The sequence below is a fragment of the Thioalkalivibrio sp. ARh3 genome, assembly GCF_000377265.1.
Lineage (GTDB): Bacteria > Pseudomonadota > Gammaproteobacteria > Ectothiorhodospirales > Ectothiorhodospiraceae > Thioalkalivibrio > Thioalkalivibrio thiocyanoxidans.
Genome location: NZ_KB897951.1, coordinates 1 through 55,497 on the forward strand (window position 1 = coordinate 1; position 55,497 = coordinate 55,497).

Sequence of the window (55,497 nt, forward strand, 5' to 3'; positions counted from 1 at the left end):
CTGCGCAAGGCTTCGGCGTTTTTTGCCCAGGCGGAGCTCGACCGCCACGAGAAGTGATGCTGGCGTTCATCGACGCCCATCGCGAGGCCTACGGGGTCGAGCCGATCGTCCGGGTACTGCCGATCGCCCCGTCGACCTACTACGCGCACAAGGCCCGCGAGCGGGACCCCGCTCGCGCGCCCGTGCGCGCCCGTCAGGACGCCTACCTGGATCGGGTGATCCGCTCGATCTGGGAAGCCAACTTCAAGGCCTACGGCATCCGCAAGGTCTGGCATGCCTTGCGGCGGCAAGGGATGACGGTCGCCCGCTGCACGGTGGCGCGCCGGATGCGGGCACTGGGACTGCGCGGTGCCACGCGGGGCAAGGCTCCGCGCACCACCCGTCCGGCGCCTGGTGTCGCGCGGCCGCCGGATCATGTTGGACGGTGCTTCCGGGCCGAGCGTCCGAACGCCCTGTGGGTGGCGGATATCACCTACGTGCCCACGGCTCGGGAGGGCTTCGTCTACACGGCCTTCATCACCGATGCGTTCGCCCGTCGGATCGTTGGCTGGCGCGTCAGTCGGAGCCTGCGTACCGACCTGACCCTGGAGGCTCTGGAACAGGCGCTGCAGGCCCGGATGGGACAGGGCACGCCCCGTCCCATCCATCACAGCGATCGCGGCGTGCAATACCTGTCGGTCCGTTACACCGACCGCCTCGGGAAAGCCGGGCTCCAGCCCTCGGTGGGCCGGGTCGGTGACTCCTACGACAACGCCCTGGCGGAGACCATCAACGGGCTGTACAAGACCGAGGTCCGGGCCTACTGGGGGCGTCACAACGATCTGCGCGACGTCGAGTGGGCTACGCTCCAGTGGGTCGACTGGTTCAACCGGCGACGCCTGTTGGAATCCAACGGGTATCGACCGCCGGCAGTGATCGAAGCGCAGTACCATCAACCCCTTCAGGGGTCCGTTCATGCAGCGTGACCCAAACCAACGGGTCTCCGGGAAACCCGGGGCGGTTCATCACGGCCATTTGCTTTGGATTGGTCACGACTTTAGAGAAGGGCGCCCTCGTGGGGCCCTTTTCCATGGATATTTGAGCGAGCCCAGGGTTCGAACCTGGAAGGTTCGGCGAGGCGCAGCGAAGCACTGCACGCGCAGCGCGCGTGCAGCCCCGCAGGGGTGAGGCGGCGTAGCCGCCGAATCGTCCTGGTCCCCCCAGCCATTCCCCGTAAGAGCCTTCGATGGGCCGTCGCGGGGCGAGCCTGGCGATGCGGCCATCAATGCCGCTGCTTTCCCTCCCTACTTCCCAAACTCGCTACACTCCGCCTGTCGACGCACCGCCACCCGCATCCAGCGGGAATTCTTGTGGTCCCTCTGCGTCGAAGCCTTCAGGAATGGCGCGAACGTCGACTCGATACGCGCCAGACAAGATCAAAAAACAGGAGAGGAGAGAGTCCATGTCGGTACCTGAAAACCCCTACGAGCCGGTCAGCGTCGATACCACTGCCCACGAGGTCGAGGGCGCGGATACCTGGTACATGATCGGGATATCCGGAATCCCGGACCCGGACAACGAGGGGCATACCTCGAACGCGGGTTTCGTGGTGACGGACGAGGGTGTGGTGGTCTACGACGCCCTGGGGACGCCGCCGCTCGGGTTCGAGATGATTAGGCGGATCAAGGAGGTCACCGACCAGCCGATCAAGTACGTGATCGCGGGGCATTATCACGCAGATCATATCTATGGCCTGCAGGCCTTCGCCGACCATACCGACGCGAAGATTATCGGGCAGTCGCGCGCGAAGGACTATCTCGACAGCCCCGGGGCCGCCGCACGGCTCGAGCAGCGCCGAGGCGTGCTGACACCCTGGGTCGACGAGGACACCCAGATCATTCAGCCGGACGAGTTCTTCGATGACGAATACGTGATCGAACTGGGCGGCAAGACGTTTCGGTGCGTGCACGCCGGCCCGGCGCATTCGCCGGATGACATCATCATGGTGGTGGAGGAGACCGGCGTGGTCTTTGCCGGCGACATTGTGTTCGACGGCCGCATCCCGTTCATGGGGGATGACGCACTGGACTCGGAAAACTGGGTCAATCGTCTGGAAGAACTGATGGAGATGGACCTGAAGTTCCTGGTCCCGGGGCATGGCGACGCAACCGACGAGGCAGCGCGCGCGGTGAAGTTCACCCGTGACTATATCGCCTATCTGCGTGAACACATGGGCGCGGCAGTCGAGAACATGGATTCCTTCGACGAGGCCTATGCGGCGATGGACTGGTCCGACTACGAGGACCTGCCGGCCTTCGAGGAGACCAACCGCAGTAACGCCAACGCCGTTTATCTGGAGATGGAAGAAAAACTCTTCTGATCTCGCTCACCCTCGCGGTAGATGCCGAGTGTCGTCTCGGGCGGCACCCGGCAAAGGAGTATCCGCATGACGCTGCATATTGATCCCGGCCTGCTGACGGCCATCCTCTCGCTGGGTGCCGGCATCCTGATTCTGGTTTGGCCCCGGCTGCTGAACTACATCGTGGCGATCTACCTGATCGTAATCGGTGCGGTGGGGCTGCTGGCCTACCTGTAACGCCGGGTAGCCAGAAGCCGGGCACCGAACGGCGCGGGGATCGGCAAATACTTTGGCGCCCAAAAGCATGGACGAAGAGTGCGACTTCGTGCGCATCCCGCACGGAGCCGTTACTCTTTGCGCTCATTCTGATCGGGGGGCCAAGCCTCAATGACCGCCGAACGCGTTCGAGAAATACCCTATAACTACACTTCATTCTCCGACCGCGAAATTGTCATCCGCTTCCTGGGTTCCGATACCTGGGACCTCCTCAACGAACTGCGTGGGGAACGCCAGACGGGTGTCTCTGCGCGCATGCTGTTCGAGGTGCTCGGCGACATGTGGGTGGTCGCCCGCAACCCGTATATCCAGGACGACCTGCTGGACGACAAGAAGCGCCGCAAGTCGCTGATCGATGCGATGCAGCATCGCCTGGACCAGATTCGCAAGCGTGCCGACGGCAACGAGAAGGCGCTGACGCTCGCCCGCCGCGCCCAGGCCGCGGTCACCGCATTTGCCGACGAGTTCCAGCAGACGCTGGAGCTGCGCGAGCGCGTGCGCAAGCGCATGAAAGGCTTGACCCACAAGGACAACATCCAGTTCGGCGGCCTGGCCCGCGTCTCCCACGTCACCGACGCCACCGACTGGCGCGTGGAACTGCCGTTCGTCGTGCTGACCCCGGACTCCGAAGAAGAGATGGGGCCGCTGGTCGCCGCCTGTATCGAACTCGGCCTGACCGTGATCCCGCGCGGTGGTGGGACCGGCTATACCGGGAGTGCTGTGCCGCTGTCCAAGCGTTCCGCTGTGATCAATACCGAGAAGCTTGAAGGCATCGGCGCGGTCGAGCGTCGTCCGCTCCCGGGTGTCGATCAGGACGTGGCCGTCGTGCGCGTGGAGGCCGGCGTGGTTACCAAACGCGTCTCCGAGCTGGCCGCCGAGAACGGACTCGTGTTCGCGGTGGACCCGACCTCGCAGGATGCGTCCACCATCGGCGGCAACGTGGCGATGAACGCCGGGGGCAAGAAGGCCGTGCTCTGGGGGACCGCGCTGGACAACCTCGCGTCCTGGACCATGGTCACGCCCGAGGCGAACTGGATGTACATCGAACGTCTGGATCACAACCTCGGCAAGATTCATGACGCCGAGACTGTACGTTTCCGCATCACCCGCTACGGGCCCGACGGCCGTACGCCGAATGGCGAACCGGAGGTGCTGGAGATGCCCGGTGCGCGCTTCCGCAAGGTCGGCCTGGGCAAGGACGTGACCGACAAGGCCCTGATGGGCGTACCGGGCATCCAGAAGGAGGGCTGCGACGGCCTGATTACCTCGGCTGAGTTCATCCTGCACCGGATGCCGGACAACATCCGCACCGTCTGCCTGGAGTTCTACGGGACCGATCTGCATCAGGCCGTGCCGGCGATCGTCGAGATCAAGGACGCGGTGGACGCCGAGGACGAGGTCCTGCTGGCGGGGCTGGAGCACCTGGACGAGCGCTACGTGCGCGCGGTCAAGTACACCCCGAAGGGTGCGCGTGGCGAGCAGCCGAAAATGGTGCTGATCGCCGATATCGTCTCCGACAACGAGGATGCCCTGGGGCAGCTTGCCGCCAGGATGGTGCGCGCGGCCAACGCCCGCAACGGCGAGGGCTTTGTCGCCGTAAGCCCGGAGGCGCGCAAGCGCTTTTGGGCGGATCGCGCGCGCACCGCCGCGATCGCGCACCACACCAATGCGTTCAAGATCAACGAGGACGTGGTGATTCCGCTGGAGCGGCTCGCCGAGTACACCGAGGGGATCGAGACCCTGAACGTGCGCGAGTCGCTGAAGAACAAGCTGGCGATGGTCGACGAGGTGCTGGAGTGCATGCGCGGCGACCATCCGGAACTGCGTGAACTGCTGGAGGATACCGGCGGCGAAGGGCAGCAGTGGTTCGAGGCCAAGCGCGAACGCGCGGTGGAAAAGCTCGAGGCGGTGCAAAAGCGCTGGAAGGCGATCGCGGACAACTTCTTTACGCTGGCCTCCGAGTGCGACGAGCTGCTGGACGAACCCGCCCGCGCCGATCGCCGTGACCACGACAAGCTGATCAACCTGCTGCTGCGCCGCAGTCTGCGCGTCTCCTATCGCGCGGAGGTGGAGCGGCCGCTGTTCGAGATCTTTGACGGTCACCAGATGGAGTCGGTGCGCAAGCGCCTGGCCGCGATCCACGACCGCGTGCTGACCAGCCGGTTGTTCATCGCCCTGCACATGCATGCCGGGGATGGCAACGTGCACACCAATATCCCGGTCAACTCCAACGACTATCAGATGATGCACCAGGCCGAACGCCTGGTGGACGACGTGATGCGCCTGGCGCGCGAGCTGAACGGTGTGATCTCCGGCGAGCACGGGATCGGGCTGACCAAGATGCAGTATCTCGAGCCCGAGCGCATCGAGTCGTTCGCGAAGTACAAGAAGCAGGTCGACCCGAACGGTGTGTTCAACGCCGGCAAGCTGCTCGAGGGCTCCGGGCTGTCCAATGCCTACACGCCGTCCCTGCGCCTGGTGAAGCAGGAGGCGCTGATCCTGGAACAGAGCGAGCTGGGCGACCTGAACGACGAGATCAAGGACTGCCTGCGTTGCGGCAAGTGCAAGCCGGAGTGCAACACGCATGTCCCGCGCGCCAACCTGCTCTACTCGCCGCGCAACAAGATCCTGGCCACCGGCCTGATCGTCGAGGCCTTCCTCTACGAGGAGCAGACCCGGCGCGGGCTGTCGCTGCACCACTTCGACGAGATGAACGATGTGGCCGACCACTGCACGATCTGCCACAAGTGCCTGAATCCGTGCCCGGTCGACATCGACTTCGGCGACGTGACCATGCATATGCGCTCGATCCTGAAAAAGAAGGGCAAGCGCAAGGCGACCCCGGCCACGATGATGTCCATGGCCTTTCTGAACACCAAGGACCCGGCCAAGATCAAGGGCATCCGCAAGGGGGCGATCCAGATGGGCTATGCCGCCCAGCGCCTCGGCCACTACGCGTTCAAGAAGCTCAACCTGACCGGCGAGGGCAAGCGCCCGCGCTCCACGACCGGCAAGGCCCCGATGCACGAGCAGGTCGTGCACTTCGTGAAAAAGCCGATGCCGGCCGGACTGCCGAGCCAGACCACCCGTCAGATGCTGGGCCTGGAGGATTCGCGCTATGTGCCGATCCTGCGCGACCCGGTGAAGACCGACCTCGATTCCGACGCGGTGTTCTATTTCCCCGGCTGTGGTTCCGAACGCCTGTTCAGTCAGGTCGGGCTGGCAACACTGGCCATGCTCTATGACGTCGGTGCGCAGACCGTGCTGCCGCCGGGCTACCTGTGCTGCGGCTATCCGCAGAACTCCAATGGCGACTTCGACAAGGGCTCGCAGATCACCACCGAGAACCGGGTGCTGTTCCACCGCGTGGCGACCACGCTGAACTACCTGGACATCAAGACCGTGGTGGTCTCCTGCGGGACCTGCATGGATCAGCTGCTCAAGTACGAGTTCGAGCGCATCTTCCCGGGCTGCCGCCTGCTCGACATCCACGAGTACCTGATGGAGAAGGGCGTGAAGCTGGAGGGGCTCAAGGGGGTGCAGTACATGTACCACGACCCCTGCCACTCGCCGATGAAGTCGCACAAGCCGACCGACGTGGCCGGCAAGCTGCTGGGGCAGGAGGTGCTGCAGTCCAATCGCTGCTGCGGCGAGGCCGGCACGTTCGCCGTCAGTCGTCCGGATATCGCGACCCAGGTCCGCTTCCGCAAGCAGGAGGAGCTGCACAAGGGCATCCGTCAGCTCACGGGCGAGGAAAAGGCCGAGAACGGCAACGTGAAGCTCCTGACCTCCTGCCCCGCCTGTCAGCAGGGGTTGTCCCGCTACCGCGAGGACACGGGCCTGGACACCGACTACATCGTGGTCGAGATGGCCAACCGCCTGATGGGCGAGGGATGGCAGAAGGACTTTATCGACCGCGCGCGCGAGGGCGGCATCGAGAAGGTTCTTCTGTAGGTGGAGCGCTGCGGCACCAGGGCGGGCGGCTCGGCCCGCGCCTGGAAAGCCGCCTGTGGTTGGCTACAATCGGGGCAACCGGGTACCCTGCCAGGGCGTGCATCGCGGGATGTGCGTTCCGGGTCGGGACCCGGAGGGCTAAAGGGGCGATTCGTGGGCCGCGGTTCGCGGACGCCCATCGTCAACCAAGGGAGTTCGCATGACCGTTCGTTTCGCTCGCCCCCGGGTGGCCCTGGTGGCCTTGTGCCTGAGTCTGGCCGGTGCGCCCATCGTGGTTTCGGCCCAGCAACCCTTTGTGGAATTCCCCGGTCGTCCGCTTTACGAACGCTTCGGCGTCGAGGCCGTGGACCTGTTCGACCTGCGCGGGCAGCTGTCGGGCTCCACCGTGGTCGACGTTCGCCCCAGGCTGGAATACGACATCCTGCATATCGAGGACGCCCATCACGTCGACATCGACAGCGAAGATTTCGATCGGCAGATCCGCGCACTGGAAGAGGAACACGGCAGCCCGCTGGTGTTCTACTGCAACGGTCGCCAGAGCTACGCCGGCTATCGCGCCGCAGCACGGGCCGACGAACTTGGCGTGGCCTCCGCCCAGGCCTATGACGCCGGGATGCAGGACTGGGTCGAGCGTTACCCGGGGCTGGCCCGTTTCCGCGGCGAACCGGCCAACGAGGTCGAAGGCGAGTTGATTAGCGACGAAGACTTCGAGGCGCGCCTGCTGGCGGCCGACGAGTTTTCCCGCCAGGCCCGCCACGGCGACGACGACGTTGTCGTCGTGGATATCCGCAGCGGCGGCGAGCGCGACGAGATCTCGCTGTTCGGGGGGCGCGAGGTTGGGGCGCCCCTGTCGGATATCTCCGCCCTGGATCGCATCGTGGAAGAGGCGCGGGACAACGAGCAGACCCTGTTGATCTTCGACCAGTACGGCCAGCAAGTCCGCTGGTTGCAGTACCACCTGGAAGAGCTCGGGATGGACAACTACTACTTCCTCGAAGGTGGCCTGCAGCGCTTCTATGACGAGGTCATGGCGCGCTAGCGATCGCTGCACGGACCCTTGTCGGGGGTGTTGGCAGAACGAAAAAGGCCGGGAACCCCCCCGGCCTTTTTGTTACGTCGCTAGCGCCGAAATATCGCGACAATAACCGAGATCACCACACTGATAATGATCATCGTGGTGATCGGGAAGTAGAAGCGCGCGTTCTCGCGTTCGATCACGATGTCGCCCGGCAGCCGGCCCCAGGGGATCTTGCCCAGCCAGGGCCAGAGCAGGCCGATCAGTACGATCAGCCCGCCGATGACGATCAGCCACTTGCCGGTCTCGTTCATGGCGGCGAGCGCTGGCTTCTAGCCGGCAGCCATCTCCTCGACGCCGGAGGACGAGCCGACCAGCATCACATCCGCGGGACGACGTGCGAACAGGCCGTTGGTCACCACACCGGCGATATGGTCCAGTTCCGATTCCAGCTCCACCGGGTTCATGATGCGCAGGTTGTACACGTCGAGGATGACGTTGCCGTTGTCGGTCCTCAAGCCCTCGCGCAGCTCCGGATTGCCGCCCAGCTTCGAAAGCGCACGGGCCACGTGGCTGCGCGCCATCGGGATCACCTCGACCGGCAGCGGATAGGCCCCGAGATAGTCCACGACCTTGGTCTCGTCGACGACGCAGACGAAGGTCTTCGAGGCCGCGGCGACGATCTTTTCGCGGGTCAGCGCGCCGCCCCCGCCCTTGGTCAGGTGCAGGTGGCGGGTGGCCTCGTCGGCGCCGTCGACATAGATCGGCAGTGGGCCGGCCGAGTTCAGATCCAGGACCTCGATCCCGTGGCCGCGCAGGCGCTCCGCACTGGCCTCGCTGGAGGCCACCGCGCCGTCGATCTTGCTCTTGATCCCGGCCAGGGCATCAATAAAGTAGTTCGCGGTCGAGCCGGTACCGACCCCCACGATCCAGCCACTTTCGATGCGCTCGAGCGCGGCCTCGGCGACCGCCTTCTTCATTTCGTCCTGAGTCATTACGCTGTCTCGCCTGTGATTTGCATAACCCGCCGAGGATACCGACTGGCGCGCAATCGAGACAAGCATGATTCGCGCCGTGCTATCGTTCCGGCCATGACAGTCCCCTACCTCGAGAAGATCCTCACGGCGCGTGTCTATGATGTCGCGCGCGAGACGCCGCTGGAGCCGATGCCGACGCTGTCGCAGCGCCTGGGGTCCAGCATCTGGCTCAAGCGCGAGGACCTGCAGCCGGTGTTCTCGTTCAAGCTGCGCGGGGCCTACAACAAGATCGCGCAGCTCACGCCCGAGCAGCGCAAGAAAGGCGTGATTGCCGCCTCCGCCGGGAACCATGCCCAGGGCGTGGCCCTGGGAGCGAGCCACCTGGGCATCAAGGCGGTGATCGTAATGCCGGTAACCACGCCGTCGATCAAGATCGACGCCGTGCGCCGGTTCGGCGGAAAGGCGGTGCTGCACGGCGATTCCTTTGACGAGGCCGCGGCGCACGCGCGAGCGTTGCAGGAGAAACACGGCTATACCTTCATTCACCCGTTCGACGATCCGGACGTGATCGCCGGGCAGGGCACCGTGGCCATGGAGCTGCTGCGCCAGCACTCCGCGCCGCTGGATGCGGTCTTTGTCTGCATCGGCGGGGGCGGCCTGGCCGCAGGCATGGCGGCCTACATCAAGCGGCTGCGTCCGGAGATCAAGGTGATCGGGGTCGAGCCGGACGACGCCCCGTCCATGTACAAGGCGTTGCAGCAGAATCGTCGCGTCACGCTGAAACAGGTCGGGATCTTTGCCGACGGTGCTGCCGTGCGCCAGGTGGGCAAGGAGACCTTCCGCCTGGTGCGCGAGCTGGTCGACGAGGTCCTGCTGGTGGATACCGACTCGATCTGCGCCGCGATCAAGGATGTGTTCGACGACACCCGCGTACTGGCGGAGCCGGCGGGCGCGCTGGCGGTGGCCGGGATGAAGCAGTACATCGCGCGCGAGGGAATCACGGGGGGCGACTTCGCCGCCGTTCTGAGCGGTGCCAACATCAACTTTGACCGCCTGCGCCACGTGGCCGAGCGCGCCGAGATCGGCGAGCACCGCGAGGCCCTGTTCGCGGTGACCATCCCCGAGCGCCCGGGGAGCTTTCGCCAGTTCTGCCAGGCCATCGGCAAGCGGGGCATTACGGAGTTCAACTACCGCTACGCGGACGACGAGCGTGCGCACGTGTTTGCTGGCATCAAGCTGGAAGGCGGCGACAGCGAGCGCCAGGCGATCCGCGAGACGCTGGAGGCGCAGGGCTACGAGGTCATGGACATGACCGAGAACGAGGTGGCCAAGCTGCACCTGCGGCACATGGTCGGCGGTCATGGCGGCGAGGTCCGCAACGAACGCCTGTACCGCTTCGAGTTTCCCGAGCGCCCCGGAGCGTTGCTGAACTTCCTGACCCACATGGGCCAGACCTGGAATATCAGCCTGTTCCACTACCGCAACCACGGGGCCGCCTACGGGCGCGTGCTGGTGGGGATGCAGATCCCGTCCGAGGATCGCGCGCGCTTTCGCGCTTTCCTCAAGGAGGTCGGCTACCCCTGGCACGAGGAGACGGCCAACCCGGCCTACTCGCTGTTCTTGCGCTGACCGCGTTACTGGCCGGGGCGGTTAGGCGGCACGCCCCGGTGTCGCCTGTAGCGGCTAAAGCCCGAAGATCTCGGACTTCAGGTTCCACTTGGAGGCGAGGGTCTCGGTTGCGTTGAGGAACTCCTCGGCGCGGGCCGGGTGGTTCCACTGGCCGCGGGCGAGCCAGGCCAGCGCGGTATCGCGGTCGGGGGCCAGCGAAAGGATGTGAATCAGTTCGCCGGCGTCGCTGCCGATGACCTCGCCGCCCAGCAAGGCGCCGGTGTCCATGTCGCCGATCAGGCGCACGAAGCCCTCCGGCTCGTCCTGGCCCAGCGCGCGCGGGGAGGTCTCGAACGCGGCGAAGCCGACCGCCGGCTCCAGCTCATCGTCCTCGGCGTCGTCCTCGTCCATCCCCAGGCGCGCCATCTCCACCGCGGAGTAGATCGCGATCGGCACGAAGCGCTCGTCCTGCTCGCGGGTGTTGCCATTCTGGATGTTCTCCACCGCGATGGTGGCGTCCGCCAGGGCGTGGTTGGCGGTTTGCCACTCGCTCGCGACATCGCCGATGGCGTAGATGTTGTCGACATCGGTCTGCAGGGTGGGGCGGCGCTGCACGAAGCCGCGGGCATCGGTCTTCACCCCGATCGCGTCGAGGTTCAGGCCCTCGGTATGCGGGGTGCGCCCGGTGCCGAGCAGGACCCAGTCGACCTCGAAGGTGTTGCCGTCGGCGTCGGTGATGATCACGCCGTTATCGGAGGTCTCGGCCCGGTCATATCCCTTGACCCGCACCGGCTCGATGCCGTCCGCGGCCAGCTGCTCCTTCAGCGTGCCCAGCGCCTGCGGGCTGAACTTCTGCGTGGACAGCGGCTTGGAGCGTGACAGCCAGGTCACCTTCTTGCCGAGGTGGTGGAAGATCCAGGCGAACTCGGTGGCGACCACGCCGGAGCCGATGATCGCGACGCGCTCGCCCGCCGGTGGCGTGTCGTCGAACAGCATGTCGGTGGTCAGGACGCGCCCGGGCTCGACCGCGAACGGGGCCGGCACGGTGGCGGTGGCCCCGGTGGCAATGATGGTGTGGCGGGCCTGGAGGGCCTCGCTGCCATCCTCGGTCACGACCTTCAGGGTCTCGGCGTCGCGGAAGCGGGCAGTGCCGTGGCGGTACTGGATCTTCAGGTGCTTCATGTAGCCGAGGTAGGAGTCGCGCACGGTGGTCACGACCTCCCTCTGGTGGTCCCAGGCGCGGTCCATGTCGGCCTTGAGGCTGCCGCTGATGCCGCGGCCCTCGAAGTGGCGCTGCGCGGCGACGGTGCGTGCGGTGTGGTACCAGTCCTTTTTCGGCACGCAGCCGCGGTTGAGGCAGCAGCCGCCCCAGTCGCCCTTTTCGACGATGACGACGTTGAGCCCGCGCAGGGCGCCCAGAACGGCGGCACGATAGCCCCCGGGGCCACTTCCGATGATGGCCAGGTCAAAGGTCTCGCTCATGGTGTCTACTCGGTCAGGTCAATGATCGGGTCGTGCCATTCCAGCCGGGTCAGCTTCAGCTCGAACACGCGGCCGTCGGCCTCGTAGTCGAAACGTACCGGCAGATGGCTGAGGTCCGGGGCGAACCAGGCGGAGAGTTCGATGTCGCTGTCGTCACTCTTGCGTACCACGCGTACGGTCTCGATGCGGCCCATCGGGGATTCGATCGTCTCCGTGTCGGCGTACTCGAAGCGGTACTGGCGCAGTCGGTCGCGTTCCAGGGTCTGCACTGTTTCGCCATCGCCGGGGCCAGCCAGGTCGCCCGCCTCCAGGCGCTGCATCATGAAATACAGCGAGCCGAGAAAGTCGAGGGTATGCGGGGGTACTTCGAGTTCGAAGCGCTCGTTGTCCACGTGCCCGATTGCGCGGTCTTCTTCCCAGTCGAAGCGTGTTTCGACCTTGCGCTCGCGCCGGGGCGTGACCTCGCGGCTGCGCGAGGTGACCAGCTGCAGCCCGACGTCGTTGGCGTTCATCAGGGCCTCGCGGCTCAGCTCGAAGCGCCCGAGGATCCGCAGGAAGCCGGACACATGCGCATCCATGGCCATGCGCGTTTGTACGTCTTCGTGGTTCAGTGTGATCCTGGCATTCAGGGTGTTGCCCATGGCCTGGGCCTCGTAGCTGGCCGTGAACGGCGGCAGACGGGGGCCCTCCTGGGGGTCGTCGGCTGTCGCGGGCAACAGCAGGACCTGCCCCAGCAAGAACAGGGCAGCCAGCAGGCTAGTCCGCGTTGCGCGGCACAGGGCTCCGTTCATCGGGAGCTTCAACATCGGGTACTACCTCATTGGTTTCGAGCTGTAGCGGGACCGTCAGCGGGGTGTTGTCCCCGGTAACGATGCGGTCGCGCCACTGAATTTCCCCTGAACACAGGCGCCGCACGACCTCGGGATACAGGCGGTGTTCGGCGCGCTGGACGCGGGTGGCGAGGCTCTCGGGCGTGTCATCGGGCAGGACCGGCACGCGGGCCTGCATGATCACCGGGCCGCCATCCAGTTCAGGGGTGACAAAATGCACGCTGGCGCCGTGTTCTTCCTCCCTGTCGGCCAGCGCGCGGGCATGTGTGTCCAGCCCACGGTACTTCGGCAACAGGGAGGGGTGAATGTTCAACAGCCGTCCCGTGAAACGCTCGACGAATCCGGGTGTCAGGATGCGCATGAAGCCGGCAAGGATCACGAGATCGGGCTGAAACGCCTCGATCGCCTCGGCCAGGTCTGCATCGAAGGCCTCGCGCGAGGGGTAGTCGCGGTGGTTCAGGACGCGTGCGGGGATCGCGTGCTGTTCGGCATAGGCCAGCCCGCCTGCATCGGGGCGGTTGCTGATGACGCCGACGATCCGGGCCGGGATGTGGCCATTGTTGCAGGCCTCGATCAGGGCGCCCAGATTGCTGCCGCGCCCGGAGATCAGGACGACCAGGCGCGGCAGGGAATCCGGGTTTGCGGGTCCGGCGTTGCTGCTCATCGTGCGGCGTAGACCACCCCGGGGGCCGTGTCTTCGCAGTCCTCGATTACGCCGATTGGCCAGCTCGGGATGCCCGCTCGGGCCAGTGCGGAGCTGGCGGCCTCGACGCGGTCTTCGGGCAGGATCACGGTCATGCCGATCCCGCAATTGAACGTGCGCAGCATCTCCTCGAGCGCAATGTCGCCGGCCTGCTGCAGCCAGTCGAACACGGGCGGCCACTGCCAGGCCTGCGGGTCGAGGCGGGCGCACAGCCGGTCCGGCAGCACCCGCGGGAGGTTCTCGGTCAGGCCGCCGCCGGTGATGTGGGCGGCCGCGTGCACCGGAAACTGTTGCATCAGATCCAGCAGCGGGCGCACGTAGATCGTGGTCGGGGCCATCAGGGCATCGCCCAGTGTGGTGCCGTCGGCCCCCGGCAGCGGGGCATCCAGGGCCGCGCCGGAGTGTTCCAGCACGCGCCGGATCAGGGAGTAGCCATTGGAGTGCGGGCCGCTGGCGGCCAGCCCGAGCACGACGTCGCCCGCGCTGACCCGGGTGCCGTCGATCAGGGCCTCCTTTTCGGCGATGCCGACCGCGAAGCCCGCGACGTCGTAGTCCTCGCCCTGGTACATGCCCGGCATCTCGGCCGTTTCGCCCCCGATCAGGGCGCAGCCGGCCTGTTCGCAGCCGGTGGCGATACCGGTCACGACATCCGCGGCGATATCGACGTCCAGGTGCCCGGTGGCGTAGTAGTCGAGGAAGAACAGCGGCTCGGCCCCCTGCACCACGATGTCGTTCACGCACATCGCGACCAGGTCGACGCCGATGCTGTCGTGCCGCCCGGTCTCCTGGGCCAGACGCAGCTTCGTGCCGACCCCGTCGGTGCCGGAGACCAGCACGGGCTGCCTGTAGCGGTCCATCGGCAGTTCGAACAGGGCGCCAAATCCGCCCAGCCCGGCCATGACGCCGGGGCGCTGCGTGCGGGCGGCGTGCGGTTTGATGCGTTCGACCAGCTCGGCGCCGGCCTCGATGTCGACACCGGCCTCGCGGTAGGTCAGGCCTGAACGGGTTTCGGACATGGGTACCCTGGATGTTGATGGCCGCATCCGGTATCCGGCGGCGCTCGCGGAATCCGGCATGGTAGCGAGGCGCCGGGGGGCGTGCAAAAAATCGGGCAGTGGAGGTTAGGGAAACACTGATTAATGTACACGCTCGCGTTGGCACCCCAGGTTTTCCGAGACAAGGCGCGGTGCGCAGCCGGTGGTGGTTCTACCGGCAAGGGCCGCAACGCAGGATCGGGGAACCTGAGGTGCCAACCCCGAAGGGGCTCGGCCGCCCGTTGTTATCAAAAACGGGCGTGGGAACTGCGTTGCGGCTCCCTTGTGCAGAATGACTGCACGGCAGTCACCGCGCCTTGTTCGCACGCAAAAGCGACGAAGCAGCGAGCGTGTACATTAATCAGTGTTTCCCTGGGGGGCTGTGGTATTTTGGGCGCCTGTCGAAAATGCCGTCCAACCCTATGCTGCGCCTCTTGCGTTCCTCCCGTGCCCTGGCCGTGTCCCTTCTCCTGTATCTGCTGCTGGCGCCCTCGCCCCTGCTGGCGGATGACGCCGTGGTGGTGAATGTCCATGCGGAGGATGAAACCGCCGCGCTGGCGCAGGGCCTGGAACAGGCGCTGGTGCGCGTGGCCGGGCAGCGTTCGTCGGAGTTGCGCGAGCTGGCGCAGGTCCTGTTGCTTGAGCTGGATGACGAGGGGCTGATCGATGCCCTGCGTCGGCGCCAGGAGGTCGACGACGGCGAGTTCCGCCTGGAGTTCGATCGCGATCGCCTGCGCAGCGCCCTGCGTGCGGCCGACGTGCCCGTAGTGCTGGGCGCGCGCCCGCAGCTGCTCGTCTGGGCGGTGTACGAGGAGGGCGGGCGCCGCAACCTGCTGGGCTCCACCCAGGACGCGGCCGGCGTGCTGGCCGGGATCGATGCGTTGGGGCGTGACCGCGGGATGCCTTTTGTACTGCCGCTGGGCGATCTGGAAGACCGCCGGGCCGCGCAGGCGGGGGATGTGGTCGGTGGCGTGACCGAGCCGTTGCAGGAAGCAGCCGGGCGCTACGGGCCGACGGGTATCGTGGCGCTGCATGTACGCCTGGTCGGGGGTGGTGCCGAGGCGCGCGCCATCACCGTCCATGGCGGGCGCGAGTATCGCAGCGAGGCGCGTGGCGAGTCCCCGGCCGCCGCCGCTCGGGCGGCGGTCGAGGATGGTCTCGACCAGGTCGTGGCGCCCCTGGCGCGTGTGGCCGCCGAGCCGGAGTGGGTGAAGCTGGGCTTCGTCGGGGTCGAGGGTTTTGCCGCCTTTGAATCACTTCGACGCGAGCTGGCGCAGATCGAGGCCATCGAGAGTGCGCGCCTGGACTCGCTGGGGGGCAATGCGGTGACCCTCGAGGTGCGCACCGGGCTGGAGTCGGAAGACCTGGTGGACCTGCTGCACGCCAGTGGCTATCGCGCGGCGGAGGATCCGCATGGCGATTCCGAGGCGAAGGCGTGGCTGCGCCGCGAGTGATCCCGATGGCACCGTTCTCCGCCGCCACGCTGGCGGCCCTGGTCGGGCTGGTGGTCCTGGGTGTGGCGCTCTATCTGCTGGCGCCGATCCTCACCCCGTTTCTGATCGCGCTGCTGATCGGCTACCTGTTCAACCCCTCGGTGACACGTCTGGCGATGCGCACGGGCGGCTCGCGCACCCTGGCCACGCTGGTGATCTTCGTGCTGGTGATGCTGGGGCTGGCGGGGCTCGTGCTGGTCCTGATCCCGCTGGCAATGGCCCAGTTCGAGCGGTTGATGCTGCTGTTGCCCGAGGTGATCGCGTGGTTAGACGAGCAGGTCCGTCCCTGGGTCGAGCAGCAGGCGGGCGATCGCCTGCCGGCCCTGGAACCGGCGGCACTGCAGGAGCTGCTGGCCGAGCACTGGCGCGAGGCCGGTGGACTGGCGGGCGGTTTGCTGCACTGGCTGGGCAGCTCGACCGGCGCCCTGGTCCTCGGCGTGCTCAATCTGGTGCTGATCCCGGTGCTGAGCTTCTATCTGCTGCGTGACTGGCCGCGGCTGGTGGCGGGGCTGCATGACCTGCTGCCGCGCGCCTGGCGCGATCCGGTCACGCATTTTGCGGTGGAATCGGACCATACCCTGGGGGCATTCCTGCGCGGCCAGCTACTGGTGATGCTGGCGCTGGGGCTGTTCTACGCGATCACCCTCAGCGTGGCGGGCGTGCAGATGGGGCTGGCCATTGGCCTGATTGCCGGGCTGGTCAGCTTCATCCCCTATGTGGGTGTGATCGTGGGCGTCGTCCTGGCCACGGCGGCCGTGCTGTTCCAGGGCGATGGCTGGACGCTGTTGCTGGTGGTGCTGGTGATCTTTGCGGTGGCGCAGGTACTGGAGTCGGTGGTGCTGACCCCGTGGCTTGTAGGGGACCGGACCGGACTGCATCCGGTGGCGGTGATCTTTGCCGTGCTCGCCGGTGGCCAGCTGTTCGGGTTTTTTGGCGTCCTGCTTGCGCTGCCGGTGGCGGCGGTGCTCGCGGTGGCGGTGCGTCAGGCACTGGAGCGCTATCGGGACATGAACGCAGCCGAGACCGACACCCCGTGAGCCCCGAAGCCAACAGCCCGCTGCAGCGCCAGATGCCGCTGGACCTGCGCCTGCGCGATGCCTCGCGTTTTTCCGGTTTCTACGCGACAGGAAATGCCCTGGCGCGGGATGCCGTGCAGGCCCTGAGCGCCGGAACGGGGGGGCAGGAGCCGCAGATCTTGCTGCACGGGCCGCCCGGTTCTGGCAAGACGCATCTGTTGCAGGCCGCCTGCCACCAGGGCCACGAGCGTGGGGATCCAGTCAGCTACCTGCCGCTTGGCGAAGTAGCCGAAGCACCGCCGATGGCCGTGCTCGATGGCCTGGAGCGCTCGCGTCTCGTGGCCCTGGACGATCTGGAGGCCGTGGTGGGACGCGGGGACTGGGACGAGGCCCTGTTCGGGCTGATCAACCGGCTGCGCGATGCCGGCTGTCGCGTGCTGCTGGCGGCCGCAGCCCCGCCGGAGGGCCTGCCGGTACGCCTGCCGGATCTGGCCTCGCGCCTGGCGTGGGGCCCGGTGTTCCGCATGCAGCGGCCGGATGATGCGGCCTGCAAGGATATCCTGGCGCAGCGCGCGGCCTTGCGGGGGCTGGAACTGCCGGAACCCGTGGCGGATTATCTGCTGCGCCGCTGCTCGCGTGACTTGTCCACGCTGCTGGCGCTGCTGGATCGCCTGGATCTGGCCGCGCTGGCCCAGCAGCGGCGACTGACCATCCCGTTCGTACGCGAACAACTGGCCCGAATGGGCTGAAGCGGAGACCGCTTGAGGCTACTCGGCCGCGGCGCGGGCACGCCGGGCGTCCAGCTTCACGAACAGCAGGCAGCCGGCGAACCAGGCGAGGCCGGCGCCGGTCATCAGGAGGCCGTAGAGCCGGTCTTCGGCGGCTGCGCCGATGGTAATACCGAGCGTGATGTAGGCGAGTGCCAGCAGGCTGGACCAGGCATGTGTATAGCGTCTTCCGTGCAGCATCCCGCGCAGCGGAAACAGCAGCGGCATGACCAGCACGATCAGCGCCAGCCATACCGGGACAATCTCCGGCGGGGCAATCCAGGTGGTCCAGACCAGGATCAGCAGCAGCAATCCCAGAAAGCCGGCCAGGGCCAGGGCGCGGGACAACGCGATCATGCTGGGGCGCCAGAAGCCTGGTGGCGCAGGGCAATGCGCGCGACGCGTTCCCCAAGGGCTGCCGCGATGCGCTGTTCGTCGCGGGTCACCGCCTGTTCGCCCTGAGTGCCGGCCACGTGGCTGGCGCCGTAGGGCGTACCGCCGCTGGTGGTGCTGTTCAACTCCGGCACGGTGTAGGGCACGCCGACCCACAGCATGCCCTGATGGATCAGCGGCAGGGCCATGCTGAGCAGGGTGGTCTCCTGCCCGCCATGCTGGGTAGCGGTGCTGGTGAAGACGCCGAAGGGCCGGTCCACCAGCCCGCCGCTGGCCCACAGCCCGCTGGTGCCGTCGAGAAAGAACTTCAGCGGCGCGGCCATGTTGCCGAAGCGGGTCGGTGAACCCATGACCAGCCCCGCGCATTCCTCGAGATCGCGCAGTTCGGCATAGGGCGGCCCGTCCTCGGGCACCGCCGGACGGTCCTCCCCGATATTCGTGGAGACCGGGGCTACGGTGCGCACCCGCGCGGAGGCACCGGCCTTTTCGACGCCGGTTGCGACCTGGCGGGCCAGCTCGGCGGTCGCCCCGTAGCGGCTGTAGTACAGGACCAGGATCTCCGTCGTCGTGCTCACGGCAGGATCTCCAGTACCTGTTCCGGTGGACGCCCGAGGCGGGCCTGATCCCCGACAACCAGAATCGGGCGTTCGATCAGTTTCGGGTGCTGGATCATGGTCTGGATCAGCGCCTCGTCATCCATCTCGGCGTCCTTCAGGCCCAGTTCGCGATACTCCGCCTCCCCGGTGCGCAGCAGGTCGCGGGGGCGGATGCCCAGCTTCTCGATCACACTCTTCAGGGTCGCGGCGTCCGGTGGTGTCTTCAGGTATTCCACGATCTCGGGCTCCACGCCCTGCTCCCGCAGCAGGGCAAGGGTCGCGCGCGACTTGCTGCAGCGCGGGTTGTGATACAGCGTAGGGGCATCGGACATGAATCGACTCCGGAGGTCATCGATGGCAAAGGCCCATGATACCCACGCCCGCCGCTGGCATGTCAGGGGGCGCGTCCAGGGCGTGTTCTTCCGCGCCTCGACCCGGGAACAGGCGCAGGCGCTGGGGCTGAAGGGATACGCGCGCAATCTGCCGGACGGCCGGGTGGAGGTCCTGGCGGTCGGCACCCCGGATGCCCTGGATCGGCTGGAGGCATGGCTTGGCGAGGGCCCGCGCATGGCCCGCGTGGAGGGGCTGGAGGCGCAGGCGGTCAGCCCGCCCGATCCGCTGCCCGGAAGCTTCGAGACACGGTGAATCGGCGGGCCCTGCAATGCTTCCGTTAAAACTGTAAGGGGGTCTATAAACGCCATCGCGACGGATGCATACTGCGGGGTCATGGAATCACGCCTGGTTGATATGCAGAGTCAGTCGGAGGAGACCCGGGTGGAGGTCAGCCTGCGTCCCAGGCGGCTGGACGACTACACCGGGCAGCCCCGGGTGGTCGAGCAACTGGGCCTGTTCATCGAGGCGGCGCGCGGACGCGGGGAGGCCCTGGACCATACGCTGGTGGCCGGCCCCCCGGGGCTGGGCAAGACGACCCTGGCCCATATCGTGGCGAACGAGCTCGGGGTCGGGCTGCGCCAGACCTCGGGTCCGGTGCTGGAACGCGCCGGCGACCTGGCCGCGATCCTGACCGCGCTGGAGCCCCAGGACGTCCTGTTCGTTGACGAGATTCATCGCCTGCCGACCGTGGTCGAGGAGATCCTGTATCCGGCGCTGGAGGACGGGCAGCTCGACATCGTCATAGGCGAGGGGCCGGCGGCGCGTTCGATCAAGGTGGACTTGCCCCCGTTCACACTCGTGGGCGCGACCACCCGTGCCGGCCTGCTTTCGGCGCCGTTGCGTGACCGGTTCGGCATCGTTCAGCGCCTCGATCATTACACTGTCACGGATCTCGCCCATATTGTCGGTCGCGCTGCCGGCTTGCTGGGCGTGGGGATCGAGCCTGACGGGGCGGCGGAGATTGCGCGTCGCGGGCGAGGCACGCCGCGTCTGGCCAATCGCCTGTTGCGGCGGGTTCGCGACTATGCCCAGGTCCGTGCCTCCGGGGTGATTACGTCCGAGGTCGCGGCCCAGGCGCTGGACTTGCTGGCGATCGATGCCTCGGGCCTGGATGCCCAGGACCGCCGGTTGCTGGAGGTGCTGGTCGAGAAATTCGACGGCGGGCCGGTCGGGGTGGAGAGCCTGGCCACGGCGCTGAACGAGGATCGCGGCACACTGGAGGATGTGGTCGAGCCGTTTCTGATTCAGCAGGGTTATCTCCAGCGCACGCCGCGCGGGCGTCAGGCCACACGGCGGACGCTGGCGATGTTCGGCCTGGCGGCGATGGAACCGGATCTCCTTGCGCCGGTCGACAGCCAGGGCGGAGGCCGCCTGTGACGGGTGGTGAGGCCCCGTTCGAGTGGCCTGTGCGGGTGTACTACGAAGATACCGACGCCGGTGGCGTGGTCTATCACGCGAATTACCTGAAATTCATGGAGCGTGCACGCACCGAGTGGCTGCGTGCACTGGGGTTCGAGCAGGATGCGTTGCGCGAGGAATACGGGATCGTATTCGCGGTGCGGCGCTGCTGTCTGGACATGCGGCGCCCGGCACGATTCAACGAGGCCCTGACGGTCACCTGCCGGCTGCACTCGCTGCGCCGGGCGAGCCTGGAGTTCCACCAGGACGTGGAGCGCGACGGCGAAACCCTGGCCAGTGGCGAGGTGGGGATTGCCTGTGTCGAGGTGGCGCGTCAGGCGCCCGCCGCGATCCCCGGTCCGGTGCTGGAGGCCCTGCGCCAACACCATGATCATGGACCGGCTGCCCACGCGGCCGGAGCCAAGTAACGCTGTAACGGGAGACGGACAAGTGGCAGTCGACTTTTCGATGTACCAGCTGGTGATGGAGGCGACCCTGGTGGTCCAGCTGGTGATGGTAATTCTGGTGCTCGCCTCGGTATTCTCCTGGTTGGCCATTGTCGTCAAGGCCAGGTCCCTGAATGCGGCGCATCGCGCCTGTGACGACTTCGAGGAGCGCTTCTGGTCGGGCGCCGATCTCTCCCACCTCTATGAGGGCGTGCGACGCAAACAGGAGATGTCCGGGATGGAGCATGTGTTCTCCTCCGGCTTCAAGGAGTTCCTGCGTGCCCGGCAACACGGGCTGCCGGCGGGCGAGCCCGCGCAGCGCGCCATGCGCGTGGCGATCGCGCGCGAGATCGATGATATGGAGCGCTACCTGCAGTTTCTCGCGACCGTGGGCTCGACCAGCCCATACATCGGTCTGTTCGGTACGGTATGGGGGATCATGCACGCCTTCCTTGGTCTTTCCGGCGTGCAGCAGGCAACACTCGCGATGGTTGCGCCCGGTATTGCCGAGGCATTGATCGCGACCGCCCTGGGTCTGTTTGCCGCGATTCCGGCCGTAATCGCCTACAACCGCTTTGCGGGGGATGTCGATCGCGTGGCTGTACGGCTGGAGAACTTCAACGACGAGTTCGTGGCCTTGCTCAACCGGCAAACCCATGCCAGGGGTGCGGAGGCGGCCCCCGAGGCCACGGCCTGAACCATGTCCGAGTCGCGCCGCAACAGCCGCCGCCTGCGGCGGCCCATGTCCCAGATCAACGTCGTGCCGTTTATCGACGTGATGCTGGTGCTTTTGATCATCTTCATGATCACCGCGCCCATGCTGCAGCAGGGGGTGGAGGTCGACCTGCCGGAGGCGGATGCCGAGGCCCTGGACCGGGACGAACAGGCGGCCGAGCCGCTGGTGGTGACCGTGGACGCGAGGGGGGCCATGAGCCTGAACCAGGGGCCGGTCATTGACGAGCCGCTGGCGCCGCAGGAGATGACCGAGATCGTTCGCGAGTTCCTGGCGGAGCATCCGGGGACCCAGACGTTCGTGCGTGGCGACCGTAATGTGGACTACGGGCGCGTGATCGACGCCATGATCGCCCTGCAGCGTGCCGGCGGCGGGCGTGTCGGCCTGATCACCGAGCCACCACGCGAAAACAGCGACTGATTTCCACACCGTGTTTGAGCTTGCCCGCCGCCATCCCGTCAGCCTGCTTATCGTGCTCCTGTTGCACGGGGCGCTGTTTGCCGCGTTGTTGGTCAATTTCAGCCTGACGTCCCCCGCCTCCTCGCAGTCTGCGGTCGAGATCGCGGTGCAGGAGGACATCGAAGTGATCGATGCCGTCGCGGTGGACGCCGAAGCATTCGATCAGGTCGAGCACGAGCGCGAGGTTGCGCGCCAGGAAGAAGTGGCCGAGCAACTGCGTGAGGAAGAGGAGCAGCGACGCGCCGAGGAGGAAGCCCGGCGCGAAGAGGAACGCCGCCAGGCCGAGGAGCAGCGCCGCCGCGAGGAGGAAGAGCGTGCGCGGCAGCAGGCGATCGAGGAGGCCGAGCAGGCGCGGCGCGAAGCCGAAGAAGAGCGCCAGCGCGCGCAGGAAGAGGCCGAGGCCGAGCGTGAACGGATCCGCGCCGAGCGCGAGGCGGCGGAAGAGGCCCGGCGCGAGGCGGAAGAACGCCGCGAACGCGAGGAAGCGGAACAGCGCGAGCGCGAAGAGGCCGAACGCCAGGCCCGTGAGGAGCAGGAACGTCGCGAGCAGGAAGAGGCCGAGCGTCGCGAACGTGAGGAGGCCGAGCGGCGAGCCGAGCAGGAGCGCGAGCTGGAGGAGCAGCGCCGGCGCGAGGCGATGGAGCGCGAGCAGGAGCGCCTGGCGGAGGCGCGCGAACGACGCGAGGCCGCCGAGCGCCAGGCGCAGATGGATCGCGAAGTGGATGAGTGGCGTGCCCAGGTGCAGTCGGTGGTTCAACGGCGCTGGCGTCAGCCGTCGGGCCTTGACTCCTCGGATCGTGCCATTGTTCTCGTGCGTGTGAACGAGACCGGGCGTATCATCGACTTCGATATCGAAAGCTGTTCCGGCGACAGCCGGTTCTGCGACTCCGTGCGCCAGACCATGGACCGTCTGAGCTCGCTGCCACGCCCGCCGGATGCGAGTGCGGTGCGCGGCGGGGTGCGGATCCGGTTCGAACCGGACTGATTCGCGGGCCAGGCCCGCCTGACGAGGAGCTCATGCGACGACTGATTCACTGGATGCTGCCGACGATGCTGTTGCTGTGGGCGGCGCAGGCCCAGGCCGTACTGGAGGTCACGGTCACCGAGGGGGTGACCGGGGCGATACCGGTGGCCGTCGCACCGTTTGCCTACGAGGGGGAAGACGCGCTCGACGAGGACATCTCGGAGATCGTGGCCGCCAACCTCGCCCGTAGTGGATTGTTCAACGTCGAGCAGGACGGTCTGCCTTCGGCCCCGTCCGGACCGGCCGACTTTCTCGCCGAGCCCTGGGCCGATGTCGGTGTGGAGTACCTGGTCGTGGGCAATCAGCGGCGGGAGGGTGACGACCTGCTGGTGGAGTTTCACGTGTTCGACGTGCTGTCCGAGGAGCGCCTGGGCGGATGGCGGATCCCGGTCCCCATGGATATGCTCCGGCGGGGCGCGCATCGGATCTCCGATATCGTCTACGAGCAGATCACCGGCGACCCGGGCGCATTCAGTGCGCGCATCGCGTTTGTCAGCGTCGAACGCAACGGAGACGATCGTCGCTTTGCCCTTGAGGTCGCGGATTCCGATGGTGCCAACCCGAGCACCCTGTTTCGCTCGTCGAAGCCGATCATGTCGCCGAACTGGTCGCCGGACGGGCGCGAACTGGTGTACGTCTCGTTCGAGAATCGCCGTTCCGAGGTCTATCGCCAGAATGTCGAAACCGGCAGCCGCGAGCGGGTGGCAAGCTTCACCGGCATCAACAGTGCACCGGCATGGTCACCGGATGGCCGCTACCTTGCGTTGAGCCTGTCGCGCGATGGTGCGCCGAATATCTACTTGATGGAGCTGGAAACGGGCGAGATGCAGCAGATGACGCAGTCCAGCTCGATCGAGACGGAGCCGGTCTGGTCGCCGGATGGCGAGACCCTGTACTTCACCTCCGACCGTGCGGGGGCTCCACAGATCTATGCACTGCCGCGCGAGGGTGGAAGTCCTCGGCGTCTGACCTTCGAGAGTGGCTATGCGGCTGCCGCGACCGTCTCGCCGGACGGGCGCTATATCGTGTATGTGCACGGTGGCGATGGCGGATTTCAGCTGGCACGTCTCGATTTGAACGACCGTCGTGTGACCCGTATCACGGATGGGCGGGATGCGGAATCGCCGAGCTTTGCGCCGAATGGCAGCATGATTATCTATGCCATGACAGATGGCGGGCGCGGCGTACTCGGCTCGGTGAGCCAGGATGGACAGGTCCATCAGCGTCTTGCCGCCAGGGAGGGCGAGGTTCGCGAACCCGCCTGGTCACCCCTGAACTGACCTTTATCGACAACTTCAGCATTTCGAGGAAAATGACGTGATGAGCACGATCTTTCGTTGGGTTTTTGTGGCCATGGTCATTGGGGCGCTTTCGGCGTGTGCGACACCGACACGTGATGCCGAGGACGCCGAGCGCGAGGCCGAACGGGCCGCGGCCGAGGAGGCGGAACGTGAACGCGCCGAGCGCGAGGCCCGCGAGGCCGAGGCCCGCGCGCTGGGGCGTGACCGGCAGTTCGATGCCGACGCGCTGGACGATCCGGACAGCCCGCTGGCCGAGCGCCTGGTCTATTTTGAATTCGACCGGGACGAGGTGCAGTCGCAGTACGTGGACATGCTCGAGGCACATGCGGCCTATCTGGCGCAGAACTCCGGCGCCAGCCTGCGGCTGGAAGGGCATACCGACGAGCGCGGTACCCGCGAGTACAACCTGGGCCTGGGCGAACGCCGGGCGCAGTCGGTGCGTCGTATCCTGACCCTGAACGGTGCCTCGGATGACCAGGTCGAGGTCATCAGTTATGGTGAAGAGATGCCGGTCGCCTTTGAGCAGAACGAGGAGGCCTGGGCCAAGAATCGCCGGGTCGAACTGGTCTACGAATCCCGGCGCTAGTTACGACGGGAGGCCGCCATGCGGCGTTTGACAGGCAGCAGTAGCCGAAATGCCCCCTCGGGGGCATTTCATTTTCAAGCCCGGGGCGCGGCGGTCGGCGCATCGCACGCTCGGGCCGCCCCTCTGAGGGGGGCTCTGTTTCCGCGGGTAGGCGTGGCGGTTGCCGCCGGCGTGCTCGTCCTCACGTCGTGGGGGCCGCTCGCCAGCACCGCAGTTGCCCAGGACGAGGTGTACGCAACCCAGTCGCAGATCCGCGAACTTTCCCAGCGTCTGGATCGCATCGAGCGAATGCTGGACTCCAGTGCCATGCAGGAGCTCCTGCGGGGCGCTGAATCCATGAACCGGGAGATCCGCGAGCTGCGCGGCGAGGCGGAGACGCTGCGACACGAGGTGGAACGTCTTGGCGCCCGCCAGCGCGACCAGTTCCGCAATCTGGACGAGCGTGTTGCCGCGTTCGAGACCGGCGAGGCCTTGCCCGCGGATACCGCCGCCCCGACCGAAGAGGTGATCGAATTCGACCTCCCGGAAGCGGACGAGCAGGCGGCCTACCAAGAGGCCTTCGACCAGTTGATGGCGGGTGACTACAGCGCCGCAATGAGCAGCCTCGAGCGATTCATCGAGGACTACCCCGACAGCGACTATTCGGCCAATGCGTGGTACTGGCTGGCCGAGGCCAAGTACGCCAGTGGCGATTTCGAGGCGGCTCTGGAGGACTTCGAGCGCCTGCGCGAAGACTATCCGGACAGCGACAAGTCCGGGGACGCGTTGCTCAAGATTGGCTATGCCCACTACGAGCTGGGCAATGAAGACGAAGCGCGCGAGGCCCTTGAGGCGGTGCGCGCCGACTACGGCGGCACGACGCTGGACCGTCTGGCACGCGAGCGTCTGCGCCGGCTCGACGGGCAATGACCGAGATCCCCGTGCGCGCGGCGCGCACGCCGACCGCGGGCGATTCGGTCAGCCCGGCCCGGGTCCGTATCACCGAGATGTTCGTCTCGCTGCAGGGCGAGGCGGTGGATGCCGGCTGGCCGACCGCTTTCGTGCGGCTGACCGGGTGTCCGCTACGTTGCCGCTGGTGCGACAGCGCCTACGCATTCGAGGGGGGCGAGGCGCGCACCCTGGACTCGATTCTCGCGTGGGTGGCCCGGGCGGGCGTGCGCCATGTCTGTGTCACGGGCGGGGAGCCGCTGGCCCAGCCCGGTTGTCGCGACCTGCTGGTGCGGCTTTGCGACGCAGGCTATCGGGTGTCGCTGGAAACCAGCGGTGCACTCGACATTGGCGGGCTCGATTCGCGTGTCTCGGTCGTGATGGACTGGAAGGCCCCGGGGTCCGACGAGCAGCACCGCAACCTCGAGGCCAATATCTCTCACCTCGCGGCCGGCGATCAGTTGAAGTTCGTACTCGCCAACCGGGCGGATTTCGACTGGGCCCGCGCCGAACTCGACCGCCTGGACCTTGCACCCGGGGTCGAGGTCCTGTTCTCGCCGGTCTTCGGTGAGCTCGCCCCGCGCGAGCTGGCCGACTGGATCGTGGCCGAACGGCTGCCCGTGCGCTTTCAGCTTCAGCTCCACAAGCTCCTGTGGGGCGATCAGCCCGGACGCTAGTCGATGACGCAACCGGAACGAGCGGTGGTCCTGCTCTCGGGCGGGCTGGATTCGGCGACCTGCCTGGCGATGGCGCGCGCGGATGGGCTCGATTGCCACGCCCTGTCCATCGACTATGGCCAGCGCCATCGCACCGAGCTCGAGGCCGCTCGCCGCGTGGCCGCCTCCCAGGGCGTGCAGGACCACCGCGTGGTCCGGGTCGATCTGACCGCGATCGGCGGCTCTGCGCTGACCGATGACGCCATTGCCGTGCCGACCGAGGAGAGCGAGGGCATCCCGGTCACCTATGTGCCTGCCCGCAACACGGTGTTTCTGTCGCTGGCGCTGGGGTTTGCCGAGACCCTCGGCGCGCGCCTGCTCTATGTCGGCGCGAATGCCGTCGACTATTCCGGGTACCCGGACTGTCGCCCGGCCTTTATCGACGCTTTCCGGAGTCTTGCTCAGGTCGCTACCCGTGCCGGGATCGAAGGCGTACGCTGGGAAGTGCGTGCACCCTTGATGCACATGAGCAAGGCCGAGATCATCCGCGCCGGGACGGCACTCGACGTCGATTACGCCCAGACCGTGAGTTGCTATCAGGCGGATATCGAGGGGCGGGCCTGTGGGCACTGTGACAGCTGCCGTATCCGTCGCGAGGGCTTTGCGGCGGCCGGGGTCCCCGACCCGACCCCGTATGTGAACGGTTGACGCCCCGGGTATTGCGGCCCTCATGTGGCCCTGACGCTGGAATGAATGAGGGCTCGATCTCGTCTAGCGTCCGATGTATGCTGCGCACCCCATGGGTGCAGGCGTGCCCGAAAACCGATCAGTGAGAGGATACGTTGATGGAATTCTCCAGCTTTTCAACCGCCGCCATGATGTTCCTGGGCGGGACGTTCGTCCTCGCCTTCATCATGGGTGCGGTCGCGAACAAGACCAACTTCTGCACCATGGGCGCCGTCTCCGACTGGGTGAACATGGGCGATACCGGGCGCATGCGCTCCTGGCTGCTGGCGATTGCCGTGGCCATGCTGGGTGTGGCGGTGCTCGAATTCTTCGGAGTGCTGAGCGCCGAGGGCTCCTTCCCTCCCTACCGTGCTGAAGGCTTCAACTGGCTGGGACATGTCCTGGGTGGTTTCCTCTTCGGGATCGGCATGACCTATGCGTCCGGTTGCGGTAACAAGACGCTGGTGCGCGTCGGTGGCGGCAACATCAAGTCGGTGATGGTGATGATCATCATCGGTGTGATCGCCTTCTGGCTGACCAGCCGCGCCACCGTGTTCGGCACCGGCCAGACCCTGTTCCAGCTGCTGTTCGGCTGGATGGACGCGGTGGCGATCCAGATGGAAGGTGGTCAGGATCTCGGCTCCATCATCGCTGGCGAGAATGCCATGGGCGCACGCCTGGTGATGGGTCTTGTGATCGGCGTGCTGCTGCTGGCGCTGATCTTCAAGGCCGCCGACTTCCGCAAGAGCTTCGACAACATCCTGGGTGGCCTCGTGGTCGGCCTGGTGGTGATCGGTGCCTGGTGGCTGACCAGCAACATCCAGATCGACGATGGCATGGGTGGCGTGTACACCGCCCAGGAATACATCCAGGAATGGGACTTCGTCGCGGATGCCGATGACGGCGAGCGTCCGGCCCTGTCCGGCCCCTGGGCCAACCAGTCGTTCACCTTCATCAACCCGATGGGCCAGAGCGTGGGCTACGTGTCCGGTGGCTTTGACCGTACTCTGCTGTTCTTCGGCGTGATGGCGCTGGCCGGCGTGATCCTGGGTTCGTTCTTCTGGGCCCTGGTCTCGCGCAGCTTCCGCATCGAGTGGTTCTCGTCCTTCCGTGACTTCTTCAACCACTTCATCGGCGGCATTCTGATGGGTGTCGGCGGCATCCTGGCACTGGGTTGCACCATCGGTCAGGCGGTCACGGGCGTTTCCACGCTGGCGCTGGGTGGCTTCTTCACCTTCGCCTTCATCGTGTTCGGTTCCGCGCTGACCATGAAGATCCAGTACTACAAGATGGTCTACGAGGACGAGGCGACCTTCGGCAAGGCCCTGGTCACCTCGCTGGTGGACATGAAGCTGCTGCCGGGTGGCCTGCGCAGGCTCGAAGCCATCTGATCGTCGACCGCCGGGGAGCCTTGCGTTTTCCCCGGCGGGCCGTAAACTACGCGGCGCGGTGATCGAGGAGCGACTTCGGTCACCACACGACACCAGGCCAGTGGGCCCCTGCGGGGGTGTCATGCGGGCCGCAGATACGGGTCGTTAGCTCAGTTGGTAGAGCAGTTGGCTTTTAACCAATTGGTCGTAGGTTCGAATCCTACACGACCCACCATTACTCCCGGGCGCGCTAGCGCGGCCGGCACAAGGGCCCGCCTTCGCGGGCTTTTTGTGTTTATGGGGCGCGAACAGGCTAGAATGCGCGCCTTTATTGAGACACGCGAAAGTGGCGGAACTGGTAGACGCGCTGGGTTTAGGTCCCAGTGGGGTAAAACCCGTGAGAGTTCGAGTCTCTCCTTTCGCACCATTGTCCCGTGAACGCCCAGGCAGGCAGCCGGTGAGTGCTGCGGTCGGCAGGGATGACCGATTTTTGAACCATTGCGAGGCCCTTCATGCAAGTTTCCGTTGAAGCCACCGGCAACCTGGAACGCAAGATGACCATCCAGGTCCCCCCCGAGCGCGTCGAATCCGAAGTCGACAACCGTCTGAAATCGCTGGCCAAGCGCGTCCGGCTCGACGGCTTTCGTCCGGGCAAGGTCCCGCTGAAGGTCGTGCGCCAGCGCTACGGCGCCGGGGTCTACCAGGAGGTGCTGAGCGAGGTCCTGCAGGAGAGCTACCGCGAGGCCGTGCAGCAGGAGGGTCTGGAGCCGGCCGGCAACCCGAGTATCGAGCCGCGGAGCGTCGAAAGCGGCCAGCCGATTGAATTCACCGCGAGCTTCCAGGTGTTCCCCGAGGTGGAGGTGGCCGACTTCTCCGATGCCGAGATCGAGCGTCCGGTCGCCGAGATCGGCGACGAGGACATCGATCGCGTGATCGACTCCCTGCGCGAGCAGAACAAGGAGTGGGCCGAGGTCAAGCGCAAGGCCAAGAAAGGCGACCGCGTCACGCTGGACTTCGTGGGCAGCATTGACGGCGAGGAATTCGAGGGCGGCAAGGCCGAGGACTTCCAGGTTGAAGTGGGCGCCGGCCGTCTGATCGAGGACTTCGAGAAGCAGCTCAAGGGCGTGAAGGCCGGCGAGGAGCCGACCATCGATGTCACCTTCCCCGATGACTATCCGGCCGAGAACCTGAAAGGTCAGACCGCGCAGTTCGCGCTGACCATCAAGAAGGTCGAGGGGCCCAAGCTGCCCGAGGTGGACGAGGAATTTGCGAAGAAATTCGGCATCGAAGACGGCTCGGTGGAGAAACTTCGCGCCGACGTGCGGTCCAATATGGAGCGCGAGCTGAACCAGGCACTGAAGGGCAAGGTCAAGAATCAGGTCATGGAGCTGATTATCGAGCGCCACGGCTTCGACCTGCCGGATGCCCTGGTGAAGTCCGAGATCAATCGCCTGCGCGAGGAAGCCGAGAAGCGGTTCGGTGGCGCCCAGCAGACCCAGCCGCTCCCCGACAGCCTGTTCGAGGAAGAGGCCAAGCGTCGCGTGCGCCTGGGTCTGGCCCTGCGGGCCATCATCGACCAGAAGGGCTTCGAGGTGGACGCGGACCGGGTCGAGCGTGACCTGGAAGAGATGGCCGCGACCTACGAGGATCCGGAAGAGGTCAAGCAGTACTACCGTTCCAACCCGCAGGCGAAGAGCAATCTGGAGTCGCTGGTGCTCGAGGACCAGGTGGTCGACTGGATCGTCGATCAGGCCAAGGTCACCGAGAAGAAGACCAGCTTCCAGGACGTAATGAATCCGAACAAGGAGTCGACCGAATGAGCCACGACATGGCCGGTCAGGGGGCGCAGCATGCCCAGGGGCTGAATCTGGTCCCGATGGTGGTCGAGCAGACCGCCCGCGGCGAGCGCGCCTATGACATCTACTCCCGGTTGCTGAAGGACCGGGTCATCTTCTGTGTGGGCCCGGTCGAGGACTACATGGCCAACGTGATCGTGGCCCAGTTGCTGTTCCTCGAATCGGAAAACCCGGACAAGGAGATCAGCCTGTACATCAATTCCCCGGGTGGGGCCGTGACCGCGGGTATGGCGATCTACGACACCATGCAGTTCATCAAGCCCCAGGTGAGCACCCTGTGTGTCGGCCAGGCCGCGAGCATGGGCGCGGTGCTGCTGGCCGGTGGTGCACCGGGCAAGCGTTACTCCCTGCCGCACTCGCGGGTCATGATCCATCAGCCGCTGGGGGGCTTCCAGGGGCAGGCGTCGGATATCGACATCCATGCGCGCGAGATCCTGAAGATCCGCGAGGAGCTCAACCGCGTGCTGGCCCATCACACCGGGCAGACCGTGGAACAGGTGGAGCAGGACACCGATCGAGACCGCTTCATGACCGCCGCCGAGGCCCAGGAGTACGGTCTGGTGGATAATGTCCTTTCCAGCCGCAGTGCGCCCGCCGCTGGTGGCGAACCGGACACCCGCAAGAAGGACAAGGCCTGATCGCAGCGAGACTGGATGGCGGGCTGGATATACCGGACTCGTGCCCGGTCCGTTTGCAACGTGCCGGCAAACGGGGCATGTTCTGAGAAACCCTGACAGCGCAACCGAGGCATACGGATGAGCGACGAAAAGACCCCCTCCGCCGACGGCAAGCTTCTGTACTGCTCTTTCTGCGGAAAGAGCCAGCACGAGGTGCGCAAGCTGATCGCGGGTCCCTCCGTGTTCATCTGCGACGAGTGTGTCGAGCTTTGCAACGACATCATTCGCGAGGAGATGCAGGAGGCGGGGCACGCCGAACGCGATTCGCTGCCCAAGCCGCGCGAGATCCGCGAGATCCTGGACGACTACGTGATCGGACAGAACTCGGCGAAGAAGATCCTCTCGGTTGCGGTGTACAACCACTACAAGCGCCTCGAGGCCAAGGCCGGCAAGGACGACGTCGAGCTGTCCAAGTCCAACATCATGCTGATTGGCCCGACGGGCTCCGGCAAGACGCTGCTGGCCGAGACGCTGGCGCGGGTGCTGAATGTCCCGTTCACCATCGCGGACGCGACCACGCTGACCGAGGCCGGTTACGTGGGCGAGGATGTCGAGAACATTATCCAGAAGCTGTTGCAGAAGTGCGACTACGATGTGGAGAAGGCCGAGAACGGCATCGTCTACATCGACGAGATCGACAAGGTCTCGCGCAAGTCGGACAACCCCTCGATCACCCGCGATGTCTCCGGCGAGGGCGTGCAACAGGCGCTGCTGAAGCTGATCGAAGGCACCACGGCCTCCGTGCCGCCGCAGGGCGGGCGCAAGCATCCGCAGCAGGAATTCCTGCAGGTGGACACCCGCAACATCCTGTTCATCTGTGGTGGTGCCTTCTCCGGTCTGGAGAAGATCATCCAGCAGCGCGCGGAGAAGGGCGGCATCGGCTTCTCCGCCGAGGTCAGTTCCAAGGACGAGAGCAAGAGCGGCGGCCAGTGGCTGAAGCAGCTGGAGTCCGACGACCTGGTCCGCTACGGCCTCATACCCGAATTCGTCGGCCGTCTGCCGGTCCAGGCGACACTGGACGAGCTGGACGAGGATGCGCTGGTGACGATTCTCACCCAGCCAAAGAACGCCTTGGTCAAGCAGTACGCGCGCCTGTTCGACATGGAAGGCGTGGAGCTCGAGTTCCGGGACGACGCCCTCTCCGCGATCGCCCACAAGGCAATGGAACGCAAGACCGGCGCCCGGGGCCTGCGCACGATCATGGAGAACATCCTGCTCGACACCATGTACGAGCTACCCTCGATGGAGGGGGTCAGCAAGGTGGTGATCGACGAGGCCGTGATCCGCGGGGACGCCGAGCCGTACCTGATCTACGAGAACGCTTCGTTCTCCAAGCAGGCCGCCGCGGATTCCTGAGGCCGCGCGGTCTTTCGCAGGGGGGCGGCAAGGGGCTGGCCCCGTCTTGAAAAACGGTCAGGGCACCCCCACCTCTCCCTTACATTCGTCTAGCCCTGAGGGGGCCACATGACCGATCAACATTCCTCCCAGAACGAGGTGGACTCCCCCGTCAAGCGCGTCGCGGTCCTGCCGCTGCGTGACGTCGTGGTATATCCGCACATGGTCATCCCGCTGTTTGTGGGTCGCGAGAAGTCGATCCGCGCGCTGGACTCGGCCATGGCCCAGAACAAGCAGGTCCTGCTGGTCGCGCAAAAGAGCGCCGAGGTGGACGAGCCCGAGGCCGCCGACCTGCACGAGATCGGCACCCTTGGCAATATCCTGCAGCTGCTGCGCCTGCCCGACGGCACCATCAAGGTGCTGGTCGAGGGCGCCCAGCGCGCGCGCGTGATGGACGTCTCCACCGCCGGCGATGCGGAGAAGGAAGAGGACTACTTCACCGCCGATATCCGCATGATCGAGGAGGAGTACGACACCGAGGAGAAGGAACTCGAGGTCCTCGGTCGCTCCGCGCTCAATCAGTTCGAGCAGTACATCAAGCTGAACAAGAAGGTCCCGCCGGAGATCCTGACCTCGCTGGCCGGGATCGACGACACCTCGCGTCTGGCCGATACCATTGCTGCGCACATGTCGCTGAAGCTCGAGGAGAAGCAGCAGGTCCTCGAGATCGCCAATGTGCGCGCGCGCCTGGAGCACCTGGTCGCCAAGATCGAGGGCGAGATGGACGTGCTGCAGATCGAGAAGAAGATCCGCGGTCGCGTGAAGCAGCAGATGGAGAAATCCCAGCGCGAGTACTACCTGAATGAGCAGATGAAGGCCATTCAGAAGGAGCTGGGGGATCTCGAGGATGCCCCGAACGAACAGGAAGACCTGGCCGAGAAGATCGAGCAGGCCGGCATGCCGGCGGAGGCCAAGAAGAAGGCCACCGCCGAGCTGAACAAGCTGAAGATGATGTCGCCGATGTCGGCCGAGGCCACCGTCGTGCGCAGCTACATCGACTGGCTGGTCAGTGTCCCGTGGAAGAAGAAGACGCGGGTCAGCAAGGATCTTGCGCGTGCCGAGAAGATCCTCAACGAGGATCACTACGGCCTCGAGGAGGTCAAGGAGCGCATCCTTGAATACCTCGCCGTGCAGTCGCGCGTGCGCAAGCTCAAGGGCCCGATCCTGTGCCTGGTCGGCCCTCCGGGGGTCGGCAAGACCTCGCTGGGAGAATCCATCGCGCGTGCGACCAATCGCAAGTTCTCGCGCATGGCGCTGGGCGGTGTGCGTGACGAGGCGGAGATCCGCGGCCACCGACGGACCTATATCGGCTCGCTGCCGGGCAAGATCGTGCAGAACCTGGCCAAGGTCGGCGTGCGCAACCCGCTGTTTCTGCTCGACGAGATCGACAAGATGGCGATGGACTTCCGCGGCGACCCGGCCTCGGCGATGCTCGAGGTGCTGGATCCGGAACAGAACCACACCTTCAGCGACCACTACCTGGAGGTCGACTACGACCTGTCCGACGTGATGTTCGTGGCCACGGCCAACTCGATGAACATCCCCGGACCGCTGCTGGATCGCATGGAAGTCATCCGTCTGTCCGGCTACACCGAGGACGAGAAGGTCAACATCGCGCACACCTACCTGGTGCCGAAGCAGATCAAGACCAACGGCCTGAAGCCTGACGAGATCAATATCTCCGACGCCGCGGTGCGTGACATCGTGCGCTACTACACCCGCGAGGCGGGTGTGCGTGCCCTGGAGCGCGAGATTGCCAAGATTTGCCGCAAGGTGGTCAAGCAGCGCCTGCTGGCCAAGGGCAAGGAGCGTGACCGCACCACGTCGGTCACCCCGAAGACGCTGGACAAGTACCTGGGCGTGCGGCGTTTCCGCTTCGGTCTGGCCGAGGAAAACGACCAGATCGGCCAGGTAACCGGTCTGGCCTGGACCGAGGTCGGCGGCGAGCTCCTGACCATCGAGTCGACGGTTGTCCCCGGCAAGGGCAAGACCCAGCAGACTGGCAAGCTCGGTGACGTGATGCAGGAGTCGATTCACGCGGCGCTGACCGTGGTTCGTTCGCGCTCCGACTCCCTGGGACTGGAGGAGAATTTCCACGAGAACAAGGACCTCCATATCCACGTGCCCGAAGGCGCCACGCCCAAGGATGGCCCCTCCGCCGGTATTGCGATGTGCACGGCCATCGTGTCCGCACTGACCGGCATCCCGGTGCGGGCCGACGTGGCCATGACCGGCGAGATCACCCTTCGCGGCCAGGTTCTGCCGATCGGCGGGCTGAAGGAGAAGCTGCTGGCGGCCCACCGGGGGGGTATCCGCACGGTGCTGATCCCCGAGGAGAACGAAAAGGACCTGGTGGATATCCCGAAGAACATCAAGAACAAGCTGGATATCCGTCCGGTGCGCTGGATCGACGAGGTGCTCGAGGTCGCGCTTGCCCATCTGCCGGAGGCCAAGGGCGGCGATGCACCGACCAAGGTCGAGGAGACCGTGAAACCGTCCAAGGAATCGAGTCGCCGTCGAGTGCGGCACCACTAAGCACCGGATTTACAATCACAACCGCGGCCGCTGGCCGCGGTTTTTTTGCGTCTCCGCGCACAGCGAGCCGTGGGTGGGTGTGTAACGCTTGTTTGACACTTTTTCGAGCCCCTTGATATAACCCCAATCGCACTATTTGATTCCCGGCTGGGCGAGCCCGCGACAGGATGGAGAACCCTCCCCGCGCTGGTGTAAGCTTGGCCTTCATCGGGCCGCAAGGCTGAGTCACCACTGAGATAAGGAAGCGCTTCATGAATAAATCCGAACTGATCGACGCGATCGCCGCAGAAGCCGATGTCCCGAAGGCCCAGGCCGGCCGCATGCTGGACGCCATGGTGACTGTGGTGGGCGATACGCTGGCCAAGGGTGACCAGGTCTCCCTGGTGGGCTTTGGCACCTTCCTCGTCCGCGAGCGCGAGGCCCGCACCGGCCGCAATCCGCGTACCGGCCAGTCCATCCAGATTGCCGCCTCCAAAACGCCTTCGTTCAAGGCTGGTAAAGCGCTCAAGGATCGCGTAAACTAGCGCGCTTTATCGGGTGCTTAGCTCAGCTGGTAGAGCGTCGCCCTTACAAGGCGAATGTCGGCGGTTCGAACCCGTCAGCACCCACCATGCAGCGCAAGCTGGCTGCATGAACAAAATCTGGAGCGGTAGTTCAGTTGGTTAGAATACCGGCCTGTCACGCCGGGGGTCGCGGGTTCGAGTCCCGTCCGCTCCGCCATCTCTGAGAAAGGCGCCTTCGGGCGCCTTTTTCTTTGCCTGTTCCCAGCCAAGCCCACGCCTCAGCCCCGTCCAGTGTCCCGGCGCGGGGCGGATTCGTGGTGTGAGGGACAGAGGGCTTCTCGGGGGGGCGTGGCGCGGTTTGAGTCCGGTGCGCGGACGGAGCGTCGTCGCTATGGGCAGCACAGGACAGGGCGAGAGTGGGGCGAACGCCGTGACGGCGGCTCTGACAGCGCTCAGGTGTCGCTAGATTCGGTACCGTCGATGGGCTGAGGGTAGTCCCCGTTCTGGCTCTCGCTGTCCGGGAGGGCGCCGGAGTCCGGCGCGTAGGCCTCGCCCTCGAGGCTCTGGCGCATGGCCTCCTCGGCCTCCTGGTTGAGGACGATGATCGAGATGCGCCGGTTGATGGCCGCCTCCGGGTCGTCGCGGTCGAACGGCACGCTGTCGGCCAGCCCGACGACCCGCGCGACCTGTTCCGCCTCGGCGCCCCCCGCGATCAGGGCGCGGCGTGCGGCATTGGCACGGTCGGCCGAGAGCTCCCAGTTGGAATAGTCCGGGCGCAGCAGGGGGCGGGCGTCGGTGTGGCCGGTGATCGAGATGCGATTCGGGACCTTGTTGATCAGGCTCGCCAGCTCGCGCAGGATCGCGTCGGCGTGCTCCTGCGGGGTGGAGCTGGCCGTGTCGAACATCGGCCGGTTTTCGCGATCGATGATCTGGATGCGCAGCCCCTCCGGGGTGATATCCAGGAGCAACTGGTCCTTGTAGGGCTCAAGCGCCTGACTCTGTTCAAGGGCCTCCTCCAGCGCCTCCTGGAGCGCCTCCAGGGCCTCCCGGTCCCGCGCCTCGGCCAGCTCGTCCAGGGTTTCTTCATCCACCCCCATCGGTGCCTCCATGGCCTCGGGGTCCTGGATCAGTTCGGGCAAGCCCTCGAAGTCGATCAGCGAGGGATCCACTCCGGTTCCGTCGCCGGGGGCCTGTCCGGGTGCAGCAGCGTCGCCGGCGAATACGGAGGGGTTCTGGAAGTATTCAGAGATGCCGGCGCGCTGCTCGTCGTCGAGGGCGACGAGCAGCCACATCACCAGGAAGAACCCCATCATCGCGAGGGTAAAATCAGCGAACGCGATCTTCCACGCACCAGTATGGTGGCCGCCCTTGACCACCTTCTTCTTGACGATGATCGGCTGGGTCTTGTCCTCGACGCCCATTGGGGTGATCAGGGGGCGGTCAGGCCCCCTTCACGTGCTCCTCAAGCTCGGTAAAGCTCGGACGCATGGCCCCTTCCATCGTCTTGCGGCCAAACTCGACCGCGACCTGCGGGCTGTAGCCCTGGACATTGGCCAGGATGCAGGCCTTGATGCACTGCAGGAATTTGGCTTCCTCCTGTGCACGGGCCTCGAGCGCCGTCGAGGTGGGGCCGGCAAAGCCGTAGGCCAGCAGAATCCCGAGGAATGAGCCGACCAGCGCGGCCGCAACGCTCGAGCCGATCTCCTCGATGGAGCCGTCGAGCCTTCCCATGGTCATCACGATCCCCAGCACCGCGGCGACGATCCCGAAGCCGGGCAGGGCCTCCGCGACGCGGTGTACGGCGTTGGCCGGCTTGTGCGACTCCTCGTGGTGGGTCTCGAGGTCCAGATCCATCAGGGCATCAAGCTCGTGAGGGTTCATGCTGCCGGAGATGATCAGGCGCATGTAGTCGGTAATGAACTCCATCGCGTGGTGGTCGGCCAGCACGCGAGGGTGGGCCTGGAAGAGCTCGCTGTTCTCCGGCTCCTCGATGTCGTTCTCCACCCCCATCAGCCCTTCCTTGCGGGCCTTGGTGAAGAGCTTGTACATCAGGGCCAGCAGGTCGAGATAGTCGTCGGACTTGTACTTGCTGCCCTTCATCAGGCTGGGGATGGACTTGAAGACCGTGATGACGACCCGAGGCGGGTTGGCGATCAGGAATGCCCCCAGCGCTGCACCCCCGATGATCCAGTATTCGTATGGCTGCCACATGACCCGAAGGTCGCCGCCATGAAAGTAGTATCCCCCGAAGACCGACGAGAATACGACGACGATGCCAAGAAAATACTTCACGAAACGGGAACCCCGAGATTGTCGATGGCGCGAAGGTGATGCGGGTCACGCTTTCGCAATTGATATAGTGACGGGCATAACGATAACGACTCCCCCGCGCGAGGTACAGCATGTCCCAGGATGAGGACGCGCCCTACAGCGGCCAGGCACGCCGCCTGGCTGGACTCGACTGGCCGATTCTGGAGGCCAGTGACGCAGCCTTCTCGCAACCCGATGCCCTGGTGCAGCGCCCTTTGCGGGAACTGGGTCAGTGGGCAGAGCGGGACCCCGGTCTCGCATTGCGACTCGTCCTGATCGCGAACGGCTCGCGTCGTGGCCTGCGTCAGGAGGTGCACTCGGTTCCCGATGCCATCGCCATGCTGGGCCTGCAGAAAGTCTGCGAGGAAGTCCGCACGGCTCCCCCGGTTGGCGAGGTGGTGAGCGAACCGCAGCGCTATCGGCAGGCGGCGGCCCAGTCACGGCTGGCCGCGATGATCGCGGCGGACGTTGCACAGCGTCGGCGCGACGCCGAGCCGGCAGAGGTGGGGCTGGCAGCCTTGCTGAACCAGCTCGGTTTGCTCGGCCTGCTGCTGGCGGGCGAGCCACGCCTGGGCCGGCTGCTCGCCATGCTGGAACTCAATGCGCTCCCGGACGAGGCCAGCTATACCGCGCTGGGCTATGCGACCGACGACCTGTCGCGTGCAATGACCGAGGCGATGGCGCTGCCCGAACTGGTTGTGGGAACGCAGCGCGCGGTCAACGCCGCGCATCCGCGCGCCTTCGAGGTCATGGTCGCCAGCGCGGTGGCCTGGCAGATCATGCGCGGCATGGACACGGTACGGGGCGATCGCGATCTGCGTCTGCTGGCGGGCCTGACCGGGGTCAACGAAAAGGTCGTCGCTGACCGGCTGTCGGAGATCATCGAGCGCTTCAATGAAGACGCCGACGTGTATCACATCGAGCGCCTGGACCCCGCGATACCCGGGTCGGTCTGGCTGCGGCCCCGGCACCGTACGCCGCTGGCGCTTTGCCCGCGCGCCGATGTGCTGGAGGAGGGGGTGGCTCGTCTGGGGCAGGACGCCAACCGTGTGTCGCGGCTGCGGCGCATGCTGCGGGTGATGCAGTTCGGCCTTGGCCTGAATCGAGTGGTCTTCGCGGTGCTGGCGCGCGACGGCGAATCGCTACGGGCCGAACACATGGTGGGCACGCTGCACGAACCCGAATTCAGTCACTTCGTGATTCAGCGCTCCGCCCTGGGTCCGCTGGAGGCCGTGCTGGAGGATGACGCGCCCACCTGGTGGGGGCGCCACTATGCGGGCGTGGCGCTGCCGGAGGCGATCCAGACCCTGACCGGAGGGGTCGATGCCTTCTATGCGCCGGTGCGGGATCAGGGGCAGGTGATCGGGATGGTGTATGCCGATCGCCGCAGTCGCCAGAATGCACTCGATGACCGCGCGTTCCAGGGTTTCTGCCGAGTCGTGCAGGCCGTCTCGATCGCCGGCTAGCCTTTCCAGCGGAGGCGCGCTGGTCCAGGTGTTTCGCGGCTTCATGGCCGTACCTCCCGGTGCCTCAAGCCTCGTCGGTCGTGGCCGTTACATCGGATGTAGCGTATGTGTTCGCGCGCGAAATGGCGCGGCGACCTGTCCGCCACATCCGCTCCATCCCGACACCGGAAAAAAGGACAACGTCCGTTATGCGCAAGAACCTTCCCGTTACTCAGACCGAGTATTCCCTGGAGGCCCACGGAGACCTGATCTCGGCCACCGACGAGAAGGGCCGGATCCGCTATGCCAACGATGACTTCGTGACGGTCAGTGGTTTCGACTGTGAGGAGCTGGAAGGATCGGCCCACAACATCGTGCGCCACCCGGACATGCCGGAGGCCGCCTACGCGAATATGTGGGAGACCCTGAAGGCGGACCAGCCCTGGATGGGTATCGTCAAGAATCGGCGCAAGAACGGTGACCACTACTGGGTGGACGCTTTTGTAACGCCCGCCTACGAGCATGGCCACAAGACCGGTTACGAGTCGGTGCGGGCCATCCCGGAACGCGAGCATGTCGCCCGCGCGGAGAAGGTCTATGCCGCGATCAACCGGGGGCGGACCTTTGCGCGGCGCTGGTACCACGGCCTCACCTGTCGTCTCGCGGGGACGTGGATTATCGGCTTCCTGCTGGCTCTGGCTGCCGTATTCCTCGCCCCTTCGCCGCAAGTCCTGGCCGGCCTGCTGGTGCTGATCTTTGTCGCCGGCGGCGTGGCGTCGCTGGTCTTCACCTCTGGTATTCGGCAGGCGGTCCATCGCGCCCGCGAGCAGTTCGACAACCCGGTGATGGAGGCGATCTATACCGGGCGGCGAGACGACAGTGCCTCCCTGGAGCTGATCCAGCACTTCAACGAGGCGAAACTGCGCACGGTACTGGGGCGGATCGAGGACAAGGCCGATGCCGTGGCCGGTGACGCCCAGGCGATGGCCAGCAGCGTCGACCAGACCGCCTCGGGTGTGGAACGTCAGCAAAACGAGATCGATCAGGTCGCCACCGCGATGAACGAGATGAGCTCGACCATCCAGGAGATGGCGGGCAATTCCGCGCGCGCGGCCGAGGCGGCCACTCACGCCGAGAAGGAGACCGGGGCCGGGCAGGAGGTCGTAAACGACACGGTCGCCGTGATCAACCGCATGGCGGCCGAGGTCGAATCCACCGCGGAGAAGCTGGGCAAGCTGGAGGCCAGCACCGAGGAGATCGACAAGATCCTGAGCGTGATCCGCGAGATTGCCGAGCAGACCAACCTGCTGGCGCTGAATGCCGCGATCGAGGCCGCCCGTGCGGGCGAGCACGGGCGGGGGTTCGCGGTGGTAGCCGACGAGGTGCGCTCGCTGTCGCAGCGCACCGACGAGTCCACGGTGACCATCCGCAACATGATCGAGAGCCTGCAGGCTGGCGCGCGCGAGGCGATGTCGGCGATGCGCGCCAGTCAGGAGCGGGCGGCCGACGGGGTGGAAAAGGCCCAGGCGGCCGGCGACTCGCTGACCACCATCCGCGAGGCCGTCGCCCAGATCACCGAGATGAATACCCAGATCGCCACGGCGGTCGAGGAACAAAGCGCGGTCTCCGAGGAGATCAACCGCAATGTGACCTCCATCCGCGATGTCGCCAGCGAAACCGGCTCGGTCTCGGTGCACGCACGCGACGCCAGCGCGCGCATGCAGACCGAGGCCGCCGAATTAAAAGCCCTGATCCAGCGTTTTGAACAAAAGGCCGTGTAGAAATTTTATTTACGGGGTTGCGAAGGTGAATGTACGCCACTACAATCGCCCCCATCTTGAGTAGCAGAGGTCTGTCAATGGACTGTTGTCGATGGATGCATGAGCGTCGGGCCGGTGGCCGGTACGAGCGTGCATATCGTTGCCAGCGGGGTCCCGCCACCCGGTAATGCGGTGGTGTCCCCCGGTGTCAGCGATATGCGTGACTCCGGGGGGTGACAGAACGCCTTCCCCCTAGCGTCCCTCGCGGGCGTTTCCCCAGCCCCCAAGCCCGTGCTGCGCCCGCCCTTGCGCGTGGCGCGCTGCCCCATGCCGTTCGATGATGTTCCGCCTCTGCCCTTAGGGAGACGTGTGATTAAATCAGCGTCTCCCTAGCCAGGGCCGATGCGTGTATTTCTGTGCGCGTAACGGAAGAAGCCTGAACCAGCAACCAGCAGGAGGTCGCCATGCCAGCGCCTGAAGACGACGACCCCGGGTCTAGATCCGGAATATCACTGCGGGGCAGTGAGAAAAGGAAAAGTGTGTTCGTCTCGCTGATGGGGGTTTTGTAAAAGACCGCCACCAGCGGTCACGGGATTCTTTTGTCTTTTGTAATGCCCCGCGTGCGTTTTTTATTTTTTTAAGCACAAGGAGCATTGCAATGAACGACAAGATTCTGGAAATGATTCATGCCGGTGACGTGGGTGCTGCCCGCGACGAGGTGATCCATCCGGTCCCGGCCATCACCGCCAACCGCCTGTCGGAACTGGACCCGCGTTCCCGCTTGGTAATCCTCGAGGGTGTGGACACCAATGAGCGTCGCGCCATCTTCCTGGCGATGGACGACGAAGAACAGGCGATCCTGTTCGAGCATATGCCCGAGCCGGAGGCCCGCGAGCTGGTGCAGGCCCTGCCGGCCTACACCCTGGCGCGGTCTCTGACGCTGGTTGGCAAGTCCCTGGCGGACGATCTCCTGGATGCCCTCCCCGGAGCGAAGCGCGACAAGGTGCGCGCCCTGTGGCGTCAGGACGAAGACACCGTGGCCCGTGTGATGCGTCGCCCGGTGTTCTGGGTGACCCCGGAAGAGACCGTCGGCGAGGTCACTGCCCGCCTGCGCGACGATCGCAATATGCCGGACGATATCGGGGCGGCGCTGCTGATTACCGATCGCGACCACCACTACCAGGGGCTGGTGCGCCTGGGCCGGATGTTCCGCGCGGAGTCCGGCCAGACGGTTGGGGATCTGATCGAACTGGAGGACTTCTACACCACGCCCGACGGCGACAAGGTCGAGGCCGCCCGCCTGCTGCAGCGCACGGATCTGCCGTATCTGCCGGTGGTGGATGCCGACGGCGTGCTGGTGGGGGTGCTGCGCATCGACGACGCGATGGACGTGCTCGAGGAAGACACCTCGGAGGACTTCTACAAGAAGGCCGGGATCGGCGACCTGCTGCACCAGAAGGATGTCGTGCGCTCGGAGAAGCTGACCTCCGGCGGGATCGGCTATGCGGTCAAGGTACGCATGGCCTTCCTGATGGTGACGCTGGCCGGCGGTCTGGCCGTGGGCGGGGTGATCGACTTCTTCGAGGACACGCTGGCGGCGGTGGTCGCGCTGGCCATCTTCATCCCTCTGGTGATGGATATGGGCGGCAACGTGGGTACGCAGTCGACCACGATCTTCGCCCGCGGGCTTGCCCTGGGGCATATCAATCTGGGGCGTTTCTTTCGCCACCACCTGGTGCGCGAGGGGGGCGTGGGCCTGGCGATGGGGGTGATCATGGCCGTGCTCGCCGGGACCATCGCCTACTTTTGGCAGGGTGCGCCGAATGATATCCCGCAGCTGGGATTCGTGGTCGGCACGGCGCTGTTTTTCTCGGTGTTCACCGCCTCGATCCTGGGCTTCCTGCTGCCCTGGGTACTGCTGAAGATCGGAGTGGACCATGCACCGGGCGCGGATCCGTTCATCACCACTATCAAGGATTTTACCGGTCTGGCTGTGTACTTCGGCATGGCTGCCTGGCTGCTGAGTGCGCACATGCCGGCCTGAATGCCGGGGAACCCGAGTCATGTTGCCGGAGACAGAATCCGGCAACACGCCTGCAAAGAACGATTGAGCAAAGAGGAATCGACATGAACCATCGCAACTTCCATCGCGGCGTGCTGGCCGCCACCGTGGCCGGAGTCTTCGCCTTCGGTGTGCCGGCCACTCAAGCCACCGAGGCCGAATTCAACATCGGCGTGTTCACCGACTACATCGACGACGGTGCCTCCAAATCCGACAACGACCCGGTGGTGCAGGGGGGCTTCGAGCTGGGCTTCCCCACCGGCGTGTTCACCGGTGTGCAGGCCTCCAGCCTTGGCAGTGGCCGTGGCACCGAGATCGTCCCGTTCGTCGGCTATGGCTTCGATGCCGGGCCGATCGGCATCGAGTTCGGCTACGAGTACTCCCACCACTCCAGTCTGAAGGACGAAGACGAGGGCGAGCTGTTCCTGGGCGCCGACTGGGGGCCGCTGTTCGCCGAGGTGGCGTATGTCGCGCACGCTGATGACCGTGACGCCGAGGGCAGCCGCGTGTGGTTCGCCGGCGCCGGGCACGAGGTCGCTCCACGCACCGAGCTCTTCGGCGGGGTGGGCTATGACGATCCGGCTGACGACAACGGTGCGAAGTTCTGGGAGCTGGGCGCGGCGCACGCGACCGACTTCGGCACTTTCTCGCTGACCTACGCCTCTCGCGACGAGAGCGGTGCGCAGCACCTGCTGGTGGGCGGTTACAGCGTTCACTTCTGATGCCCTGACGTGCGTTGCGTCTGCAGGGCCATCCCGGACGCCGCCGCGCAGCGGTGATCCGGGATCTGTGGTCTAGGTTAAACGCCGGGGATCCCGGCCCTTCGCTTCGCTGCGGCCGGGATGAGGCCGTACGGGTGCCGCGTCAGGCGGTCTGGCCGTAGCGGCGTTCGATATAGGCCTCGACGCGGGCCTGGAATTCCTCGGCGATGCGTTCGCCCTTGAGCGTCACGGTCTTCTCGCCGTCCTCGTAGACCGGGGCCACCGGCTGCTCGCCGGTGCCGGGCAGGGAGATGCCGATGTTGGCGTGCTTGCTCTCGCCGGGGCCGTTGACCACGCAGCCCATCACCGCGACGGTCATCTCTTCCACACCCGGGTACTGCTGCTTCCAGCTGGGCATCTGCTGGCGGATGTAGGACTGGATGTCCTGCGCCAGGTGCTGGAAGTACTCGCTGGAGGTACGCCCGCAGCCGGGGCAGGCGACCACCGACGGCAGAAAGCTGCGCAGCCCCATGCTCTGCAGGATCTCCTGGGCCACCAGGACCTCCTGGGTACGGTCGCCGCCGGGTTCCGGGGTCAGCGAGATACGGATGGTGTCGCCGATCCCCTGCTGCAGCAGCACGGCCAGCGCGGCGGTGGAGGCGACGATGCCCTTCGCGCCCATGCCGGCCTCGGTCAGCCCGAGGTGCAGCGGGTAGTCGCAGCGCGCGGCCAGGTCCTGGTAGACGCTGATCAGCGGCTGCACGCCGCTGACCTTGGCCGAGAGGATGATGCGGTCATGCGGCAGGCCGATGCGCTCGGCCGCGGCCGCGCTCTCCAGTGCCGAGGCGATCAGCGCCTCCTGCATCACGGCCTCGGGTGCGGCCGGCTCGGCGCGCTGGCTGTTCTCGTCCATCATCCGCGCGAGCAGGGCCTGGTCCAGGCTGCCCCAGTTCACGCCGATGCGCACCGGCTTGTCGTAGCGGATCGCGGTCTCGATCATCGCGGCGTACTGGGCGTCCCGCTTGGAGCCGCGGCCGACATTGCCGGGATTGATGCGCAGCTTGGCCAGTGCCTCGGCGCACTCCGGGTACTTGGTCAGCAGCTTGTGCCCATTGAAGTGGAAGTCCCCGACCAGCGGCACGTCCAGCCCCATGGCCTCCAGCCGCTCGCGGATCTCCGGCACCGCCTTCGCCGCGTCCTCGGAATTCACCGTGATGCGCACGACCTCGGAGCCGGCGCGCGCCAGCTCCGCCACCTGCACGGCGGTGCGCAGGGCATCGGCGGTGTCGGTGTTGGTCATCGACTGCACCATCACCGGGGAATCGCCACCGACGGTGACGTGGCCGATGCGAACGGGGACGGTCTTGCGGCGGGCGGGGGTCGTGTTCATGTCGAGGGTGCGGGCGCGTCAATTCGGTGCGCGGAGTGTAACGCAGGCCCCGCCCGCTGCCGAGACGCCGCAGGCGCGACGGGGTTGCCGGGGGTGCAACGGGTGCCCGGGTTCACGGATTCAGGGCCGCCTTCCACGGCTGGAAGGTCTTGTCGATCGATTCGCGGCTGGCCGCGTGGCGTGCCTCGACATGCTCGGCGATGGACTGCTGCCAGGTTAGGCGGGTCTCGGTGTGCAGGGCGTGCAGGGCCTCGTGCAGGGCGGCCTCGAGATCCTCGCGGTGGCGCGCCTCGTCGATGCGTAGCAGCACCCAGTCGGTCCCGACCCAGGCCGCGCCGGCGGCCGCGATCCCGCAGCCGAGCGAGACCGGGCCGCTCCAGGCACAGACCCCCGCGCCCAGGGCCCCCGCGCGCCCGGCCCGGGTCAGTGCCGCGGCGCCACTGCGCGCGGCCTGGGCCGCCAGCCGGGCCTGCACCGCACGGGCGATCAGCGGGGTGGCCAGCCCGGTCCCGGCGGCGGCCGTGGCCGCCAGGCCCGCGCGCTGTTCCAGTCGGGCGAGATCCGCATCCATAGCGCGGGCCAGTTGCTGGGCCCGTTCGATGCGCGCGTGCTGTTCGATCGGGGACTGCAGGGCGGCCGGCGTGGCGGGTACGCGGGCGTCGGCCATCTCGCGCGTCAGGGCGATGCGCCAGGCATCCCGGACCTTGCGCTGATCCTCGTCCAGGCCCCATTGCGCCCGTTCGGCCAGCGCCTGCAGGGGGCCGTCCCAGAGGTCTTCCGGCAGGAGCCGGTCGCGCAGGGCCCGTGTGGCCGCGTCGTCTTCGGCCGTGCCCAGCCACTGGGCACCGCGGAGCAACAGGCGCTGATATTCCGCGCCCAGCGAGAAGTACCAGTCCGCGACCTCGGGCACGCGGTCGTGCAGGGTCTGGAAGTGCCGGTCCAGTTGGTGATCGATTCGGGTCTGCCACTGGCTTCGGACCTGCTCGTCTCCGGCCTCCAGCCACTCCAGCGAGAAGCGCTCCAGGCGGCTCAGTCGGTCGCGGTCGAGCCGATAGCGCTCGCCCTCGAACTCTAGTTCGACATGCGCCTGGTCATCCCACTGGCGTGCTTCGTGGAGATCGACCTGGGCCAGGAATGCGGCCGCCGCGAGGGCGGTCAGCGCGAACCAGACCAGAGTCCGCAGGAGCCTACGGTTGCGCGGGCTCATCGCCGGGATCGCGGGGCGGGAACAGACCATTGGCCAGCAGCAGGAAACCGACCGCCAGGAATGCCTGTTCGATCAGCAGAAGCGACCAGGCCACCAGCACCGGCAGTGGCTGGGCGCCGGGCGGCAGCCACTGCTGGCCGAGCCACAGGCGCAGCCCGTCCTGGGCCGCGGCCAGCTGCAGCCCCACTTCCAGTACGGCGCTGCGGGCCCCCTCGTGTTCCACCATGAACCAGATCACCTGTTCCAGTGAGGTGCCGGACAGATCCGGATACCAGCCACGCAGGGCCAGCACCAGCAAAGCCAGCGTCATCCCGACGCCGGTGATCCACAAGGCGCCGCGCCGGGCCAGCTCCGGGGCCAGCCGCGGATGCGCATGACCGGCGACCAGACGGGCCAAGGCGGCCTCCAGTACGACCAGTGCCAGCGCGCCCGCGACCAGGACCGCCCACACCGCCGGGGTCTGGATGCGGGCCAGCGCCAGCACCAGAAGCCCGCCCAGCAGGGCACCCACAAGCAGGTGACGCAGCGCCATCAACGGGCCCCCGCGCAGGCGTTCGCTCCACGGGCTGCCCGCATCCAGGTAGCCGCGCAGAAAGGCGGCTCGGCGCAGCCGGTGGCGGCGAAAGCCGCCGTAGCCGATCAGCAGGGTCGCCCCGATCCACAGGGCCAGGATCACCGCCTCGGGCGCCACGCGCAGGTTCAGGTGCAAAAGCCACAGGCCGATCAGCAGGAGCACCAGCGTGAACAGCTGGCGGGCGGCGGTGGCCGGCGCCCGGGTGGGCGCCGTGGCGGTGGGGACAGTGGCGGACATGCGGGGCTCCGCAAAGAATGTCTCCCGATGGTAGCAAGCGTCGGCATCGCGTGATGCAGGAAGAAGCCGTTCTGGTGCGATTCAGGCGGTCAGGGTATAACCGGGGCATGCCACACATCGCCGTCATCATTGTGCTTTGTCTGCTCGCCGCGCCGGTCGCGGCGGAGGACTGGCAGCTGCATGCCGTGTTCGGCAATCAGGTCGTGCTGTCGATCGACGGCGAGCGCGCCCTGGTCGGCGAGGGGGAGATCGGGCCGGGCGGGGTGCGGGTGCTGCGCATCTCCGGCAGTGGGGCGGTGGTCGAGCGCGACGGCGATCGCCGCGAACTGCAGGTAGAACGGCGCCCCCGCGGCGCCGGTGCCCCCCAGTCCGATCGGCGTGGCGCCGGGGTCACCGTACATCGGGATTCGGCGGGCGAGCACGCGGTTACCGGCGGGGTCAATGGCCAGGCGGTGACGTTCGTGATCGATCCCGAGGGCGAGTCGGTACTGCTGCGCGAGCGCGATGCCCGGCGCTCGGGCCTGGATCCCGACCGTGGGGAGTCGGTCCGGGTCGAACGCGCACGCGGGATAGTGACGGGGTACTCATTGCGCGTTGATCGCCTGCAGCTGGGGCATCTGGCCCGCGATGACGTGCCGGTGATCGTCCTTGCGGACGACGACCTGCCGCGGTCGCGGCTGGGCCAGGCGTTCCTGGACGCCTTCGAGGTCGAGTTCGACGGCGGGGCCTACACCATCCGGCCGTAAGCTCAAAAACTGTCGAATGGATTCGCGTTAGGATGCGCCAAACCATGACCTCTGGTCCCCTATGCCGCTGATCCGGCGTCACCCCGTCGATGCCCCCGCCCCGCGCCGCGAGATCTTCGGCTGGGCGATGTTCGACTTCGCCAACCAGGCCTACACGCTGCTGATCATCACCGTGATCTTCGGCGATCTGTTTACTCGCATTATCGTCGGCGACGGGCCCGACTACCGCCTGGGCAATTTCCTGTGGAGTTTTGCACTGGCGACCAGCTACGCGATGGTGGTGATCGCCGCACCGTTTGCCGGTGCGGTGATGGACGCCACAGCCTCGCGCAAGCGCTTCCTGATGGCCTCCTGGATGCTGACCGTGGTGACCACTGGCCTGCTGTACTTCGTCGAGCCGGGGCTGGTGATCTTCGGTATGGCGCTGATCATCGCCTCCAACTTCGGCTACGCGATCGGCGAGTCCTTTATCGCCAGCTTCCTGCCCAGCCTCGGGCCGCCGGAGAAGCTTGGCTGGATCTCGGGGCTTGGCTGGGGCATGGGGTATCTCGGCGGGCTGGTCGCCACCGCCTTCGCCCTGGGGCTCCTGGGCGAGGTCAGCGAGGGGAACTTCGAGCGCATCCGCTGGGTGGGGCCGTTCGCCGCGGCCTTCTTCCTGCTCTCGGCGATCCCGACCTTCCTGTTCCTGAAGGAGCGCGGCACACGCCGGCGCATGCGCCGACGGCTGCAGCTGGGGCTTGGCTGGCGCCGGGTGCGCGAGTCGCTGGTTACGCTGGGTCAGCGCCGCGAGCTGCGCGCGCTGTATGTGTCCATCTTCTTCATGATGGCCGGGATCTTCATCATCATTTCCTTCACGTTCATTTACGGCGCGCAGGTGATCGAGTGGGACGAGCCCGTGCGCATCGCGATGTTCGTGATCACTCAGATCACGGCGATCATCGGTGCGATCGGTTTTGGCTTCCTGATGGACCGGGTTGGCCCGGTGCGTATCTACCGCATCACCCTGGCGCTGTGGGCGCTGGCGGTGCTGGCAATCTTCGGTACCACGACCATCGCGCAGTGGTTGAGCGCGCTGCTTGGCCATCCGGTGGAGGCGCAGATGGTGTTTCTCGGGGTCGGCATCCTTGCCGGTCTTTGTCTGGGGTCCGCGCAGTCGGCCGGGCGCGCGCTGGTGGGCATGATGGTCCCGGTGCGCGAGGCCGGGCGCTGGTTCGGGTTCTGGGCCCTGTCGGCGCGCGCGGCCGCGATCTTTGGCCTCGCCGGGATCGGCCTGCTGCAGGCCTGGCTGGGCCTGGCCAACGCAATCCTGTTCTGTCTGTTCCTGTTCGTGGCCGCGCTGCTGGCCTCGATCCCGGTGCGTCTCCCGCAGCGCGCTCGGGCAACCCGGACGGCTTGAGTGGGCCGGTACGAGTGGCCGACTAGTCTTGGTCACGCGCCGGGATGCGCGGGTCCTCCACCTCGGTTTCGTCCAGCAACTCGGTGTCCAGCATGAAGCCGATCGCGGCATCGCTGATGCCGTTGATCACGAACTGCACGGCCAGTACTGCGAGGATCAGGCCGAAGACCTTGGTCAGGATGTCCTTCCCGGTGTCGCCCAGGTACTGGACGATGTAGCGCGAATAGATCATCGCGTAGTAGCAGGCGACCATGCAGGCCAGCACGCCGAGGAACACGAGCCCCGTGTGGTAGACCGTCGGGGCCTCGCTGGTCAGGATCATTACCGTGGCGATCGCGCCCGGGCCGCTCATGAACGGGATCGCCAGCGGGATGACCGAGATGTCCTCGGTCACCTGCCCCTTGTCGGCCTTGACCTCCTCGGCGGTCTCCTTTTCGGTCGCCCCTTTCTGCCGGATCATGCCGATCGCGATGCCGAACAGGATGATGCCGCCCGCGATGCGAAACGCGGCCAGGGTGATGCCGAACAGCTGGAAGATCACCCCGCCCAGCAGGGCAAACGCGAACAGCAAGGAGGTGGCTACCTTCACCGAGCGCATCGCGATCGCCCGGCGCTTCTCCTCCGAGGCGCGTGGCAGCATTGCCGTGAAGATGAATGCCGTCGTCAGCGGGTTCACGATCACGAACACCGCCAGGAAGGTGACGACCAGGTATTCCAGCAATACGAGCATGACTGGATCTTAGGCCGGAAGCCGGGAGGTTGCGAGACGGGCTTGCGCAGGTGGCCTGGTCACACCGATCGCCACGGCACTGCGCGCCTCGCGATGACAGTATTCTTTTCCGACGTCATTGCGAGGCCCGGAGGGGTCGCGACACAAAAGCGCGAAGCGCGTTGAACGACCGCAGGCCGAGCGCGGCGAGTAATCTCAGGGCGCAACTCCGGCGTTCACCCGGACTCACGCCGGAGTCCGCGTGGAGATCGCCACGTCGCTCCGCTCCTCGCGATGACGGTGCCCTCTTGGTGTCATTGCGAGGAGCCAAGCGACGAAGCAATCGCCTGAAGCTTGCGGGGCGCCCGAAATTCGGTTCCGGTGGTTCCGGACGGAAGTTGCCGGGCCCCCCGGCGGGGTCTCGCGAGGACGATGCCCCCTTCGCGTCATTGCGAGGAGCAACGCGACGAAGCAATCGCCATGGGAAGCCCCGGCACCGGACCGTCGCATGCGTGGGCAGGGACGGGGCCCGGTCGTTATACTCTGCGCGCATGAAGAAACGTCTGCACCCGGAATCCTTCCCGACCCTCGAGCACTTTGTCGGCAACACGCCGCTGGTGCGCCTGCAGCGCATGGCGGCGGACCTGCCGTCCACGGTGCTGGTGAAGCTCGAGGGCAACAATCCCGCCGGTTCGGTCAAGGACCGGCCCGCGCTGAACATGATCCAGGCGGCCGAGCGCCGTGGGGACATCCAGCCCGGCGACACCCTGATCGAGGCGACCAGCGGCAATACCGGTATCGCGCTGGCGATGGTCGCGGCGATGAAGGGCTATCGCATGATCCTGGTGATGCCGGACAACATGTCCGCCGAGCGCCGCGCCTCGATGAAGGCCTTTGGCGCCGAGCTGGTGCTGGTCTCGCGCGAGGAGAGCATGGAAGGCGCGCGCGATCTGGCCGACCGCATGGAGGCCGAGGGCAAGGGCCGGGTGCTGAACCAGTTCGGCAACCCGGACAACCCGGACGCCCACTACATCGGCACCGGCCCGGAGATCTGGCGCGACACCGAGGGCACGGTAACCCACTTCGTCTCGGCCATGGGGACCACCGGCACCATCATGGGCGTGTCGCGCTATCTGAAGGAGCGCGACCCCAGTGTGCAGATCGTCGGCGTGCAGCCCACCGAGGGATCGTCCATCCCCGGCATCCGGCGCTGGCCGGAGGCGTACCTGCCGACCATCTTCGAGGCCTCGCGGGTCGATCAGACCGTGGACGTGACCCAGACGGAGGCCGAGGACACCATGCGCCGGCTGGCCGCCGAGGAGGGCATCTTCGCCGGGGTGTCGTCCGGTGGTTCCGTGGCCGCGGCCCTGAAGCTGGCGGCTGCGACCGAGGGCGGCACCTTCGTCGCGATCATCTGTGACCGCGGCGACCGCTACATTTCCACCGGCGTGTTTCCCGCATGAGTGCCCCGCTCCTGATCTTCGATCTCGAGACCGTCCCCGACATCGACGGCGCCCGGCGCCTGCACGACTTCGACGGCCTGAGCGATCACGAGGTGGCCGAGGCGCTGTTCGCCCTGCGCCGCGCGCAGGCCGGCACGGAATTCCTGAAGCACCCGCTGCACCGCATCGTCTCCATCGGCGTGCTCTACCAGGGGGGCGACGCGCTGAAACTCTCCGCCTTCGGGCGCGAGGGCGAGGACGGCCAGGCGCCGACCGAGGCCGAGCTGCTGCGCCAGTTCTTCGACGTGATCGACAAGCGCACGCCGCAGCTGGTCAGCTGGAACGGCGGCGGCTTCGACCTGCCGGTGCTGCACTACCGCGCACTGGTCAACGGCGTACAGGCCCCGCGCTACTGGGAGCAGGGCGACGACGACCGCGAGTTTCGCTACAACAACTACCTGTCGCGCTTCCACTGGCGCCATGTGGACCTGATGGACGTGCTGGCCGGGTTCCAGGGGCGCGCGGTCACCAGCCTCGACATGATGGCGAGCCTGCTCGGCTTCCCCGGCAAGCTGGGCATGGACGGCTCGCAGGTCTGGCCGGCCTGGCGTGATGGCCGGCAGGCCGAGATCCACGACTATGTGGAGCACGACGTGCTGAACACCTATCTGGTCTGGCTGCGCTTCGAGTACATGCGCGGCAACCTGACCGACACAGCCCTGGCCAGCCGCCAGCAGCAGCTGGCCGAATACCTGGAGGCCAGCGGTGCCGCCCACCACCGGGAATTCCTCGACGCCTGGCAGTCGGCCGGCCGCACGGACTGATGGCACGCATTGACAAGACCCCGTTCGAGGCCACCATCGAGGAGGTCACGCTGGATGGCCAGGGCGTGATCCGCCGCGATGGCAAGGCCTGCTTCATCCATGGGGCGCTGAAGGGCGAGCGGGTAATGGCCGTGCAGACCGGGCGCAAGCGGCGCTTCGACAGTGCCGAGGTGGTCGAGGTGCTGGAGGCCGCGCCGGGTCGGGTGGAGCCGCCCTGCGAGTTCTTCGGCCTGTGTGGCGGCTGCAAGCTACAGCACGCGTCGATCGAGACCCAGCGCGCGATCAAGGAGCAGGCCCTGTTCGATGCCCTCGAGCGCATCGGCCACGTGACCCCCGAGGCCCGTTTCGAGCCGCTGACCGACACCACCCTCGGCTACCGGCGCACCGCGCGGCTGGGGGCGAAGTACGTGCCCAAGAAGGGCGGGGTACTGGTCGGCTTTCGCGAGCGCGGCAGCCCGTATCTGGCCGAGATGACCCACTGCGAGGTGCTGCACCCGGCCGTGGGGCAGCGCATCCGGGACCTGCGCGAGCTGATCGGTGGCCTCGAGGCGCGCGACCGCCTGCCGCAGATCGAGGTGGCGGTGGATGATGACGAGCGTGTGGCGCTGATCTTCCGCAACCTGGATCCGCTGTCGGAGGCGGACAGCGCCCGGCTGTCCGACTGGGCGGAGGCCGAGGGCATTCAGGTGTATCTGCAGCCTGGCGGCCCGGAGACGGTGGAACCGCTGGCCGGGCCGATCGAGCCGCTGGTCTATCGCCATCCGGACTACGGCGTGTCGGTCCCGTTCATGCCCACGGACTTCATCCAGGTGCATGCCGGGATCAACCGCAAGATGGTCCCGCAGGCGCTGGCCGCGCTGGACCTGCAGCCCGGCCAGCGGGTGCTGGATCTGTTCTGCGGGCTGGGCAATTTCACCCTGCCGCTGGCACGCAGCGTGACGAACGGCGAGGTGGCCGGCGAAGTGGTGGGCGTTGAGGTGGACGACGCGATGCTGGCACGGGCGCGCGCCAATGCCCGCGACCAGGGCATTGCCAACACCCGCTACGAACGCGCCGACCTGGACGACGTGGACGCGCTTAAAGATGCCGGCTGGCTGGGCGAGCGCCATGACCGCGTGCTGCTGGACCCGCCGCGCACCGGCGCGGCCGCGGTGATCGAGGCGCTGGCGCCGCAGCGCATCGAGCGCATGGTCTATGTTTCCTGCAACCCGGCCACGCTCGCCCGTGACGCCGAGCGCCTGGTGCATCATCATGGCTATCGCCTGGAGCGGGCCGGGATCATGGACATGTTCCCGCATACCGCCCATGTGGAATCCATGGCCGTGTTCCGGCGCGACTGACGCGCCGGCCCGACGAGCCAAGAGGGAGAGACCGAATGCTGGAGATCGTACAGGCGGGCGGCTGGCTGATGCTGCCGATCCTGCTGTGTTCCGTACTCGCAGTGGCCATTGTGCTGGAACGCCTGTGGACGCTGCGGCGCTCGCGCGTGGTCCCGCCGCGCCTGCTCGGCACGATCTGGGAGCAGATGCGCATGCAGGGGCTGACTCTGGAGGACATCCAGCGCATCCGGGGGGGCTCGCCTCTGGGCGCCGTGCTGGCTGCCGGCCTGGCGACCCATGACCGCGCGCGCCAGATCACCCAGGAGAGCATCGAGGAGGCCGGCCGCCGGGTGGCGCACGAACTCGAGCGCTACATGAATACACTGGGCACCATCGCGATGATCACTCCGCTGCTGGGCCTGCTGGGGACCGTGGTCGGGATGATCGAGGTCTTCACCGTAATCACCGAGATCGGTGTCGGCAGCCCGCGCGATCTGGCCGGGGGCATTTCCCAGGCCCTGATCACCACCGCCACCGGCATCGGCGTGGCGATCCCGGCGCTGGCCTTCCACCGCTATTTCCGGGGCCGTATCGACGAACTGGTGCTGGAGATGGAGCAGGAAGCGACCAAGCTGGTCGAGGTGATCCACGGCGAGCGCGGAACGGGCAGCACCGAAATCGAGGCCACGGCGTGAACTTCCGCAGGAAGACCCGCCAGGAAGAGCCCGGCGTCAATCTGACGCCGCTGATCGATGTCGTCTTCCTGCTGCTGATCTTCTTCATGGTCTCGACCACCTTCGATCAGCACGCGGACATCGAACTGACCCTGCCCTCGGCCGACCGTGAGGCGGAGGCGGTCGAGCGGGCCTGGCTGGATATCGTGGTGGATGCCGACGGCAACTACTTCGTCAACGGCCAGGAGCTGGTCAACCGTCGCGCCGAGACCCTGGAGCGCGTGCTGTCCGAGGCGCGCGAGGGCCGCGAGGACGACCCCGTGCTGATCCGTGCCGACGCCAATGCGTCGCATCAGTCGGTGGTGCGCGCGCTGGACGTGGTCGGGCGCCTGGGCATTACCTCGGTCTCGATCGCGACCCTGGGCGAGCGCGGCGACGATGACTGAGGGCCCGCGCGAACATGCCGCCTCCGGGGCTGCGCATGGGGGATGAGGCAGCGGGCTACGGTGATCGCCCGCTGCCGGTCTGGCGTGCCGTCTGGCGCGACTATCGCCAGGGCAACGGTGCACGGGCCCGGGCGCGCCGCGGCTTTCTGAGCGCGCCCGCCGAGCGCGGGCGCCTGGTCTGGATCAAGGCCGGTGGCACCCCCGAGGATGTGCGTCTGGGTATCGAGCTTCTGGGCGCGGTGCGCGACAAGCGCCACGACGTGCGCATCGTGCTGACCTTCGAGCAGGACTATCCCGAGCTGTTCGAGCGCCACATGCAGCCGTTCAGGAAGGTCGGGGTGGGCTACGGCCCGTGCGATCGCCCGCGCGTGGTGCGCCGTGTCCTGGATCGCTTCCAGCCCCACGGTATCCTCCTGGCCGGAGGCCATGCCCCGCGCAGCCTGCTGGCACAGGCCCGGTGCCCGGTGATCGCAGTTAATACGCGCCCCCCGCAGTGGCAACCCGCGCGGCCAGTGGAGCAGTGCTGGCCCCTGGACGCACCGACGAGCTGGGGCGAGGGTGCGGCGACCGATGTCCTGGCGGCTGCCGACCCTCAGGCCCGTTTTGTCGAGGCCCAGGCGGACGTGGTCCTGCGCGCCCTGGTCGGCGGGGAGGTGCAGCGGCTGTGGTGGTGGCATGGACGTGACGACCAGTGGACCGCATGGCGCGCGGCCTGGGAGGCATCCGGCATGGGGGCGACCGATATCCTGCTGGCCAGTCGCCGGGGCGGGGCGGCGGCGACCGCGCGC

At 66.5% G+C, this 55,497-nt stretch carries 52 protein-coding genes, 4 tRNA genes, 1 pseudogene and 1 other annotated feature (1 of these 58 only partly in view); of the genes and pseudogenes, 42 read left to right on the forward strand and 15 right to left on the reverse strand.

Features of this window, described 5'->3' with window-relative positions:
- The 5 genes and pseudogenes from C995_RS0110070 to C995_RS0110090 all read left to right on the forward strand — a co-directional run.
- A pseudogene (locus tag C995_RS0110070) lies at nt 1–965 on the forward strand (IS3 family transposase); the annotation flags it as partial.
- Nucleotides 15–131, forward strand: a sequence feature (AL1L pseudoknot). It overlaps the preceding pseudogene by 117 nt.
- Before the next feature lie 476 nt (nt 966–1,441).
- On the forward strand, nt 1,442–2,359 hold the full coding sequence (locus C995_RS0110075) for an MBL fold metallo-hydrolase (RefSeq protein WP_018864822.1): 918 nt from the start codon (nt 1,442–1,444) through the stop codon (nt 2,357–2,359).
- A 66-nt stretch (nt 2,360–2,425) separates the two neighbouring features.
- Nucleotides 2,426–2,575 (forward strand): DUF3096 domain-containing protein, encoded by a 150-nt coding sequence (locus tag C995_RS14035; protein WP_018864823.1) that lies wholly within the window; start codon nt 2,426–2,428, stop codon nt 2,573–2,575.
- 150 nt (nt 2,576–2,725) lie between these two features.
- A complete protein-coding gene (locus C995_RS0110085) occupies nt 2,726–6,568 on the forward strand; it encodes a DUF3683 domain-containing protein (protein ID WP_018864824.1) in 3,843 nt (1,280 codons plus the stop codon).
- A gap of 199 nt (nt 6,569–6,767) precedes the next feature.
- Entirely contained in the window at nt 6,768–7,607 is an 840-nt protein-coding gene (locus C995_RS0110090; protein ID WP_018864825.1) for a rhodanese-like domain-containing protein, read from the forward strand.
- A gap of 80 nt (nt 7,608–7,687) precedes the next feature.
- Here C995_RS0110090 and C995_RS0110095 read toward each other — a convergent pair whose 3' ends face one another.
- Both C995_RS0110095 and rpiA read right to left on the reverse strand, forming a co-directional pair.
- Nucleotides 7,688–7,897: a DUF2905 domain-containing protein gene (locus tag C995_RS0110095; protein WP_018864826.1), complete on the reverse strand. Its 210-nt coding sequence runs from the start codon at nt 7,895–7,897 to the stop codon at nt 7,688–7,690.
- An 18-nt stretch (nt 7,898–7,915) separates the two neighbouring features.
- Nucleotides 7,916–8,578 carry a ribose-5-phosphate isomerase RpiA gene (gene rpiA / locus C995_RS0110100; RefSeq protein ID WP_018864827.1) on the reverse strand — a complete coding sequence of 221 codons (663 nt, stop codon included), beginning with the start codon at nt 8,576–8,578 and terminating at the stop codon, nt 7,916–7,918.
- 96 nt (nt 8,579–8,674) lie between these two features.
- Here rpiA and ilvA point away from each other — a divergent pair, with 96 nt between their 5' ends.
- The gene (gene ilvA / locus C995_RS0110105; protein WP_018864828.1) at nt 8,675–10,189 is read left to right on the forward strand and encodes a threonine ammonia-lyase, biosynthetic; all 1,515 of its coding nucleotides are present in this window, start codon (nt 8,675–8,677) and stop codon (nt 10,187–10,189) included.
- 54 nt (nt 10,190–10,243) lie between these two features.
- On the opposite strand, the gene C995_RS0110110 is transcribed toward ilvA, so the two are convergent.
- From C995_RS0110110 to purM, 4 genes are read right to left on the reverse strand one after another with little or no spacing between them, the layout of a single operon-like run.
- On the reverse strand, nt 10,244–11,650 hold the full coding sequence (locus tag C995_RS0110110) for an NAD(P)/FAD-dependent oxidoreductase (RefSeq protein ID WP_018864829.1): 1,407 nt from the start codon (nt 11,648–11,650) through the stop codon (nt 10,244–10,246).
- Between the two features lie 5 nt (nt 11,651–11,655).
- On the reverse strand, nt 11,656–12,456 hold the full coding sequence (locus C995_RS0110115) for a DUF3108 domain-containing protein (protein WP_026279064.1): 801 nt from the start codon (nt 12,454–12,456) through the stop codon (nt 11,656–11,658).
- On the reverse strand, nt 12,407–13,144 hold the full coding sequence (purN, locus tag C995_RS0110120; protein ID WP_018864831.1) for a phosphoribosylglycinamide formyltransferase: 738 nt from the start codon (nt 13,142–13,144) through the stop codon (nt 12,407–12,409). The genes C995_RS0110115 and purN overlap by 50 nt, the downstream gene beginning before the upstream one ends.
- Entirely contained in the window at nt 13,141–14,199 is a 1,059-nt protein-coding gene (gene purM / locus C995_RS0110125) for a phosphoribosylformylglycinamidine cyclo-ligase (protein ID WP_018864832.1), read from the reverse strand. The genes purN and purM overlap by 4 nt, the downstream gene beginning before the upstream one ends.
- Before the next feature lie 440 nt (nt 14,200–14,639).
- On the opposite strand from purM, the gene C995_RS0110130 reads away from it, so the two are divergent.
- From C995_RS0110130 to hda, 3 genes are read left to right on the forward strand one after another with little or no spacing between them, the layout of a single operon-like run.
- Nucleotides 14,640–15,671 (forward strand): DUF2066 domain-containing protein, encoded by a 1,032-nt coding sequence (locus C995_RS0110130; RefSeq protein WP_018864833.1) that lies wholly within the window; start codon nt 14,640–14,642, stop codon nt 15,669–15,671.
- A gap of 5 nt (nt 15,672–15,676) precedes the next feature.
- Nucleotides 15,677–16,747 (forward strand): AI-2E family transporter, encoded by a 1,071-nt coding sequence (locus tag C995_RS0110135; RefSeq protein ID WP_038080995.1) that lies wholly within the window; start codon nt 15,677–15,679, stop codon nt 16,745–16,747.
- Nucleotides 16,748–16,779: 32 nt separating this feature from the next.
- Nucleotides 16,780–17,475, forward strand: a complete 696-nt coding sequence (gene hda, locus C995_RS0110140) for a DnaA regulatory inactivator Hda (RefSeq protein ID WP_038080998.1) — start codon at nt 16,780–16,782, stop codon at nt 17,473–17,475.
- A gap of 18 nt (nt 17,476–17,493) precedes the next feature.
- On the opposite strand, the gene C995_RS0110145 is transcribed toward hda, so the two are convergent.
- From C995_RS0110145 to arsC, 3 genes are read right to left on the reverse strand one after another with little or no spacing between them, the layout of a single operon-like run.
- Nucleotides 17,494–17,850 carry a DUF2069 domain-containing protein gene (locus tag C995_RS0110145; protein ID WP_018864836.1) on the reverse strand — a complete coding sequence of 119 codons (357 nt, stop codon included), beginning with the start codon at nt 17,848–17,850 and terminating at the stop codon, nt 17,494–17,496.
- Nucleotides 17,847–18,461, reverse strand: a complete 615-nt coding sequence (gene wrbA / locus C995_RS0110150; RefSeq protein ID WP_018864837.1) for an NAD(P)H:quinone oxidoreductase — start codon at nt 18,459–18,461, stop codon at nt 17,847–17,849. The genes C995_RS0110145 and wrbA overlap by 4 nt, the downstream gene beginning before the upstream one ends.
- Nucleotides 18,458–18,814, reverse strand: a complete 357-nt coding sequence (gene arsC, locus C995_RS0110155) for an arsenate reductase (glutaredoxin) (protein ID WP_018864838.1) — start codon at nt 18,812–18,814, stop codon at nt 18,458–18,460. Before arsC ends, wrbA begins: the two co-directional genes overlap by 4 nt.
- Before the next feature lie 22 nt (nt 18,815–18,836).
- On the opposite strand from arsC, the gene C995_RS0110160 reads away from it, so the two are divergent.
- The 21 genes from C995_RS0110160 (at nt 18,837) to C995_RS0110260 (ending at nt 35,684) form a co-directional block, all read left to right on the forward strand.
- Nucleotides 18,837–19,127, forward strand: a complete 291-nt coding sequence (locus C995_RS0110160) for an acylphosphatase (RefSeq protein ID WP_018864839.1) — start codon at nt 18,837–18,839, stop codon at nt 19,125–19,127.
- Nucleotides 19,128–19,208: 81 nt separating this feature from the next.
- Nucleotides 19,209–20,252, forward strand: a complete 1,044-nt coding sequence (gene ruvB, locus C995_RS0110165; RefSeq protein WP_018864840.1) for a Holliday junction branch migration DNA helicase RuvB — start codon at nt 19,209–19,211, stop codon at nt 20,250–20,252.
- Nucleotides 20,249–20,701: a tol-pal system-associated acyl-CoA thioesterase gene (ybgC, locus tag C995_RS0110170; RefSeq protein ID WP_018864841.1), complete on the forward strand. Its 453-nt coding sequence runs from the start codon at nt 20,249–20,251 to the stop codon at nt 20,699–20,701. Before ruvB ends, ybgC begins: the two co-directional genes overlap by 4 nt.
- Nucleotides 20,702–20,741: 40 nt before the next feature.
- Nucleotides 20,742–21,416, forward strand: a complete 675-nt coding sequence (gene tolQ, locus C995_RS0110175) for a protein TolQ (RefSeq protein WP_019623661.1) — start codon at nt 20,742–20,744, stop codon at nt 21,414–21,416.
- 3 nt (nt 21,417–21,419) lie between these two features.
- Complete coding sequence (gene tolR, locus C995_RS0110180; RefSeq protein ID WP_018864843.1) at nt 21,420–21,872, forward strand: protein TolR; 453 nt, start codon at nt 21,420–21,422, stop codon at nt 21,870–21,872.
- A 10-nt stretch (nt 21,873–21,882) separates the two neighbouring features.
- A complete protein-coding gene (gene tolA / locus C995_RS0110185) occupies nt 21,883–22,896 on the forward strand; it encodes a cell envelope integrity protein TolA (protein ID WP_018864844.1) in 1,014 nt (337 codons plus the stop codon).
- 32 nt (nt 22,897–22,928) lie between these two features.
- On the forward strand, nt 22,929–24,215 hold the full coding sequence (gene tolB / locus C995_RS0110190; RefSeq protein WP_018864845.1) for a Tol-Pal system beta propeller repeat protein TolB: 1,287 nt from the start codon (nt 22,929–22,931) through the stop codon (nt 24,213–24,215).
- Nucleotides 24,216–24,255: 40 nt separating this feature from the next.
- Entirely contained in the window at nt 24,256–24,822 is a 567-nt protein-coding gene (gene pal, locus C995_RS0110195; protein ID WP_018864846.1) for a peptidoglycan-associated lipoprotein Pal, read from the forward strand.
- A gap of 153 nt (nt 24,823–24,975) precedes the next feature.
- Complete coding sequence (gene ybgF, locus C995_RS0110200) at nt 24,976–25,731, forward strand: tol-pal system protein YbgF (protein ID WP_018864847.1); 756 nt, start codon at nt 24,976–24,978, stop codon at nt 25,729–25,731.
- Complete coding sequence (gene queE / locus C995_RS0110205) at nt 25,728–26,426, forward strand: 7-carboxy-7-deazaguanine synthase QueE (protein WP_018864848.1); 699 nt, start codon at nt 25,728–25,730, stop codon at nt 26,424–26,426. Before ybgF ends, queE begins: the two co-directional genes overlap by 4 nt.
- A 3-nt stretch (nt 26,427–26,429) precedes the next feature.
- A complete protein-coding gene (gene queC / locus C995_RS0110210) occupies nt 26,430–27,113 on the forward strand; it encodes a 7-cyano-7-deazaguanine synthase QueC (RefSeq protein ID WP_038080974.1) in 684 nt (227 codons plus the stop codon).
- Between the two features lie 137 nt (nt 27,114–27,250).
- Nucleotides 27,251–28,522 (forward strand): YeeE/YedE family protein, encoded by a 1,272-nt coding sequence (locus C995_RS0110215; protein ID WP_018864850.1) that lies wholly within the window; start codon nt 27,251–27,253, stop codon nt 28,520–28,522.
- Between the two features lie 138 nt (nt 28,523–28,660).
- Nucleotides 28,661–28,736 (forward strand) — tRNA-Lys (locus tag C995_RS0110220).
- A gap of 105 nt (nt 28,737–28,841) precedes the next feature.
- A tRNA-Leu gene (locus tag C995_RS0110225) sits at nt 28,842–28,928 on the forward strand.
- Between the two features lie 85 nt (nt 28,929–29,013).
- A complete protein-coding gene (gene tig, locus C995_RS0110230; RefSeq protein WP_018864851.1) occupies nt 29,014–30,321 on the forward strand; it encodes a trigger factor in 1,308 nt (435 codons plus the stop codon).
- Nucleotides 30,318–30,995: an ATP-dependent Clp endopeptidase proteolytic subunit ClpP gene (gene clpP / locus C995_RS0110235; RefSeq protein ID WP_018864852.1), complete on the forward strand. Its 678-nt coding sequence runs from the start codon at nt 30,318–30,320 to the stop codon at nt 30,993–30,995. Before tig ends, clpP begins: the two co-directional genes overlap by 4 nt.
- A 117-nt stretch (nt 30,996–31,112) precedes the next feature.
- On the forward strand, nt 31,113–32,390 hold the full coding sequence (gene clpX / locus C995_RS0110240) for an ATP-dependent Clp protease ATP-binding subunit ClpX (protein WP_018864853.1): 1,278 nt from the start codon (nt 31,113–31,115) through the stop codon (nt 32,388–32,390).
- Nucleotides 32,391–32,498: 108 nt separating this feature from the next.
- Nucleotides 32,499–34,964: an endopeptidase La gene (gene lon, locus C995_RS0110245; protein WP_018864854.1), complete on the forward strand. Its 2,466-nt coding sequence runs from the start codon at nt 32,499–32,501 to the stop codon at nt 34,962–34,964.
- 251 nt (nt 34,965–35,215) lie between these two features.
- Nucleotides 35,216–35,488, forward strand: a complete 273-nt coding sequence (locus C995_RS0110250; protein ID WP_012981989.1) for an HU family DNA-binding protein — start codon at nt 35,216–35,218, stop codon at nt 35,486–35,488.
- Nucleotides 35,489–35,499: 11 nt separating this feature from the next.
- Nucleotides 35,500–35,575, forward strand: a tRNA-Val gene (locus tag C995_RS0110255).
- 32 nt (nt 35,576–35,607) lie between these two features.
- Nucleotides 35,608–35,684, forward strand: a tRNA-Asp gene (locus C995_RS0110260).
- A 235-nt stretch (nt 35,685–35,919) separates the two neighbouring features.
- Here the strand turns inward: C995_RS0110260 and motB are convergent.
- On the reverse strand, nt 35,920–36,888 hold the full coding sequence (gene motB, locus C995_RS0110265; RefSeq protein ID WP_018864855.1) for a flagellar motor protein MotB: 969 nt from the start codon (nt 36,886–36,888) through the stop codon (nt 35,920–35,922).
- A 19-nt stretch (nt 36,889–36,907) separates the two neighbouring features.
- A complete protein-coding gene (gene motA / locus C995_RS0110270) occupies nt 36,908–37,759 on the reverse strand; it encodes a flagellar motor stator protein MotA (protein ID WP_018864856.1) in 852 nt (283 codons plus the stop codon).
- Nucleotides 37,760–37,869: 110 nt separating this feature from the next.
- Between motA and C995_RS0110275 the strand changes: the two genes are divergently transcribed.
- From C995_RS0110275 to C995_RS0110290, 4 genes are all read left to right on the forward strand, one after another.
- Entirely contained in the window at nt 37,870–39,243 is a 1,374-nt protein-coding gene (locus C995_RS0110275; RefSeq protein WP_018864857.1) for an HDOD domain-containing protein, read from the forward strand.
- Between the two features lie 188 nt (nt 39,244–39,431).
- On the forward strand, nt 39,432–41,003 hold the full coding sequence (locus C995_RS0110280) for a PAS domain-containing methyl-accepting chemotaxis protein (protein WP_018864858.1): 1,572 nt from the start codon (nt 39,432–39,434) through the stop codon (nt 41,001–41,003).
- 637 nt (nt 41,004–41,640) lie between these two features.
- Complete coding sequence (mgtE, locus tag C995_RS0110285; protein WP_018864859.1) at nt 41,641–43,026, forward strand: magnesium transporter; 1,386 nt, start codon at nt 41,641–41,643, stop codon at nt 43,024–43,026.
- 83 nt (nt 43,027–43,109) lie between these two features.
- Entirely contained in the window at nt 43,110–43,766 is a 657-nt protein-coding gene (locus tag C995_RS0110290; protein ID WP_018864860.1) for a TorF family putative porin, read from the forward strand.
- A gap of 142 nt (nt 43,767–43,908) precedes the next feature.
- On the opposite strand, the gene ispG is transcribed toward C995_RS0110290, so the two are convergent.
- The 3 genes from ispG to C995_RS0110305 all read right to left on the reverse strand — a co-directional run bounded on the left by ispG (nt 43,909) and on the right by C995_RS0110305 (nt 47,153).
- Nucleotides 43,909–45,135 carry a flavodoxin-dependent (E)-4-hydroxy-3-methylbut-2-enyl-diphosphate synthase gene (ispG, locus tag C995_RS0110295; protein ID WP_018864861.1) on the reverse strand — a complete coding sequence of 409 codons (1,227 nt, stop codon included), beginning with the start codon at nt 45,133–45,135 and terminating at the stop codon, nt 43,909–43,911.
- Between the two features lie 112 nt (nt 45,136–45,247).
- Entirely contained in the window at nt 45,248–46,342 is a 1,095-nt protein-coding gene (locus C995_RS0110300; protein ID WP_019623658.1) for a hypothetical protein, read from the reverse strand.
- Complete coding sequence (locus C995_RS0110305; RefSeq protein WP_018864863.1) at nt 46,323–47,153, reverse strand: hypothetical protein; 831 nt, start codon at nt 47,151–47,153, stop codon at nt 46,323–46,325. Before C995_RS0110305 ends, C995_RS0110300 begins: the two co-directional genes overlap by 20 nt.
- Before the next feature lie 107 nt (nt 47,154–47,260).
- On the opposite strand from C995_RS0110305, the gene C995_RS0110310 reads away from it, so the two are divergent.
- The gene (locus C995_RS0110310) at nt 47,261–47,899 is read left to right on the forward strand and encodes a TIGR02281 family clan AA aspartic protease (RefSeq protein WP_018864864.1); all 639 of its coding nucleotides are present in this window, start codon (nt 47,261–47,263) and stop codon (nt 47,897–47,899) included.
- A gap of 61 nt (nt 47,900–47,960) precedes the next feature.
- Nucleotides 47,961–49,295: an MFS transporter gene (locus C995_RS0110315; RefSeq protein WP_018864865.1), complete on the forward strand. Its 1,335-nt coding sequence runs from the start codon at nt 47,961–47,963 to the stop codon at nt 49,293–49,295.
- A gap of 22 nt (nt 49,296–49,317) precedes the next feature.
- Here the strand turns inward: C995_RS0110315 and C995_RS0110320 are convergent, their stop codons facing one another.
- The gene (locus C995_RS0110320; protein ID WP_018864866.1) at nt 49,318–50,025 is read right to left on the reverse strand and encodes a MarC family protein; all 708 of its coding nucleotides are present in this window, start codon (nt 50,023–50,025) and stop codon (nt 49,318–49,320) included.
- Between the two features lie 530 nt (nt 50,026–50,555).
- On the opposite strand from C995_RS0110320, the gene cysM reads away from it, so the two are divergent.
- The 6 genes in view from cysM to C995_RS0110350 are tightly spaced (at most 35 nt apart) and all read left to right on the forward strand, a layout consistent with a single transcriptional unit that may run on beyond the window.
- A complete protein-coding gene (gene cysM / locus C995_RS0110325) occupies nt 50,556–51,467 on the forward strand; it encodes a cysteine synthase CysM (RefSeq protein WP_018864867.1) in 912 nt (303 codons plus the stop codon).
- Complete coding sequence (locus C995_RS0110330) at nt 51,464–52,270, forward strand: 3'-5' exonuclease (protein ID WP_018864868.1); 807 nt, start codon at nt 51,464–51,466, stop codon at nt 52,268–52,270. The genes cysM and C995_RS0110330 overlap by 4 nt, the downstream gene beginning before the upstream one ends.
- A complete protein-coding gene (rlmD, locus tag C995_RS0110335; RefSeq protein WP_018864869.1) occupies nt 52,270–53,610 on the forward strand; it encodes a 23S rRNA (uracil(1939)-C(5))-methyltransferase RlmD in 1,341 nt (446 codons plus the stop codon). The genes C995_RS0110330 and rlmD overlap by 1 nt, the downstream gene beginning before the upstream one ends.
- A gap of 35 nt (nt 53,611–53,645) precedes the next feature.
- Entirely contained in the window at nt 53,646–54,284 is a 639-nt protein-coding gene (locus C995_RS0110340; protein WP_018864870.1) for a MotA/TolQ/ExbB proton channel family protein, read from the forward strand.
- The gene (locus tag C995_RS0110345; protein ID WP_018864871.1) at nt 54,281–54,709 is read left to right on the forward strand and encodes a biopolymer transporter ExbD; all 429 of its coding nucleotides are present in this window, start codon (nt 54,281–54,283) and stop codon (nt 54,707–54,709) included. Before C995_RS0110340 ends, C995_RS0110345 begins: the two co-directional genes overlap by 4 nt.
- Before the next feature lie 35 nt (nt 54,710–54,744).
- A protein-coding gene (locus tag C995_RS0110350; protein ID WP_018864872.1) for a glycosyltransferase N-terminal domain-containing protein crosses the window boundary here: on the forward strand, nt 54,745–55,497 show its 5' portion. Its footprint extends 387 nt past the window's final position; only the first 753 of its 1,140 coding nucleotides appear in the window; the start codon lies at nt 54,745–54,747; the stop codon falls past the right edge of the window.

What these genes read in the sequence shown, in the direction of transcription:
- C995_RS0110075 (WP_018864822.1), top strand. Translation starts at nt 1,442, where the DNA reads ATGTCGGTACCTGAAAACCCCTACGAGCCGGTCAGCGTCGATACCACT.
- C995_RS14035 (WP_018864823.1), top strand. Translation starts at nt 2,426, where the DNA reads ATGACGCTGCATATTGATCCCGGCCTGCTGACGGCCATCCTCTCGCTG.
- C995_RS0110085 (WP_018864824.1), top strand. Translation starts at nt 2,726, where the DNA reads ATGACCGCCGAACGCGTTCGAGAAATACCCTATAACTACACTTCATTC.
- C995_RS0110090 (WP_018864825.1), top strand. Translation starts at nt 6,768, where the DNA reads ATGACCGTTCGTTTCGCTCGCCCCCGGGTGGCCCTGGTGGCCTTGTGC.
- C995_RS0110095 (WP_018864826.1), bottom strand. Translation starts at nt 7,897, where the DNA reads ATGAACGAGACCGGCAAGTGGCTGATCGTCATCGGCGGGCTGATCGTA.
- rpiA (WP_018864827.1), bottom strand. Translation starts at nt 8,578, where the DNA reads ATGACTCAGGACGAAATGAAGAAGGCGGTCGCCGAGGCCGCGCTCGAG.
- ilvA (WP_018864828.1), top strand. Translation starts at nt 8,675, where the DNA reads ATGACAGTCCCCTACCTCGAGAAGATCCTCACGGCGCGTGTCTATGAT.
- C995_RS0110110 (WP_018864829.1), bottom strand. Translation starts at nt 11,650, where the DNA reads ATGAGCGAGACCTTTGACCTGGCCATCATCGGAAGTGGCCCCGGGGGC.
- C995_RS0110115 (WP_026279064.1), bottom strand. Translation starts at nt 12,456, where the DNA reads ATGTTGAAGCTCCCGATGAACGGAGCCCTGTGCCGCGCAACGCGGACT.
- purN (WP_018864831.1), bottom strand. Translation starts at nt 13,144, where the DNA reads ATGAGCAGCAACGCCGGACCCGCAAACCCGGATTCCCTGCCGCGCCTG.
- purM (WP_018864832.1), bottom strand. Translation starts at nt 14,199, where the DNA reads ATGTCCGAAACCCGTTCAGGCCTGACCTACCGCGAGGCCGGTGTCGAC.
- C995_RS0110130 (WP_018864833.1), top strand. Translation starts at nt 14,640, where the DNA reads ATGCTGCGCCTCTTGCGTTCCTCCCGTGCCCTGGCCGTGTCCCTTCTC.
- C995_RS0110135 (WP_038080995.1), top strand. Translation starts at nt 15,677, where the DNA reads ATGGCACCGTTCTCCGCCGCCACGCTGGCGGCCCTGGTCGGGCTGGTG.
- hda (WP_038080998.1), top strand. Translation starts at nt 16,780, where the DNA reads ATGCCGCTGGACCTGCGCCTGCGCGATGCCTCGCGTTTTTCCGGTTTC.
- C995_RS0110145 (WP_018864836.1), bottom strand. Translation starts at nt 17,850, where the DNA reads ATGATCGCGTTGTCCCGCGCCCTGGCCCTGGCCGGCTTTCTGGGATTG.
- arsC (WP_018864838.1), bottom strand. Translation starts at nt 18,814, where the DNA reads ATGTCCGATGCCCCTACGCTGTATCACAACCCGCGCTGCAGCAAGTCG.
- C995_RS0110160 (WP_018864839.1), top strand. Translation starts at nt 18,837, where the DNA reads ATGGCAAAGGCCCATGATACCCACGCCCGCCGCTGGCATGTCAGGGGG.
- ruvB (WP_018864840.1), top strand. Translation starts at nt 19,209, where the DNA reads ATGGAATCACGCCTGGTTGATATGCAGAGTCAGTCGGAGGAGACCCGG.
- tolQ (WP_019623661.1), top strand. Translation starts at nt 20,742, where the DNA reads ATGTACCAGCTGGTGATGGAGGCGACCCTGGTGGTCCAGCTGGTGATG.
- tolR (WP_018864843.1), top strand. Translation starts at nt 21,420, where the DNA reads ATGTCCGAGTCGCGCCGCAACAGCCGCCGCCTGCGGCGGCCCATGTCC.
- tolB (WP_018864845.1), top strand. Translation starts at nt 22,929, where the DNA reads ATGCGACGACTGATTCACTGGATGCTGCCGACGATGCTGTTGCTGTGG.
- pal (WP_018864846.1), top strand. Translation starts at nt 24,256, where the DNA reads ATGAGCACGATCTTTCGTTGGGTTTTTGTGGCCATGGTCATTGGGGCG.
- queE (WP_018864848.1), top strand. Translation starts at nt 25,728, where the DNA reads ATGACCGAGATCCCCGTGCGCGCGGCGCGCACGCCGACCGCGGGCGAT.
- queC (WP_038080974.1), top strand. Translation starts at nt 26,430, where the DNA reads ATGACGCAACCGGAACGAGCGGTGGTCCTGCTCTCGGGCGGGCTGGAT.
- C995_RS0110215 (WP_018864850.1), top strand. Translation starts at nt 27,251, where the DNA reads ATGGAATTCTCCAGCTTTTCAACCGCCGCCATGATGTTCCTGGGCGGG.
- tig (WP_018864851.1), top strand. Translation starts at nt 29,014, where the DNA reads ATGCAAGTTTCCGTTGAAGCCACCGGCAACCTGGAACGCAAGATGACC.
- clpP (WP_018864852.1), top strand. Translation starts at nt 30,318, where the DNA reads ATGAGCCACGACATGGCCGGTCAGGGGGCGCAGCATGCCCAGGGGCTG.
- clpX (WP_018864853.1), top strand. Translation starts at nt 31,113, where the DNA reads ATGAGCGACGAAAAGACCCCCTCCGCCGACGGCAAGCTTCTGTACTGC.
- lon (WP_018864854.1), top strand. Translation starts at nt 32,499, where the DNA reads ATGACCGATCAACATTCCTCCCAGAACGAGGTGGACTCCCCCGTCAAG.
- C995_RS0110250 (WP_012981989.1), top strand. Translation starts at nt 35,216, where the DNA reads ATGAATAAATCCGAACTGATCGACGCGATCGCCGCAGAAGCCGATGTC.
- motB (WP_018864855.1), bottom strand. Translation starts at nt 36,888, where the DNA reads ATGGGCGTCGAGGACAAGACCCAGCCGATCATCGTCAAGAAGAAGGTG.
- C995_RS0110275 (WP_018864857.1), top strand. Translation starts at nt 37,870, where the DNA reads ATGTCCCAGGATGAGGACGCGCCCTACAGCGGCCAGGCACGCCGCCTG.
- C995_RS0110280 (WP_018864858.1), top strand. Translation starts at nt 39,432, where the DNA reads ATGCGCAAGAACCTTCCCGTTACTCAGACCGAGTATTCCCTGGAGGCC.
- mgtE (WP_018864859.1), top strand. Translation starts at nt 41,641, where the DNA reads ATGAACGACAAGATTCTGGAAATGATTCATGCCGGTGACGTGGGTGCT.
- C995_RS0110290 (WP_018864860.1), top strand. Translation starts at nt 43,110, where the DNA reads ATGAACCATCGCAACTTCCATCGCGGCGTGCTGGCCGCCACCGTGGCC.
- ispG (WP_018864861.1), bottom strand. Translation starts at nt 45,135, where the DNA reads ATGAACACGACCCCCGCCCGCCGCAAGACCGTCCCCGTTCGCATCGGC.
- C995_RS0110300 (WP_019623658.1), bottom strand. Translation starts at nt 46,342, where the DNA reads ATGAGCCCGCGCAACCGTAGGCTCCTGCGGACTCTGGTCTGGTTCGCG.
- C995_RS0110305 (WP_018864863.1), bottom strand. Translation starts at nt 47,153, where the DNA reads ATGTCCGCCACTGTCCCCACCGCCACGGCGCCCACCCGGGCGCCGGCC.
- C995_RS0110310 (WP_018864864.1), top strand. Translation starts at nt 47,261, where the DNA reads ATGCCACACATCGCCGTCATCATTGTGCTTTGTCTGCTCGCCGCGCCG.
- C995_RS0110315 (WP_018864865.1), top strand. Translation starts at nt 47,961, where the DNA reads ATGCCGCTGATCCGGCGTCACCCCGTCGATGCCCCCGCCCCGCGCCGC.
- C995_RS0110320 (WP_018864866.1), bottom strand. Translation starts at nt 50,025, where the DNA reads ATGCTCGTATTGCTGGAATACCTGGTCGTCACCTTCCTGGCGGTGTTC.
- cysM (WP_018864867.1), top strand. Translation starts at nt 50,556, where the DNA reads ATGAAGAAACGTCTGCACCCGGAATCCTTCCCGACCCTCGAGCACTTT.
- C995_RS0110330 (WP_018864868.1), top strand. Translation starts at nt 51,464, where the DNA reads ATGAGTGCCCCGCTCCTGATCTTCGATCTCGAGACCGTCCCCGACATC.
- rlmD (WP_018864869.1), top strand. Translation starts at nt 52,270, where the DNA reads ATGGCACGCATTGACAAGACCCCGTTCGAGGCCACCATCGAGGAGGTC.
- C995_RS0110340 (WP_018864870.1), top strand. Translation starts at nt 53,646, where the DNA reads ATGCTGGAGATCGTACAGGCGGGCGGCTGGCTGATGCTGCCGATCCTG.